We start from the raw sequence: 57671 nt of genomic DNA, 5'->3' as shown, positions 1-57671 counted from the left end.
GAGCGGCAGGTGCTGCCGAACGTGCTGGAGGACGCGGCCGACGCCGTCGAGATGATCGCCTCCGACGGCCTCATCGCCGCGCAGCTGCGCTTCCACACCGCCGCGTCCTGAGCCGCGCGTCCGCCCACGGCGGACGGCGCCGGTCGTGTCGGTGGCGGCGCGTACGATCATCTGGTGATCCTCCAGGGCTTGATCCCGGCGCTCTCGCGCGCCTCCACGTTCGACGACGCCCTCGCATCGGCCTCCCGCGACGCCGACTTCTCCCTCACCGAGGGGCTCCAGGGGCCGCTGCTCGCGGGGCTCCTCCGCCAGCGCATCCAGCGCGGCATCCCGGGGTGCCTGCTCGTCGTCACGGCCACGGGCCGCGAGTCGGAGGGCATGCGCCGCAGCCTCGGCGCGGTGCTGCCGGACGCCGAGATCCTCGAGTTCCCCGCGTGGGAGACGCTGCCGCACGAGCGGCTCAGCCCGAGCGCCGAGATCGTCGGCAAGCGGATCCACGCGCTGCGCCGCATGGAGCAGTGGCACGCCGCGCTCGGCCGGGGCGCCCGCGAGGTGCCCGCCGACCGGGTCCGCCCGCTCGTCATCGTGGCCTCGGTGCGCGCGGCCCTCCAGCCCGTCGCCGACAACCTCACCGAGCTCGCGCCCGTGCAGCTCGCCACGGGCAGCCGCGGCCACGACCTCTCCGAGCTCGCCGTGCGGCTCGTCGACCTCGCCTACTCGCGCGTGGACATGGTCACGCGCCGCGGCGAGTTCGCGGTGCGCGGCGGCATCCTCGACGTGTTCCCGCCCGTCTCCGACCACCCCGTGCGCGTCGAGTTCTTCGGCGACGAGGTCGACCAGATGCGGCCGTTCGCGGTCGCGGACCAGCGCTCGCTCGAGGAGGAGATCACGTCGGTCGAGCTGCCGCCGAGCCGCGAGCTGCTGCTGAGCGCGCCCGTGCGCCAGCGCGCCCGCGAGATGCAGCACGAGTTCCCGAACCTGCAGCAGATGCTCGCGAAGATCGCGGAGGGCATCCCCGTGGAGGGCATGGAGTCGCTCGCCCCCGCGCTCGTCGACAGGCTCGTCCCCGTCACGCACTACCTCCCGGTGGACGCGGCCATCGCCGTCGTCTCGCCCGAGCGCGTGTCCACGCGCGCGCAGAGCCTCGCCGACACCAACCGCGAGTTCCTCGACGCCGCGTGGAACGCCGCCACCGCGGGTGCGCAGGCGCCCATCGACCTCGCGTCCGGCGACTTCCTCTCGCTCGGCCGCCTGCGCGACGCGCGCGGCCCACGCCGCTGGTGGACCCTCTCCGGCTTCCAGGCCACCGACGTGCTGCCGGAGGACCTCGGGATCGACGAGGTCATGACGGTGCGCATCCAGGCGGATCCCGTGCCGAGCTTCGCGGGCAACGCGGACGGCGCCATCGAGCACGTGCGCGCGCGCCTCGCGGCCGGCTGGAGCGTGGGCGTCGTCGCGCAGGGATCCGGCCTCGTCGAGCGCGCCGACACGGTGCTCCGCGAGGCGGGCGTCCCGGCGCGCGTGGTCGAGGAGTTCCCCGCCGAGCCCGAGCCCGGCATCGCCTACCTGCTCCGCTCCGCCATCGACGCGGGCTTCGAGATGCCCGAGGTGAAGCTCGCCCTCCTCACCGAGAGCGAGTTCTACGGGCGGGCGGCCGGCTACGACAGCCGTCAGGTCAAGAAGCTCGCCACCCGTCGGAAGAACGTCGTCGACCCCATCCAGCTGAAGGCGGGCGACCACGTCGTGCACGTCACGCACGGCATCGGCCGCTTCGTCGAGCTCACGCAGCGCGAGGTCTCCTCCGGCGGCCGCAACGCCGTGAAGACCCGGCGCGAGTACCTCGTCATCGAGTACGCGCCCTCCAAGCGCGGCTACCCGGGCGACAAGCTCTTCGTGCCCACCGACCAGCTCGACCTCCTCAGCCGCTACGTCGGCGGGGAGGAGCCCGCCCTCAGCAAGATGGGCGGCAGCGACTGGGCCGCCGCCAAGGGCAAGGCGCGGCGGGCCGTCCGCGACATCGCGGTCGAGCTCGTGAAGCTCTACTCCGCGCGCATGGCGTCGCGCGGGCACTCCTTCCCGCCGGACACCCCGTGGCAGCGCGAGCTCGAGGAGGCGTTCCCCTTCATGGAGACGCCCGACCAGCTCACCGTCATCGACGAGGTCAAGCGCGACATGGAGAGCCCCATCCCCATGGACCGCCTGGTCTCGGGCGACGTCGGCTTCGGCAAGACCGAGATCGCCGTGCGCGCCGCGTTCAAGGCCGTGCAGGACGGCAAGCAGGTCGTGATGCTCGTGCCCACGACGCTCCTCGTGAAGCAGCACTTCGAGACCTTCTCCGAGCGCTTCGCCGGCTTCCCCGTGCACCTGCGCCAGCTCAGCCGCTTCCAGTCGGAGAAGGAGTCGCGCGAGACGGTCAAGGGCCTCGAGGACGGCTCGGTCGACGTCGTCATCGGCACCCACCGGCTGCTCACGGGCAACATCGCCTTCAAGGACGTGGGCCTCGTCATCATCGACGAGGAGCAGCGGTTCGGCGTGGAGCACAAGGACGCGCTGAAGAAGCTGAAGGCCAACGTCGACATCCTCGCGATGTCGGCCACGCCGATCCCGCGCACGCTCGAGATGGCGGTCACGGGCATCCGCGAGATGTCGACGCTCGCGACGCCGCCCGAGGACCGCCACCCGATCCTCACCTTCGTGGGGCCGAACAGCGAGAAGCAGATCGCCGCGGCCATCCGGCGCGAGCTGCTGCGCGAGGGCCAGGTCTTCTTCGTGCACAACCGCGTCTCGAGCATCAACCGGGTCGCATCGGAGCTGGCGGAGCTCGTGCCCGAGGCGCGCGTCGCCGTGGCCCACGGCAAGATGAGCGAGTCGATGCTCGAGCAGGTCATCGTCGACTTCTGGGAGCGCAAGTTCGACGTGCTCGTGTCGACCACCATCATCGAGACCGGCCTCGACATCGCCAACGCCAACACGCTCATCATCGACCGGGCCGACAAGTACGGCCTCAGCCAGCTGCACCAGCTGCGCGGGCGCGTCGGCCGCGGCCGGGAGCGCGCCTACGCGTACTTCCTCTACGACGCCGACAAGCCGCTCTCCGAGACGGCGCACGACCGGCTGTCCACCATCGCGGCGAACAACGAGCTGGGATCCGGCATGCAGGTCGCGCTCAAGGACCTCGAGATCCGCGGCGCGGGCAACCTGCTGGGCGGCGAGCAGTCCGGCCACATCCAGGGCGTCGGCTTCGACCTCTACCTGCGGATGATCGGCGAGGCCGTGTCGACCTTCCGCGGCGACGTCGCGGAGGGCCAGACCGAGCTCCGGCTCGAGCTGCCGGTCGACGCGCACATCCCCGAGGAGTACGTCGACAGCGAGCGGCTGCGCCTCGAGGCGTACCAGAAGCTCTCCACCGCGGCGTCGCCCACGGCGACCGACGACCAGATCGACCGGGTCATCGAGGAGCTGTCCGACCGCTACGGCGAGCCGCCCGTGGAGGTCGACAACCTGGTGCGCGTCTCGCGCCTGCGTCGCGTCGCCCAGCGCGCCGGTCTCAGCGAGGTCGTCGCGATGGGACCGAACCTGCGCATCGCACCGGCCGACCTCGCCGACAGCAAGCAGGTGCGGCTGCAGCGCATGTACCCGGGCAGCAAGCTGTTCGCGCAGACCAACGCCGTCACGGTGCCGCTGCCCAAGCGCGACGGCGAGCCGCTACCCGACGCCGAGCTCGTGGACTGGGTGCGGCAGCTGCTCGACGCCGTCTTCACGGTGGAGCAGGCGCCGGCCACGAAGGAGTCCGCGCCGAAGGCGTGACGGCGTCCAGGCGGTCGGCGCGCTGTCATGAGGGTAGTCCCGTGCGGAAACCCTCCCACCCTGCTCGAAGTCGAGAGCGGACCCCAACGGGTGCGGCTGATCGGCTGAGGCGCTCGAGTTCCGAAAGCCGCGTCGTTAGGTTGCTGATCTGTCGCTCGAGGTCGTCAGCGCACACTCGTGCGAGTGCGCCTCCCAACGACACATCGACGAGGAACTGAGGGGCCTTGCTCCCAAGGCGGACGAACAAGAGAGGGATGAGGAGCTGCAGCCCCAAGAGGACGGTTAGGTCCGTCGAGGACGCTAAGCCGGTGACGTAGATCGCCGCATCGGTGAAGAGGACCATCAACGCGAAGAAGAGCCAAGCCGCGAATCGGATACCTACTCGAAATATCAGCCTCTCCACTACAAGACTGGTAGCGGCGAGTTGGAGGCAGAGATAGAGCCCGACGCCGACGCCGACGAAGGAAAACGAGGCGATCAGCCAAGCGGACATGCCAGACGTCCCCAGCGCGAGTCCCGTCGCCGCGGCTATGGCAAACGCGTATGCCCACACCAGGAGATGCGCGAGCCATGTCCCGCTCGTCTGCCGAGGTAAGCGCTGTCGGCGACCTTCGCCTCGCGCGAGACTCGCTCGTGTGCCCTCGAGCTGGGTTCGGTGATCGGGGACAACGAAACGACCGATCTCGATTCCCAAGGACCAGCAGATGATCGCCGAGGGAACCACCACGACGAGGGCGGGTAATTTGCTGACATCGCTGAACGGCGCGGCGATGGCGAAGATGACGAGCACGAGAGCGGAGACGGCCATGAGCACGCCGACCGCACCGACGCCGCGGCGGATTCTCTCTTGGTGGCGTTTGTCATCGAAAGTCGCCTGCCCGCCTAGTGATATGCCGAAAAGCACCAAGGTCACTGCTGTGTACGACAGCATCGCGTTGATCGTCGAATCCCCGAGCGCTGCGCCGCCAGACGGCAGCCAGTCGAACCGGGGGCCGTCGGTCTCGCCCTCGGGCATCATGGCCTCGGCTGCGAAGCCGGCAACCAAGAAGCCGATGATGGTGGCACCGAAGGGGACAAGGTGCGCATTCAGCCGGGAAGTGGGCAATGGTGCGGGTCGGGCTGGAGTCATGATTTCCCTGTCTCAGACGGCGGTTGTCGTGAAGGCTAGGCCCGCCGCGAGGAAGTCAGAAGGCGGGGGAGATCCTTCTCGCCCCGCTGTAGAATCCCCGGCTCTCGGCGCCTAGACGCGCGCCGGTCCGCCGTCGACGTGCGCCGGGAAGTCGTCCCGTGTCGCGTCGTCCCCATCCGCGTCCCCGTCCGCGGGGGTGCTGTCGCGGCGGGCCTGGCGGCTGCGGATCGACAGCGTGACGGCCGCCGCGACGATCGAGACGCCCGAGCCGAGCAGCACCGCGAGCGTGCCCTCGTCGCGCACGTCGTCGAGGCCCGCGAACGCGAGCTCGCTCATCAGCAGCGACACCGTGAAGCCGATGCCGCCGAGGAGGGACACGGTCACGAGGTCGGTCACCGCGAGGCCGCCGGCGGATCCGCGGCGCCGCGCGACCCATGCCCCGAGCAGCCCGCCGGCCGTGATGCCCACGAGCTTGCCGAGCGGCAGCGCGAGCGCGATGCCCCAGAACGCGGGCGCGAGCTCCGCGAGGCCGATCGAGGGGATCGCGACGAGCGCGGCGGAGAAGGCGAACAGCGGCAGGACGACGCCGTTCGAGACGGGCTCCAGCGCGTGCGCCGCGCGGAGGCCCGAGAGACGGGGGAGGGCGAAGCCGAGTGCGACGCCGGCGATGGTCGCGTGGATCCCGGAGGAGAGCGTCGCCCACCACGTGACGAGGGCGAGGAGGACCAGCAGGGCGACCACGGCGATCCGCGCGGCACCCGTCCGCCCGACGCCCAAGCGGCCGACCACCGTGAACGCGACGACGCCCGCCACCGCGAGGCCGAGCGCGCCCAGGTCGAGATCCGTCGTGAAGAAGACCGCGATGATCCCGATGGCGATGAGGTCGTCGAGCACCGCGAGCGCGAGGAGGAACACGCGCACGGCCGCGGGGAGCCCGCGGCCGAACACCGCGAGGACGCCCAGCGCGAAGGCGATGTCGGTCGCGGTGGGCACGGGCCAGCCGCGCTCGAGGCCGCTGCCCGCGGTGATCGCGAGGTAGACGCCCGCGGGCACCACGACGCCGCCGACCGCGGCGATGGCGGGGACGAGCGCCGCCGAGACGCTGTTCAGACCGCCCGCCAGGAACTCGTGCTTGAGCTCGACCGCGACGATGAAGAAGAAGACCACGAGCAGGCCGTCGCTGACCCAGTGCCGGAGCGACAGGTCGACGCCGATCGCGGGGAGGGCGATGTGCCCGTCGGCCCACGCGAGGAGGCCGGGCCCGGCGGGCGTGTTGGCGACGACGAGGCCGACGACGGCCGCGAGGAGGAGGAGTCCGGCGGCGACGCGCTCGGAGCGGATGAGGGAGGTCATGGTGGCCTTCCGGGGTCGGGGAATGGGGAGACGGTCACCCGCCGCCGACCAGACTTCCCGGCACACCGACCATCAGCGTACCGGCGGCCCGGTGCGAGGATGGCGGGATGAGCGAGCCCGCGTCCCCGTCCGCATCCGCCGCCACCACCGGATCCGACGCGGCCGCCGTCACCGAGCTGGCCGCCGCGATGGCCGTCCTGCGCGCGCCCGACGGCTGCGCCTGGAACCGGGGGATGACGCACCGGACGCTCGTCCCGTACCTCCTCGAGGAGAGCCACGAGCTCGTCGAGGCCATCGAGACCGACGACGTGCCCGGCATGCGCGAGGAGCTCGCCGACGTGCTCCTCCAGGTCGTCTTCCACGCCGACATCGCGCGCACCGAGGGCGAGGGCTTCGACCTCGCCGACGTCGCCCGCACCGCCACGGAGAAGATGGTGCGCCGCCACCCGCACGTCTTCGGCGACGAGCGCGCCGACACGGTCGAGGAGGTCCTGCGCGTCTGGGGCGCCGCGAAGGACCGGGAGAAGTCGGCGCGCACGAGCGTGGTCGACGGGATCCCGATGGGCATGCCGTCCCTCGCGCTCGCCGACAAGCTGCTCGGCCGGGCGGAGCGCGTCGGCCTGCTCGAGGCGGGGTCGCCGGCCGCGTTCCCCGTCGACGACGAGGACGACCTCGGCCGGCTGCTCCTGGCGGTCGTGGTCTCGGCGCGGTCCCGCGGCCTCGACGCGGAGCGCGCGCTGCGGACGACGCTGCGGTCGCTGACCGCGGAGATCCGCGCGGCGGAACCGGCCGCGGGAGCGCGCGCGGCCGAGGACGACGGCGACGCCGGACCCGGCGCGGGCCGGACCGCCTGAGGCGAGCTCCGGCCCGCGGGGGCATCGCCCGGGATTTACCCGATCCCGAGCGGCCGCGTCCGTCGCCTCCACCCGAAGGAGACGGCGGACAGACCTGGGCGATCACACGGTACGGGTCTTCGCCGCCTGTCCATCACGGTTGTTATGGTGAGGCCGTGGCAGCCCCGGATCCGCACCGCCGCCAGGACCTGCTGGCCCACATCCTCGACCACCTCCGCGCGCACCCGCTCCAGTCGGTGACCTTCCGCGGCCTGGCCGACGCGCTCGGCGAGAGCACGTTCGTGCTCGTGTACCACTTCGGATCCAAGGAGCGGCTGCTCGAGGCCGCGATGGACGCCATCGACCAGCGCCAGGCCGAGATGGTGGAGGGCGACCCGCGGGAGATCCGGCCCGACCAGCTCCGCGAGTGGACCACGCGGGCGTGGAGCTGGCGCCTCACCGACGTCAACCGCGACTTCCAGCGCCTCGAGTTCGAGGCCGCGCTCCTCCGCACGCGCGACGGCGTCGTCCGTCCGGATGCCATCGCGAGCGTCTCCGCGTGGCGCCGGTTCGGCCTCGAGTGGATGCGCGCCCACGGCGTCCCCGAGGAGGTCGCCCTCGACACGGCCGACCTCCTCCAGGCGGGCTCCTCCGGCCTGCAGTTCGACTTCGTGATCTCGGGCGACCGCGACCGGGCCATGCGCGGCTTCGAGGCGCTCATCGACGCGTTCATCCCGCGCATCCAGCCGTGGCTCGACCAGGCCGAGGAGGCGAGGCCGCCCGGGGCGCCGGAGCGGCCGCCCGCCGCCTGACAGAATCGGGGGATGCCCCAGCAGATCACGCCGCCCCGCGGCATGCGCGACTTCCTGCCCGCCGAGAAGGCCCGCCGCGAGCAGGCGCTCGCGATCATCCGCCGCACCTACCGCGCGCACGGCTTCGACGAGATCGAGACGCCCGTGGTCGAGGAGTCCGGCCGGCTGCACGCGGGCCTCGGCGGCGACAACGAGAAGCTCGCCTACTCGGTGCTCAAGCGCGGCCTCTCGGGCGACGACCTGCGCGCGGCCGCCGACGGAGGCGACGTGCTCGCCCTCTCCGACCTCGGGCTCCGCTTCGACCTCACGGTGCCGCTCGCGCGCTTCTACGCCTCGCACCGCGCGGAGCTGCCGGGCGTCTTCCGGTCGATCCAGGCCGCGCCCGTCTGGCGCGCCGAGCGCCCGCAGAAGGGCCGCTACCGCCAGTTCATGCAGTGCGACATCGACATCATCGGCGAGGCCGGCCAGCTGGCCGAGGTCGAGCTGATCTCCGCCACCGCGGCCACGCTCGCGGCCCTCGGGCTCAGGGGCTGCACCATCCGCGTGAACGACCGGCGCATCCTCCGCGGGATCCTCGACGCGTGCGGCTTCGCGCCGGAGCGGCAGGCGCAGGCGCTCATCAGCATCGACAAGCTCGACAAGATCGGCGCGGCGGGCGTCGTGGCGGAGCTCGCCGAGGGCGGCGCGGACTCCGCGGCGGTGCTCGGCGGGATCCTCGAGCGCATCGAGCCCGCGCTCGCCGACGGCGGCGTCCCCCTCACGGTCGAGGCGATCACCGGGATCCTCCCCGCGGGCGTCGACCCCGACGCGGTGGCCGACCTCGAGACGCTCGCGGGCGCGCTCGTCGGCCTGCCCGACGGCGTCACGCTGCGCTTCGACCCGACCCTCGTCCGCGGCATGGGCTACTACACGGGGACGATCTTCGAGATCGCGCACCCCGCCTCCGGCAGCTCGGTCGGCGGCGGCGGCCGCTACGACGGCATGATCGGCCGCTTCCTCGGCCAGGACGTGCCGGCGGCCGGCTTCTCCATCGGCTTCGAGCGGATCGTCGACCTGGCCGTCCTGCCCGCGGCGGAGGACGCCGACGCGATCGCGCTCGTGCACGACCGGCGGACCCCGGTGGCCGTGCTCGCGCGCCTCAAGGCCGAGCTCGTCGCATCCGGCCGACGCGTGCGCCTGGAGCCGCGCCCCAAGAACGTCGCGCCGCTCCTCGAGGCGCTCAAGCAGCAGGGCTTCCGCACGTTCGCGGCCGTCGACGCCGACACGGCGGACGCGGCCAGCCTGCAGGAACGCCCCCTCGACGGCGGCCCGCGCGGCTGATCCGTCACCTGCGCGACACCTGCGCGCGGGCCCCGCCGCCCGCGGCCCGGAATGACCCCGCGGCTAGGATGGACCCGACTTCCCACCCCCTCACCGCAACGCAAGGAGACCATTCCGTGGCAGCCATCGAAGCAGTCAACGCACGCGAGATCCTCGACTCCCGGGGCAACCCGACCGTCGAGGTCGAGGTGCTCCTGGAGGACGGCACGTTCACCCGCGCCGCCGTCCCGTCCGGCGCATCCACGGGTGCCTTCGAGGCGTACGAGCTGCGCGACGGCGACGCGGGCCGCTACCTGGGCAAGGGCGTCCAGAAGGCCGTCGCCGCCGTCGTCGACGAGATCGGCCCGGCCATCCAGGACCTCGACGCCGCGGACCAGCGCATCATCGACGCCACGATGATCGAGCTCGACGGCACCGAGAACAAGTCCCGCCTCGGCGCCAACGCGCTCCTCGGCGTCTCCCTCGCGGTCGCGAAGGCCGCGGCCGACTCGGCCGAGCTGCCCCTCTACCGCTACCTCGGCGGCCCGAACGCGCACACGCTGCCCGTCCCCATGCTCAACGTCATCAACGGCGGCTCGCACGCGGACACCAACGTCGACATCCAGGAGTTCATGCTCCTCCCCGTCGGCGCGTCCACCTTCTCCGAGGGACTGCGCTGGGGCGTCGAGACGTACCACGCGCTCAAGAGCCTGCTGAAGAAGAAGGGCCTGTCCACCGGCCTCGGCGACGAGGGCGGCTTCGCCCCGAACCTCGACAGCAACCGCGCCGCGCTCGACCTGCTGATGGAGGCCATCGACGCCGCCGGCTTCACCGCGGGCAAGCAGATCGCCCTCGGCCTCGACGTCGCGTCCAGCGAGTTCTACTCCGACGGCGCCTACACGTTCGAGGGCCAGAAGGTCGATGCGGCGCACCTCACCGCGTACTTCGCCGACCTCGTCGCGTCCTACCCCCTCATCACCATCGAGGACCCGCTGGACGAGGACGACTGGGCCGGCTACGACCACTTCACCGCCGAGCTGGGCTCGAAGGTGCAGATCGTCGGCGACGACCTCTTCGTCACGAACCCGAAGCGCCTCGCCGACGGCATCACGCGCGGCGTCGCCAACTCGATCCTCGTCAAGGTCAACCAGATCGGCACGCTCACCGAGACGCTCGACGCGGTCAGCCTCGCGCAGCGCAGCGGGTACACCACGGTGCTGTCGCACCGCTCCGGCGAGACCGAGGACACGACCATCGCCGACCTCGCGGTCGCGGTGGACGCGGGTCAGATCAAGACCGGCGCCCCCGCCCGCAGCGAGCGCGTCGCGAAGTACAACCAGCTCCTCCGCATCGAGCAGGACCTCGGCGCCGCCGCGGTCTACGCCGGCCGCAGCGCCTTCCCGCGCTTCCAGGCCTGATCCGGCCGATCCGCCCGCGCCCACCCGGCGCGGGCGGATCGCCGTCCCACCCCCGCACGACCCGAAACGCACACGAAGGAGGACCGATGGCCCGCTTCCCCGGCCTCGACACCCTCCGCGCCCGCCGCGCCCCGCGCCCGGAGCGCGTCCCCGTCGCCCTGCCCGACGGCGACGCCCCCGCGGGCAACTGGCTCCGCAGCATGCGCTTCTCCGGGTTCTCCGTGATGGTCCTCGTGCTCCTCGTGCTCACGGTCGTGGTGCTCGCCCCGGGCCTGCGCATCTACCTCGAGCAGCGGCAGCAGCTCACCAGCCTGCAGAGCGCGGTGGACGCCCAGAAGGGCACCATCGCCCAGCTCCAGGACCAGCGCGCGCGCTACGACGACCCCGCCTTCCTCAAGGCGCAGGTGCGCGACCGCCTCTTCTACGTGATGCCCGGCGAGACGAGCTACCTCGTCCGCGGGCTGCCCGCCGCGACAGGCGACGCCGCCACCACGACGCCGGACGGCGCGCCCATCAGCGCGGACCTGCAGGAGACGAAGCGGGACTGGGTGCAGTCCCTGCTCGGATCCGCGCTCACGAGCGCCCTCAGCGACACCCCGCCCGACCAGCTCCAGGGATCCGTCCAGGGAGGCGACCAGTGACCCGACCCCCCTTCGACCCGCCCTCCGAGCGCGACGTCCGCGTCGTCTCCGCCCAGCTCGGCCGCCCCGCGCGCGACGTCGTCGGCATCGCCGCCCGCTGCGTCTGCGGCAACCCCACCGTCGTCAGCACCGCCCCGCGCCTCGCCGACGGCACGCCGTTCCCCACGCTCTACTACCTGTGCCACCCCGCCGCGACCGCGGCCATCTCGCACCTCGAGGCCGAGCACGTCATGGCCGAGCTGCAGGACGACCTCGCGGACGACGAGGCGCTGCGCGACGCGTACGCCGCCGCCCACGCCTCCTACCTCGCCGACCGCGAGTCGATCCTCGTCGTGCCCGAGCTGGCCGGCGTCTCCGCGGGCGGCATGCCCGTGCGCGTCAAGTGCCTGCACGCGCTCGCGGGGCACGCGCTCGCCGCGGGGCCCGGCGTGAACCCCATCGGCGACATCGCCCTGGCCCGGGCCTCGTGGTCGCCGGACGTCTGCGAGTGCGCCGACCACGACGCGGCATGACCTCCGCGTCGGGCCCGCGCGCGCCGGCCCGGCCCGGCCGCCGCCTCGCGCGCGCGGGCGTCGTCGGGATCCTCGCCCTCGCGGCCGCGCTCACCGCGGCGACGCCCGCCCAGGCGGATCCGGTGCGCGAGCGCGAGTACTGGCTCGCCGACTACGGCGTGGAGCAGGCCTGGCAGACCACCCGCGGGGAGGGCGTGAAGATCGCCGTCATCGACACGGGCGTCGACGCGTCGGTCGCCGACCTGCGCGGCGCGGTCGTGGGCGGCACCGACGTCTCGGGCGTCGGATCCGCTGGCGGCACGAAGCCCGTCGGCGCCTCCAGCGAGCACGGCACCATGGTCGCCTCGCTCCTCGCGGGCCGCGGCACGGGCACGGGATCCGGCGTGATCGGCGTCGCCCCGGGTGCGAGCGTCCTCAGCGTCTCGGTCGCGCTCGGTGGCCCGACGGCGGGCGCGCGCGACGAGGACGCGCAGATCGCCGACGCCGTCCGCTGGGCCGTCGACAACGGCGCGAGCGTGATCAACATGTCCCTCACCCGCAACTCGCTCGACTGGCCGGAGAGCTGGGACCGCGCCTTCCTCTACGCCTACGAGCACGACGTCGTGGTCGTCGCGGCGGCCGGCAACCGGGGGAGCGGCACCACCGAGGTGGGCGCGCCCGCCACGATCCCGGGCGTCCTCGCGGTCGCGGGCGTCGACCGCGCGGGCGCCGCGAGCTTCGACGCGTCGTCGCAGGGCATCACGATCGCCGTCGCCGCGCCCAGCGAGCAGCTCGTGGGCGTCGAGCCCGGCGGCCGGTACGTGCAGTGGAGCGGCACGAGCGGCGCGGCGCCCCTCGTCTCCGGCGTGGTCGCGCTCGTGCGGGCCGCGCATCCGGAGCTGAAGGCCGACGACGTGGTGGAGCGCGTGCTCGCGACGGCCAGGCAGAAGGGCCAGCCGGAGATCTACGGGCGCGGGCTCGTCGACGCGGCCGCCGCCGTGACGGCCGACGTCGCGCCCGCGAGCGGCAAGCCGCTGGGCGACCTCGAGGAGTGGGTGCGCCTGTACCGCCGCGCGCCGGTCGCCACGCCGGATCCGGCCGCGTCCGCCACCCCGGACGCCGCGCCGGCGGTCCCCGCCGACGCCCCCGCGGGCGAACCCGCGGCCGACCCGCTGCCGACCGCGGGCGAGCTGCGCCAGGTGGGGATCCCGGCCCTCGTCCTCTCCGTCTTCGCGGCGCTGGCTGCGGCCATGGCGGTCGTCGCGTGGCGGCATTTCAGGCGGCTGCTCCGGAAGGGGTAGCCTGATTTCGACCACAACCTGCAGGGAGTCATCCATCGTGCCCAAAATCCTGATCGTCGGCGGCGGCTACGCCGGTTTCTACACGGCATGGAAGCTCGAGTCGCACCTCCGATCCGGCGAGGCCGAGGTCACCATGGTCGACCCGCTGCCGTACATGACGTACCAGCCGTTCCTGCCCGAGGTGGTCTCCGGATCCATCGAGCCCCGCCACGCGGTCGTCTCGCAGCGGCGCCACCTCCGCACCACCAACGTCGTCACGGCGAAGGTCACCGGCATCGACCACGCGTCGAAGACCGCGACCATCACGCCGCCCGTGGGTGAGCCGTACGAGTTCGCGTACGACATCATCGTCGTCACCGCGGGCAGCGTCTCGCGCACGTTCCCGATCCCGGGCGTCGCGGACGAGGCCATCGGCCTGAAGACCATCGAGGAGGCCGTCGCCATCCGCGACCGCATCTTCGCCAACTTCGACCGCGCGGCCACCCTGCCCGCCGGCCCCGAGCGCGAGCGCCTCCTCACCTTCGTGGTGGTGGGCGGCGGCTTCGCCGGCATCGAGGTCTTCGCCGAGATGCGGAGCATCGCGACCGACCTCGTGAAGAAGTACCCCGAGATCGACTTCGAGGACACGCACTTCCACCTCATCGAGGCGATGGGCCGCATCATGCCCGAGGTGTCGCTCGAGACCAGCCACTGGGTGCTGAAGAACCTCGCCGAGCGCGGCGCGCTCGTGCACCTCGACACGCAGCTCAAGTCCGCCGTGGGCGGCGTCGTCGAGCTGTCGACCGGCGAGTCGTTCGAGTCCGACGTCATCGTCTGGACCGCGGGCGTCATGGCGAGCCCGATGCTCAAGAACACCGACCTCCCCATCGAGGAGCGCGGGCGCCTGCGCGTGCGCGCCGACGGTCGCGTCGAGGGCGACGACGGCATCGTGGCGGACGCCTGGGGCGCCGGCGACGTGGCGGCCACCCCCGACCTCACGGGCGGCGGCGTCGGCGGCTTCTGCGTGCCCAACGCGCAGCACGCCGTCCGCCAGGGCAAGCTCATGGCGAAGAACCTCACCGCGAGCCTCCGCGGCGAGGGCATCACCGACTACTTCCACAAGAACCTCGGCGCCGTCGCGGGCCTCGGCCTCTACCAGGGTGCGTTCCAGTCGGGCAAGCTCGGCATCACCGGCTTCCCCGCCTGGGTCATGCACCGCGGCTACCACGGCCTCGCGATCCCGTCCTTCGAGCGCAAGGCGCGCGTCGTCACCGGCTGGGTGAACAACCTCGTCTGGGGCCGCGACATCGTCTCCCTCGAGGCGCGCGAGACCCCGCGCACCGCGTTCGAGACGTTCGCGTCGCGCCCGCGTCCCGCCGCGGACGCCGCGCCGGCCGCCCCCGCGAAGAAGGAGGAGGCGCCCGCCAAGAAGGCCGCCGACGACAAGGCCGACGCGCCCGCCGAGGGCGAGAAGTCCCCGGCGCTCGCGGGCAGCTACAGCTCCGCGCCCAGCGCCGAGACCGCGGACGAGAAGCCCTCCGCCTGATCCACCCGCACCTCCGACGACGGCCCGCACGCAGCAGTGTGCGGGCCGTCGTCATGCCCGGGCACCGCGGATCCGCCGGCCGACCGTAGGCTGTCGGGAGCGCCCCGGCGCCACGCCCCCGTAGTCCAATTGGCAGAGACGGGCGACTTAAAATCGCTACAGGTCAGGGTTCGAGTCCCTGCGGGGGCACCACTGGCTAGGCGCTCGCTTCACCACCGAAGGCACCGGGTGCCGCCGTGCTTCGTGCTGTCGGCCTCAGCCGCTCGAAGAGTGCGCGGCCTGATAGGCCTGCGACGCTCGTCGCGGGCCGTGTCGGCATCGTGCGGGATTCCGGGCAGCGGACCTCTGCGCTCACCGCGGTTCGACTGACAGTCTGCCTTCGTCTCTCCCTCGGCGGTGGCGGTGTCGACTCCGGCGAGAACGCAACGTGCAGGATGCACCGGTGGGTCTGGACAGCTCCGAGCCCGTTGGACACCCTGATCAGATGGAAGAAGCACGCGTCGGCGTGAGCGGGCGCACCTACACGGCCGAGCAGTTCGAAGCTCTCACCAGTGCTGAGCGTCAGGGGCTGCGTGCGGAGCTCACGTGCCCCGAGTGCGACGCTGACGCGTACTACGTCCGACGTGCCATCAACGGGCGTCCGGCGTGCTTCGGGGCCAGGCCCCACAACGAGGGTTGCACGCTCGCGACGACGAGCGGTGAGGGCGGCGCCAACCATCTGGAGGACGTCGCCGCCATCGACGCCGAGGACGGCGGGTTGATCCTCCGTCCCATGAACTCCGACGTACCGGTCCACGTCACCGACGCCGCGGACGGCGATGCGGGGGCGCGTCGAGGCCGACGGCACGGGGGGACGCCCGTCATGGGTCGGTCACGGCGCGGGATGAACCTCAACAGGCTCCTGCGGCGCCTGGTCCGTATCCCTGGCTTCGCGACCAGCACGGAACTCCTGACGTTGCCCGACGGCACGCAGACCACCGTGCGCGACTGGTGCGTCTTCGCGGGTGCCAGCGCTGCGACGTTCGTTGATCGTCGCCGCATCTTCTGGGGCACGATCCGATTCGCCAACACCGATGAGGTCAGCGGTGGAGCATGGCTGAACCTCGGCCGAGGGACCCAGCCCACCATCCGTCTCCAACGCGACTTCTTGGCCGCCGTCCTCGCCGGTGCCCGCATCCGCGACGTCGCCGACCTCACGGGTGCGGCGTTCGCCTACTACGGCCATCTCCGCCGCTCACGCAACAACAACCGCCTCTACTTCTTCCCCGACGACCCCGAGTGGTTCACCGTTCGGCGTGAGTCCCAAGACCCACCGTCCTGACCGTGCAGTGCCGCCCGCTGTGGTGGCGCTCCCGGTGCGGGCATCCGAGCGGGTGCGGGGGCCCGGCGCTCGCTGGGTGGCTGAGCAGGACTCTGGTGCTGGCCGCGCTCGAGGAGCCACGTTGTGCGCTCGCCGTGGTGCTCGCCGCGTGGTGCGAGATGGCGGTCCTCACGCCCCAACGTGCGCTCGGGCACGCCCTCCCTCCTTCCGCTGAACGTGCCTGCCGTCCATGTCGGCCGCCGGGCGTCGGCGGTGCGGTACGTGGGCCGTACCGCTGAGTCGAGCGGGTGCGGCGGCTGCGGCCGCGGGCGTGGCACACGCATGGCGGACGGTGGGGGACGCCGGGGCTGGGAGTCGCGCTGGCCGCGCACATCGGCACGGTCGCGTTGCTCGTCGGAAAAGGACTTGCCTAGTGGGTTCGCGCAAATCAATACAGAGCGAATTCAAGTCAGCGGCTCGAGTGAGTATATCCGGACCACGAGGGCGAGCGGATGGGGTCTGCAGATCCGACCCCACCCGCTCGACGTGGGTGGTAGCCGAAACTACTGGCCGCTGTACGCGGCGGTTGCCCACTGGGTGTTGAGATTGCGGATGTCATCCGGGAAGTTCACGCAGCGGGCGGCTCCTGACGCCTCCCATCCGATGCTTTGGGGGCCGTCAGTGTAGATGATGACTCTGGCATGGCTCAGGTACATGGATGCAGCGTTGTCCTTGATGCGCTGTCCGTACCCGTTGACGCCGAAGCGAGTCGTGTTGAAGCTGTCATCGACCCACTTCTCACCGCTGTTCACGCCCGTGTAAATGCGCGACGCCGTCGCGCCAGCAGAGCAGTTCTGGCCGTAGAAGATCTCGAACGCAGGGACGTCTGCGGCTTGCGCCGCAGTCGCGCCCGTCGACGAGACGATGGCGAATCCGACGAGAACCGAAGCGGCTGCGAGCAGTCGAGGCCGGCGTGCCCTTCGCTGTCCCGGTTCGCGCTTGGTTCCTGTTCGAGCTGTTGCTGATCGGCTCATGTCGCGGTCATCCCCTTGAGTGGTGATCCCTGGGATTGCTTGATGGGCCGGATGGCCCACATCCCGGCGGCCTTTGGCCGCCCATGACGCCGGACGCTAGCACGCGAGATGAGCATGATTCAGATTCAGGTGAAGACGCTTTTTCGTCCTGTTTTGTGGTAGACGCGGTCCCCGCACAGCGGGGTACGCACTTGCGCGCTCGTCATCCTGGGGGCGCCGCGGGGCGTCAGCGCTGAACGTGGAGGCGGATCTGGGTGATGGCGTCGTCGGTCGTGATCTCGTCGCGGGCGGCGCGGGCGGTGGATCCGCGGGCGTTCGCCGTGGTTCTGGTCGACGGGGCTGGCCCGCCGCGGGGTGGGCGCTGCGGCACGGTGGGCGTGCCGGTGCCGGTGCCGGTGCCGGTGGGATAGGGGTCGTGGCGGGGCCGCGCGGGGGTGCCGGCAGGTGCTCGGCGCTCGCCGGGGCGTCGGGCGCTCGCCGGGAGGTCGGAGGCGCTGCGCGCGGGCGCAGGATCCCGTCGAACGTCACGACAGGAGCGAGCAGGGGACGCTGCCGGTTCGTGGCAATCGTGAAGGCGTCAGAGCATTGCTCGTTTTGCTCTGATGAGCGGGGCCGGTGAATTCGACCCCGCTCATCCGGAGCAAGTGTCAGCTGCGGCTAGCCGCCGTATGAGGCGGTTGTCCACTGGATATTGTGATTACGAACGCCGTCCGGGAAGTCGAAGCAACCCTGCTTGGCAGTCGACGCCTGCCAGCTGGTTTGGGGTCCATCGGTGTAGATCGTGACCGTGGCCCTCGTTATCTCTATGGATGCAGCATTGTCCCGGATCCGCTGTCCGTAACCGGCGTCACCCCAGCCGTTCGAATTGAAGGTGTCATCGACCCATCCCTCACCGCTGTTCGCGCCCGTGTAGACGCGCGATGACGACTCGCCGCCGGCACAGCCCGGACCATAGAAGATCTCGAAATAGGGGGCGCCCGCAGCTTGCGCCGGGGTCGCGCCTGCCAAAGAGACCAACGCGAATCCGACGGAGACCGAAGCCGCCGCCAGTAGTCGAGACCGGCGGGCCCTTCTTTGTCTCATGCTGTGCTCGGTTGTGGTTGATGCCTGTGCCGGTCGGTTCATGTCGCGGTCTTCCCCTCGTGTCGGGATCCCTACAGTGGTGGGCCGAATGACCCACTTGTCAGCGGCCTCGGTCGCCTATAGCGCCGGACGGTAGCACGCGCGATGGGGCCGATGCGGATTTGATCGGAGAGGCTCCTGGTGTCTACTTGTGTGGTATGGGAGGTAGGGCGCTTCGGGGTCGGGGCGCGGCGGGACTGGTCGCGTGGAGGACCCGGTGTTGCTCGCGTTCCTCCCCGAGCTGCTGCGCTCCCAGGCGCGGAGCATCGGCTCGCCGGGGCCCAGCGGGTCCTACGGACCCCTGTCGCCCCATGCGCACCGTGGCAGCGGTGGCGCGTTCCGATGCTGCCCCGACCAGGCCGACCATGCCTGCGGACCGCTGAAGGGCGGCAGCCGCCGGCACCGAGCCGCGTGATGGGGATTCGCCCGCCCGCTTGCCGACGAGCGCCGCGAGGTACTGGCGGGACGACCACGACGTCGACCGGTCCTCGACGCTGGCGCCGCCTGGCGACGCGGGTACGATGCCGGCCCCTGAGGAGCCGCGTGGGGCGTTGTGGCGGGGGAGTCGCGGGGAGGGTCTTGTCGGTCATCCCCGCAGGCCACGAAGGTGACTCGACATGGGCGGAGTGGAGTTCGAGTCCCTGCGGGGGCACCGCGCGGCGAGCCGCTCAGGCCGCGGGCTCGGGCACGAGGGGCGCCGCATCCGGATCCGCCGCCTCCGTCACGTGCACCTGCCGCGTGTTGAGGAAGTGCCGCTCGACGAGCTGGAAGAAGCCGAAGCCCGCCGCGACCGCGAGCGGCGCGACGACGAGCAGCATCAGGGCGACGTGGGCGCCCGTCGGCAGCCCGAGCGGCAGCAGCAGGAGGTTCCCGAGCGCCAGGAACGGGCTGTGCACGAGGTACACGCTGTACGAGACGAGCCCCAGCCGCTGCGCCGGACGGGTGACGAAGACGCCGAGCGCGCGGGGAAGGGATCCGGCCATCGTGCGGGCCCCCGCCCACGCGAGGAGGGACGCGAGGCCCGCGCCGGCCACGAGCTCCGCTGCCCACACGCTGCCCTGCAGCACCGTGATGCCGAGGACCAGCACGGCCGCGGCGCCCCCGGCCACCGCGAGCAGCAGCCGGTCGGACGCCCAGCGCGGGCGCGCGCCGACGGTCAGCTCGGCGGCGAGCATCCCCGCGGCGAAGAGGCCCAGCAACCAGGGGCAGGCCCACGGGGCGAAGCCGGCGAGGGACGCGCCGGTCATGACGACCGTGGCAGCGGCGACGACGGGCAGCCCGCCCCAGCGCCGCCAGAGCGGCAGCAGCACCAGCGGCATGAGGAAGTAGATCTGCCACTCCACGGCCACGCTCCACAGCGGCGCGTTCACCTGGCTGACCCAGTCGGGGGAGAGGTCATGGAGCAGGAGGACGTGCGAGATGATCCCGGCCGGGGTGGCGGGCGCCGCGCTCTCCCACGCGGTGCCGGTGCCGTCGCGCATCACGGGGAGCACGAGCGCCATCAGCAGGCTGAGCGCGAGGGCGGCGAAGTAGGGCGGGAGGATCCGCCTGGCCCGGCGTCGGAGGAAGGTGGCCGTGCCGTGCCGGAGGTCGAGCCCCGGACGGCCGGCGACGGGGAGCATGAGCACATAGCCGGACAGGACGATGAAGACGGGCACGCCGAGGTAGCCGTAGCCGGTGATCCAGCCGAGGAGCGGCACGTCCCGCCAGGCCTGCCCGCTGAGCCCCGTGTAGAGGAAGGCGTGGAACGCGACGACGGCGAGGGCGGCGGCGCCCCGCATGCCGTCGAGGTAGGGGAGCTCCGGTCGCCGTGCTGATGCCATGTGATCCCCCGGTCCGCTCCCGAAGCTAGCAGCCGATCGGCGACCACTGGGACGACCACCGAGGTCATCCGCGTAGCGCCACTTAGTACGTCCCCTATGGATCCGGGCACGTAAGCTGAGCGCGCCCGGCAATACCGGGTGCCGTGGACGGGGGTCCACGTCGGCGAGGGGGCGGGGATGACTCTGATCGAGGACGCGCACGCGGCCGCGGCGCAGCGCGCCGTCGAGGCCCTGGGGCTGCTCGACGGCCCGCCCGAGGAGCGCTTCGACCGCGTCACGCGCCTCGCCCGCACGGCGTTCTCCGTGCCGCTCTCGACCATCGGCCTGGCCGACCACGACCGCATGTGGTTCGCGTCCTGCGCCGGAGCCGAGCTGTCCGAGACGCCCATCAGCAGCGTCTTCTGCGACACCACCGTGCGCGAGGAGCGGCTCCTCGTCGTGGAGGACGCGCGCGACCATCCCGTCTTCCGGCACCTGCCCACCGTCGCGGGCGAGCCCCACATCCGCTTCTACGCCGGGCATCCGCTGCGGGACTCCGAGGGCCTCGTCATCGGCACGTTCTGCCTGTACGACGTCCAGCCGCGCGGCCTCGACGCCGGGCAGCTCGCGCTCTTCGCCGAGCTCGCCGAGTGGGCGCAGCGCGAGCTCATCGCGAGCGCCGAGATGGACCGCGCCCAGGCGGTGCAGTCCGCCCTGCTGCCGGCCGCCGAGGTCGAGATCCCCGGCTACTGCATCGCCGCCGTGTGCGTGCCCGCGCAGGTGGTGGGCGGCGACTTCTACGACTACGAGCGCACCGCGTCCGGCCTCCGCTTCTCCCTCGCCGACGTGATGGGCAAGGGCACGGGCGCCGCGATCCTCACCGCCACCGTCCGCGCGGTCCTCCGCGGCATCGCGAGCACCGCCGACCGCTACGGCGCGGGCGTCCTCGAGGACACGGGCCTCATGGTCACGGACGCCGCGCGCTCCCTCGACGCGGACCTCGACCGCACGGGCGCCTTCGTCACGCTGCAGCACGGGCACCTCGACCAGGCGTCCGGTCTCCTCAGCTACGCCGACGCGGGGCACGGGCTGACAATCGTCGTGCACCCCGACGGCAGCGTGACCCACCTCGACACGAGCGACCTGCCCGTCGGCATCGACCCCGGGCACCGCTGGGAGGAGCGCCACGCGGTGCTCGCGCGCGGCGACACCTTCGTGACCTTCAGCGACGGCCTCTTCGACATGTTCGGCGGCAGCGATCCCGCGTTCGCGGCCATCGGTCGCCTCGTCACCGAGGCAGGCGGCGTGCACGCGCTCGTCGAGCGGGTCCGCGCCCTCGCCTCCGTCGGCACGCCGCTCGACGACGTGACCGTCCTCGCCGTGAGCCGCGCGTGAGCCGCTCGACGCATCGCGCGCCGACCACGGGCCGGTCGCCGCTGCGCTTCGCGTTCATCCGCTTCCTCGCCGTGGTGACGGCGATCCTCGGCCTGAACTACATCATCTGGCGGCTGCTGTTCTCGGTGAACACCGAGGCGCTCTGGATCGCGATCCCGCTCGTGCTCGCGGAGACGTACAGCCTCATCGACTCGCTGCTGTTCGGGCTCACGATGTGGCGCGCCCGCGACCGGCCGAAGCCGCCGACGCCGCAGCCGGGCCTCACGGTGGACGTCTTCATCGCGACGTACAACGAGCCGCTCGACCTCGTGATGGAGACGGCGCGCGCGGCCCAGCGCATCACCTACCCGCACAAGACCTGGGTGCTCGACGACGGCAACCGCACCGAGCTCCGCGACCTGGCCGAGGCCGAGGGCATCGGCTGGATCACCCGCTCGGCCGACTGGTCGGGCCGGGCGCGTCACGCGAAGGCCGGCAACCTCAACAACGCGCTGCTCACCACCGAGGGGGAGTTCATGCTCATCCTCGACGCCGACCAGGTGCCCGTGCCCGAGATCCTCGACAAGACGCTCGGCTACTTCGACGACCGTCGCATGGCGCTCGTGCAGACGCCGCAGGTGTTCGTGAACGTGCCCGACTCGGATCCGCTCGGCAGCCAGGCGCCCCTGTTCTACGGCCCCATCCAGCAGGGCAAGGACGGGTGGAACGCGGCGTTCTTCTGCGGATCCAACGCGATCCTCCGCCGCGAGGCCCTCATGCTCCTCGGCGTCTCGCGGTACGTGACGGACATCGAGATCAGCGTGTTCCGCGCGCTCCGCACGGCGGGCGACGTGATCGACAAGGCGCGCGAGGAGCTCGATCCCGACCAGCTGGAGCTGCGCAAGGCGCTCGACGACGTCGCCTACGACGTGCGCCGGGCCCGCGCCGAGCTCCGCCGCGGCCAGGCGCTCGCGGACGTCACCTACCGGTTCCAGAAGCGCGTGGACTCCATCGCCGCCCGCATGGTGCAGGACGACATGGCCGCGCTCAACGCCGACCTCGCCGAGATCGCCGCGCTCGCCGGCCGCCACTCCGCCGAGCGCGACGCGGTCTCGCTCGTCGACGAGAGCGCCATGACGCGCCTCGCGCAGCGCGACTGGTCGCCGCTCGGGGCGCTCGACGCCGTGCGCGCGATCGTCCGCGACATCGACGTGCACCGCGACGACGACGCGCAGTCGATCATGCCGCTGGCCACCATCTCGGTCACCGAGGACATGGCCACCTGCATGCGCCTGCACGGGCTCGGCTGGAAGTCCGCGTACCACGACGAGGTCCTCGCCTACGGGCTCGCGCCGGAGGACCTGCCGACCATGCTCACGCAGCGCCTCCGCTGGGCGCAGGGCACGATCCAGGTGTTCTTCCGCGAGAACCCGCTGCTGCAGAAGGCGCTGTCCATCCCGCAGCGGCTCATGTACTTCGCCACCATGTGGAGCTACTTCTCCGGCTTCACGGCGATCGTCTACGTGGCGGCGCCCATCATCTACCTGGTCTTCGGCGTGCTCCCCGTGCAGGCGCTCTCGACCGACTTCTTCACCCGGCTGATCCCGTTCCTCCTCGTCAACCAGCTCCTGTTCGCGGTGGTCGGCCGCGGCAAGCGCACGTGGCGCGGGCAGCAGTACTCGCTCGCGCTGTTCCCCGTGTGGATCTCGTCGGTCACCACCGCGGTCGCCAACGTCTTCTTCCGCAAGCCGCTCGACTTCGCCGTGACGCCCAAGGTGCGCGCCGAGAGCGGCAAGCCCAGGTGGGATCTCGTGAAGCCGCAGCTCTACGTGATCGGCGCGCTCATCGTCGCGTCGGCGATCGGCCTCCTCCGCCTCGCGGTCGGGCAGGCGACCCCGCTCGGGACCTTCACCAACCTCGCCTGGGTCGTCTTCGACCTGGCGATCTTCAGCATCATCATCCGTGCGGCCCGCTACCGGGGCTTCACGCCGGCCAAGGAGGACGCATGATCGACATCGCAGTGGCAGAGCAGGGCACGGAGGTCAGCGTCGTGACGCCGACCGGGCGCCTCAACATGGTGTCGGCCCGTCAGCTCACCACCGTCGTGACCGAGGTCATCGACGGCGGACGCCCGTTCGTGGTGGTCGACCTGGGCAGCACCGAGTTCATGGACTCCTCCGGTCTCGGCGCCCTCGTCTCGGGTCTCAAGCGGGCCCGGCAGGCGGGCGGCGACCTCCGGCTGGCGCGCCCCAACGCGCAGGTGCGGGCGGTGCTCGAGCTGACCAACCTGAACCGCGTCCTCACGGTGCACGACGCCCCCGAGGGCGTGTTCGGTGACCGGTGAGGGCATGACCCACCACGCGCCGCCGGTGAGGGCGAACGTCACGCTCCCCGCGGTGGACGAGAGCCTCGCCGCGGTGCACGCCGTCATCTCCGCGGTCTGGGACCAGGCGTTCGACGTGAGCGACGAGGAGCGGATGCTCTTCGAGACGGCCGTGGTCGAGATAGCGGGCAACGTGGTGGAGCACGGCGTCGCGGTGGGGGAGCGCGCGGGCTACCCCGTGACCTTCACCATGACCGTGATCTGCCAGCACGACCGCATCGTGGCGCTGTTCGAGGACGACGGCCAGCCCGCCGACGTCGACCTCACCCGGGTGTCCATGCCCGACGACCTCAGCGAGAGCGGCCGCGGGCTGGCCCTCGCCCAGGCGATCCTCGACGACCTCACCTACGAGCGCACCGACGGCAGCAACCGCTGGCGACTGGTCAGGCTCCGCGGCTGATGCGCGGCGGGGGGATGCGGGCACGCGGGGGCGGGCGCACGCGAGGACGGATCGGCGGCTGGGCCGCGGCCATGGTCGCGCTCGCGATCGCCGTCGTCCCGGCGACGGCGGCGCTCGCGGAGCCGGCCGCACGGGCCGCGCCGCAGGCGGCCGCGCCCGCGGCGCCCGCCGACGAGGTCGACCTCACCCGGGGGCCGGCCGCGCCCTGGTTCGGCGGCATCATCGACTGGACCGCCGACGACGCGCAGAGCTACGCCGACCGCCTCGGGGCGACCCCCGCGGTGCTCGGCCAGTCGGTGCGCTACCCGCTCGGATCCGACGACGTCACCTACCTCGACCAGTTCGCGCAGCAGGCCGCGCAGCAGGGGTCGCTCCTCTTCCTCACGCTCGAGCCCACGAAGCCGCTCGCCGACCTGACGGCGGCGGACGCGACCGCGCTCACCGGCCGGCTCGAGGCGCTCCGCGAGCGCTACGACTCCCGCGCGCTCGTGCGCTTCGCCCCCGAGATGAACGGCTCGTGGACCCCCTGGGGGCAGCAGCCGACGGCGTACGTCACCGCGTTCCGCCAGGTCGCCGACGCCGTGCACGCCTCCGACGCGGGCGCCGTCACCGTGTGGTCGCCCGCGTACGCGGCCGGCTACCCGTTCGGATCCGCCGACGGCCTCACGCAGGGATCCGCCACCCGCTCCATCGCCGAGCTCGACACCGACGGCAACGGCCGCGTCGACGTGGACGACGACGCGTACCGGCCGTACTACCCGGGCGACGACGCCGTCGACTGGGTGGGCCTGTCCGCGTCCCACTTCGGCTCCGAGCAGGACTTCACCGTCGGTCAGCCCACCGAGGACTACCTCGGCACCGAGGTGATCCCGCAGCAGGAGTTCGGCGAGAACGTCGTGCCCGAGCAGGACAAGTTCTCCCGCGAGCTCACCGGCGCGTACGGCTACTCCGACCAGGGCGGCGCGGGGCGGGACTTCGCGGCCGAGTGGATCGAGGGCACCGGCAAGCCGGCCGTCATCGAGACGGGCGCGCTGTACGACCCGGCCCGCACCGACGGCGCCTCCGAGATCGACATCAAGAGCGCGTGGTGGGACCAGGTGCTCTCCGCCGACATCCGGTCCGCGCACCCGGGCATCGGCATGGTCGTGTGGCGCGAGCTCCAGCGCACCGAGGCCGAGGCCCAGGGCGCCGTCATCGACTGGCGGGCGACGGGCGACACCGCGGTGGCGTCCGCCCTGCTCACGCACCTGGATCCGGCGACCGCGACCCTCGGCCCGGTCACGCAGGTCTTCGACCAGGAGCGGGCCAACGTCGCCACCGCGCAGTACCGCGACCCGGGATCCCCGGAGGACGAGCAGATGGGCTGGATCGTGCTCTGCGCGGTCGTGCTCCTGCTGCTGTTCGTGATCTCCGGCCCCATCGGCCGCCTGAAGCCCGGCTGGCGCTACCCCGACGAGAACAGCCCCCGCGACCGCCGCCTCGACCTCTTCCGCGGCTGGATCATCGTCGTCGTGGTCGTCACGCACATCGAGGTGGCGAGCCCGTACTCCTACGTCAGCATCAACGCGATCGGCGCCATCACGGGCGCCGAGATGTTCGTGCTGCTCTCCGGCCTCGTGCTCGGCATGGTCTACCCGCTCGCGGTGAAGAAGTTCGGCGAGGTCAAGGCGCTCGTCTCCATCCTCCGGCGCGCGCTCAAGCAGTACATCGTGGCGATCGCCGTCGTCGTCATCGTCTTCGCGCTCACGTTCGTGCCGTTCCTGAACACCGACGTGATCACCACGTTCACCGACCGCGGCACGGGCGCCGACGGCAAGGTCACCACCGGGCAGGTCTACGACCTCTACCCGAACGGCGCGCGCCTGCTCGACTACCCGCCGCCCTGGTACGCGATCCGCGACCTGCTGCTGATCCGCATGGGCCCGTGGGTGTTCAACATCATGGGCCTGTTCGTGGTGCTGACCCTGCTCGTCCCCGCGATCGTCTGGCTCCTCCGCCGCCGCATGTGGTGGGTCGTGCTCATCGTCAGCTGGGCCGCGTACCTCCTCAACGCGCAGTACGACATCCGTGTGCTGCCGTCGATGTTCGAGGACGTCTTCCCGCTGCTGACGTGGCAGGTCGCGTTCCTCAACGGCATGGTGATCGGCTACTACCGGAGGCAGATCACGCGCGCGCTCACGGGCCGCGTCGGTCGAGTGCTCGTGACGATCCTGCTGGTCGCCTACACGGGCGGGCTCGCGGTCCTCTGGGCCGGGCACACGTTCGGCGTCGCGATCCCGGGCGTGCCCGACGGCCTCTACTCGTCGCTGTACGAGTCGATGTACCAGCGCACGTTCCTGCAGCCCGGGCGTCTCATCGACCTCGCGCTCATGCTCGTGGTCGCGTACACGTTCCTCACCCGGGTCTGGAAGCCCGTCGACCGCGCGTTCGGCTGGTTCTACACGCCGCTCGGATCCGCGAGCCTCTACGTCTTCATCGTCCACGTGTTCTTCGTGCTGCTCGTGGGCAGCCTGCCGTTCCTCGACAGGTCCAATTTCTGGCAGGGGACAGCTATCCACACCCTCGTGCTCGCGGTTATCTGGTTCATGGTCAAGCGCAAGTTCCTGTTCAAGGTCATCCCGACCTGATCGTCGCGGGTCGGATCCGCATGGATCCGACCCAAACCGCACCGAGCCGGGTTCCGAACGCTTTCCGACATCCGGCGAAACGATGCCCTGCGCCTCTTCCTGGATGCCGACTACCCGTTCAGCGTTCGAACCACCACGCGCTCGGTATCTGGGATACGGACGCGCCGATCAAGGGAGCTCATCCATGTTCGACAAGAAGTTCATCACCCAGGCCATCGACAAGAGCGCGCAGTCGCCGCTCGACCGTCGTCGCTTCTTCAGCGCCGCGGGCATCGCGGGACTCGGCGTCGGCGCCGCGGCCCTGATCCCCGCGACCGGCGCCCAGGCAGCCGACGCTCAGGCCGAGGCCGACGCGGGTGCCGTCACGGACGCCGCGGTCCTCAACTTCGCGCTCAACCTCGAGTACCTCGAGGCCGAGTTCTACCTCCGCGCCTCCACGGGCGCGGGCCTCGTCCCGAACGACATCTCCGGCGTCGGCACGCCGGGCGCGGTCACGGGCGGTCGCCAGGTGCAGTTCAAGGACAACGCGATCCGCCAGTACGCCCGCGAGATCGCGCAGGACGAGAAGGCGCACGTGAAGTTCCTGCGGTCCGCGCTCGGCTCGGCGAGGGTCGCGCGTCCCGCGATCGACCTCGACGCGGCGTTCTCCGCGGCCGCCCAGGCCGCCGGCCTCATCAAGGCGGGCGAGAGGTTCGACGCGTTCGCGAGCGACGAGAACTTCCTGCTCGCGTCGTTCGTGTTCGAGGACGTCGGGGTCACCGCCTACAAGGGCGCCGCGCCGCTCATCACGAACAAGACGTACCTGGAGGCGGCCGCCGGCATCCTCGCGGTCGAGGCGTACCACGCGGGCATCATCCGCACGTCGCTGTTCGCGAAGGGCCTCGCGGCCCCGACCAACGCGATCTCCAACGCGCGCGACTCCCTCGACGGGTCCACGGACCTCGACCAGGGCATCACGGTCTCGGGCGGCGCCAACCTCGTGCCCACCGACGCGAACTCGATCGCGTTCAGCCGCACGACCGGTCAGGTCCTCAACATCGTGTACCTGAACAACAAGGCCGTGACGAAGGGCGGGTTCTTCCCCTCCGGCGTCAACGGCGGCATCAACACCAGCGGCGCGAACTAGCCAGCGGGTCACGACGCAGCAGGGGCGCCGACCACCTCGCGAGGTGGGCGGCGCCCCTGTCGTCGTGCGGTCGTCCGCGCCGGTCAGCGTCGGTTGCGCGGGCTGTCGGGGGCGAGCACCGAGTTGCGGCGCGAGTACGTGAGGTAGATCACGAGGCCGATGACGAGCCACACCAGGAACCGCACCCACGTCTCCCACGGCAGCGACGAGACGAGCCACAGCGAGAAGCCGATCCCGATGATCGGCACGACCGGCATGAACGGCAGCCGGAACGCCCGCGGGATCTCCGGGCGCTTGTAGCGCAGCACGATGACGGCGGCGCACACCACCACGAAGGCCAGCAGGATCCCGATGTTCGTCAGCTCCGCCACCACGGTGATGGGCAGGAAGCCCGCGAACAGGGCCGAGCCGATGCCGATGATCCAGGTGACGCGCGTGGGCACGTTGCGCTTCCGGTCCGTGACCGCGAACCACTTCGGCAGCAGCCCGTCGCGGCTCATGGAGAACCACACGCGCGACGCCCCGAGCATGAACGTGAGCATCACGGTGACGACGCTGACGATCGCGCCCACGGCCACCACGTTCGCCACGGCGGGCAGGCCCACCGACTCGAACGCGGTCGCGAAGCCGCTCTTCGGGTTGATGTCCGAGTACTTCTGCATCCCCGTGAGCACGATCGTCGCGAGCACGTAGAGCACCATCGCGATGCCGAGCGACAGCAGGATCGCCTTCGGCATGTGCTTGGTTGCGTCCTTCGACTCCTCGGCGGCCGTGCTCATGGCGTCGTAGCCGAAGACCGCGAAGAAGACGGTGGCGGCGCCCGTGAAGACGCCGGCCGCGCCGAACGGGAAGTACGGCTGGTAGTTGGCGCCGGTGATCTGCGTGAAGCCGATGACGACGATCACGAGCACCAGGGCCACCTTGAGGCCCACGAGGTAGAGCTCGAAGCGGCCGACGCTCTTCATGCCGCGGGTGAGGACGAAGGCGGTGCCGAGGCAGAGGATGACGGCGAAGAGGTCGACCACGTGGCCGTCGCCCGTGCCGGCCGCACCGAGCATCCACGCGGGCAGGTCGACGCCGAACTGGTCGAGGAGGAAGCCCGCGTAGCCGGAGACGCCGATCGCGACCACGCCGACGATGGCGGTGTACTCGAGCAGCAGGTCCCAGCCGATGAACCAGCCGACGATCTCGCCGAGGGCCGCGTAGCCGTAGGTGTACGCGGAGCCGGCCTTCGGGATCATGCCGGCGAACTCGGCGTAGGAGAGGGCGGCCGCGGCGCTCGCGATGCCGGCGATGAGGAAGGAGATGAGGACGGCGGGACCGGCCGTCTGGTTCGCGACGGTGCCCGCGAGCGTGAAGATGCCCGTGCCGATGATGCCGCCCACGCCGATCGCCGTCAGCTGCCAGAGGCCGAGCGAGCGGGTGAGGCCGCCCTCCTCGCCGGCCGCGCCGGGCTCCGCCTCGATCGTCTCCACGGGCTTCCGCCTCGTGAGCGCCGCCCAGAGGGACGTGCTCGGTGTGCTCATGCTGGACTCCTGCCGTCGGGGCCGCGCGGGCCGGGTCGAGGCCGCCGGAGCTGGCGACGGACCCAGTGTGGCCCCGGCCGGGGGTCCGCACCAGGTGCGGCGCGGCAGCGGACGGCGGCGGGTGGCGGCTGCTAGGGGCGCTCAGGCGTCCTGGTGCTCCGCGCAGATCCCGCGGAGCGCACGTCGGGCGTCGACGGCTGCCCGGTCGGTGCGGCCCCGGTGCTCGACGCACGTGACCAGTGCCTTCCACAGCGCCCACCCTCGCCCGCGGGCCCAGAGGCCGTCGTCGACCGCCAGCCGGTCGCGGAACGCCGCGCGCCCCTCGGCGGGGAGCAGCGTCCAGGCGGACGCCACGTCGCACGCGGGGTCGCCGACGCCGCACGTGCCGAAGTCGATGACGGCCGACAGCCTCCCGTCGCGGATGAGGACGTTGCCCGGCGCCAGGTCGCCGTGGAACCAGACGTCCGTGCCGTCCCAGCGGGACGCGAGCGCGCGCGACCAGATGCGCGCGGCCGCCAGGTGGTCGACCTCGTCGCCCAGCTCGGCGAGGGCCCGGCGGGTCTGCGCGTCGTAGGTGAGCAGCGATCCACCCCGGAACCAGTTGTGCGTGCCCGGCCGCGGGCCGGCGGAGGCGTCGACGCGCTGGAGGGCCGCGACGAAGCCGGCGAGGTCCTCCGCGAGCTCGACCGGGTCGCGCGCGGGTCGGGAGCTCGCGGGCTCGCCCTCGATCCACTCGTACACCGACCAGGGGAACGGGTACCCCGACCCCGGGACGCCCTGCGCCCGCGGGACGGGGACGGGCACCGGCAGCGCGGGCGCGAGGCGCGGGAGCCACCGCTGCTCCTTCGGGACCGCCAGGGCGTACTCCGCGGCGCTCGGCAGCCGCACCAGCAGGGCGTCGCCGAGGCGGAAGGTCCGGTTGTCCCAGCCGCTCGCCGGGACGGGTGCGACGGGGAGCTCGGCCCACTCGGGGAACTGGTCGGCGACGAGCCGACGGACCCGCTCCACGTCGACGGCGATCCGCGCGGGCGGCGGACCCGGGTCGTGCGCGTCGCTCATCCCCGCGACCCCGGTGCGCGGCCCGCGCGCGGGGACGACGTGCCCGTGCGCGTCACGTTGCTAGAGGCGCTGCAGCGAGGGCTCGACCACGCGGATCCAGAGCCACACGGCGAGGCTCACCGCCGCGAAGGCGCCGGCCATGACGAGGGCCGTGATCCAGACCTCGGCCGGCACGCCGCTCGCGGTCGTGGCCACGGCGGCGAACGCCAGCGTGAGGACGGCGACGCTGACGACGGCCCACAGCGGCAGGGAGCGCAGGAGCAGCGAGCGTCCGAGCACGAGGGAGACGGGCGCGAGCGCCAGCGCCGCGGAGCTGAGCGCGGCCAGGGTGATGACGCTCAGGAGCTCGTTCGCCAGCTGCGGCCACATCCCGCCGGCCGCGGGGACGAGGCCGTACAGGATCCACGCCACGAGGCCCAGCGTCGCGAGCGATCCCGACTGCACGAGCGCGAGGCGGGCCCGGGACCGGTCGTCGCGGTCGTCGGCCACGATGCCGAGGACCTGGCCGATGACGATGGGCGGGGCGAGGCCGAACGCGCGTGACACGAGCACGGCGGTCGCCGACAGGACGAGGAGGGCGGGCACGGCGCGCACGCGCGCGGGCCCGGCGCCGACGCGGCCGGCCACCGAGGCGACCGCGACCACGCCGACCCCGTTGACCACGGCGAGCCCCACGAGCGCCGCGAGGAAGAGGCGCACGGCGTTGGGGTCGGATCCCACGGGCAGCGACAGGGCGGCCAGCGCGGCGGCCAGGGCGAGCGCTGCCGCCGCGGCACCCCAGCGGCCGGCGCGCCCCGGCTCGCGGGCGGGGCGGGCGCCGAGGAGCGTCGGCTCGGGCTCGCGGCGGGCGGGCACGGGGAGGGGACCGGAGTCCAGGAGGCCGGGCACGATGCGCAGCTGGCCGGTCGTCGCGGTCGAGTCGGTGAAGGCGGCGGCCGCGGCGCGCGTGGTGAGGGCGGCGGCGTCGCCGCGGACGATGAAGCGGAGCGGCGTGACGTCCTCGGCCGCGCGGTGGCGACCGCCGAAGCGGGCCACGAGGGCGCCGCGGAGGAGGAGGGCCGGGAGGGTGACGAGGAGGACGGCGCCGAGGGCGAGGAGGAGGGGGAGGAGGCCGCGCCCGTCGGTGAACGCCGCCGGCAGGGGCTGGAGCGACGTGCCGAAGCGCGTGGGCGCGTTCCAGGTGCCGGGCGCGGCCGCGGCGGGCGCGGATCCGGGTGCGCCGTCGGGTCCGGGCGCCGTGCCGGTCGCGCCGCCGCCCTCGCCGCCGCCGGGGACGGATCCGGGCGCGGGCGCCGCCTGCGTGCCCTCGGGCGAGCTGGTGGCGCCGGGCGTGGGGGTCGCGGGCGGCGTCGTCGCGGCCGGGGTGGGCGATGCGGCGGGCTGCGCGACCGTGATGTCGACCTCGGGTGCGAGCGTGCTGATGTTGCCGAGCGGATCCGTCACCGTCGCCGTGATCCCGAGCGGCCCGGGCGGCAGCGTGCCGGTCGTGCACGACCAGCGCCCGCCGGTGACCTGCGCCTGGCACGCGGCGTCGCCGTAGCCCGTGATGTACGCGCGCACGAGGGCGCCGTCCTCGTCGGAGGTGCCGGAGATCGTGATCCCCGCCGCGGCGACGGTGGCGCCGGCGGCCGGTGCCGTGATGACCGCGGCGCCGGGCGCCGTCGTGTCGAAGTTCCCGGTGCCGCGCCCGACGGCGGGCGTGCCCGTGCTCCACGGCGTGGACTGCGTGGCGGTGACGGGCACGCCGGTCCCGGACGCCGGCGGCGGGGCGAGCAGGCAGGCCCACGTGCTGGAGGCGCCGACGGTGGCGCGGCAGGCGGCGCCTCCCGAGCGGGCGTCCACGATGGCGCCCGGGTAGCCCGTGCCGCTGACGAGCCCGGTGGTCGTGACGGAGAAGCTGTTGACGCCCGGAGCCCGCAGCACGGACGCGGTGGCGGTGGCCTCCTGGCCACCCGCGGTGACGCGCACGGGGCTCTGCCCGTCCGGGACGCCCGTCGCGGTCGCGCGCCAGGTGGTGGAGCTGGGGAGCGTGACGGCGGCGGGCACGCTCGCGATGGTGACCTGCACGTCGGCGCCCGCGGGCCGCGTGCCGGTGACCGCGACGGCGCCGTCGGTCGAGAAGGGCGGCGTCTCCACCGTCGGCGCGGGTGCGGGCGCGCCGGAGGGGACGGGGCTCGGCGTGGGGGTCGGGGTCTCGGTGGCGGCGGTGGCGGCGGCGGTGCCGCCCGCGGTGAGGGCGGCGAGCAGCAGGAGCACCGAGGCGGTCCGGACGGCCCGCTCGCGGGATCGACGGACGCCGCCCGCTCCACCCCCCGTGGTCGGACGTCCCTCGTTCCTCGCCAGTCGCTGCACCGTGCCTCCATTCAGGCGGGTGCATCCGGGCGTGTCAACCGCCCGCTCCGACTGTGACGGAAGTGGTACCCGAACCTGTGCGGCGTGTGCCCGACGCCGGGACGCGCGGTGTGCGTCCTCGGTGCGGCCCCCGGGTCTGCTCGGCCGCGGTGACGGGTCGCCGCTCGGTCCTCCGGCGCGGGGAGGCGCCGTCCCGGTGCCCGATACTGGCTCACGTGACCCCCCGCGACGCCGCCCCCGACCGCCCGACGCCGACCGAGCTGGCGGGTCTGCTCGCGGGCGGCCCGCGCATCGGGGTGAGCACGAGCGCGACCAAGGTCGAGGGCCGCGCGCACGAGGGTGGCCGCACCGAGTCCGTGTGGGATGCGTTCGCCCGGCGGCCCGGCGCGGTGGCGGACGGCAGCGACCCCGAGCGCGGAGCGGAGCACATCGCCCGCAGCGCGGAGGACGTGGCGCTCGCCGCCGAGCTCGGCGTCGACGTCCTCTCCTTCTCCCTCTCCTGGTCGCGGATCCAGCCCGAGGCCCGCGGGGGCCTGCGACGCGAGGGCATCGGGTTCTACGACGAGCTGGTGGACGCGCTGCTGGCCGCGGGGATCCGCCCGCGTGCCGCCCTGCACGACCACGACCTGCCCGTCGAGCTGCAGGACCGCGGCGGCTGGCTCCACCGCGACACCGCGCTGCGCTTCGGCGACCTCGCGTACCTCGCCGCCGAGGCGCTCGCCGACCGCGTGCCCGACTGGGTCACGCTCCGGACGCCCGCGCTCACGACGATGGCCGGACACGTCACCGGCACGCACGCGCCGGGGTCGCGCCTCGGCCTCGACGCGCTGCCCACCGTGCACCACCAGCTGCTCGCGCACGGCCGCGCGGTCGAGGCCATCCGCGGTGCGAGCTCCTCGGCCCGCGTCGGCATCGTGAACGCCCACCGCGTGGTCGAGGCCGCATCCGGGGACGACGACGACCGGGCCGCCGCGGTCGTGGCGCGCGCGCTGCACCAGGACCTCTTCGCCGACGCCGTGCTGCTCGGCCGCTACCCGGACCTCGACGGCCCGCACGCGGATTCCTTCGAGCGCCTCGGGCGCGTGGACCCGGCCGACCTCCGCTCCATCGGCCAGCCGCTCGACCACTACGGGGTCGCGCTCGCCGACCCCGTCCGCGTCGCCGCCGTGCCGCGCGTCGTCGCCGGGTCCACCGCGATCCCGTTCGCCGAGCTGCCCTGGACCGACCACCCCGCCTCCCTCGACGGCCACCCCGTCGCGCCCGACCTCGTGCCCGTCGTGCTCGCCGACCTCCGCGCGCGCTACGGCGACGCCCTGCCGCCCGTCGTGCTCTCCGGGCTCGACGCCGCCCACCCCGAGCAGGTCGACGACCGCGACGGCTCCCGCCGGGATCCGCTCCGGGCGCACGCGATCTCCGACCACCTCGTGCGGGCGCTCGCCGCCGTCGCGCCGGGCGGCCCGGCGGAGGGCGTGCGGCTCGAGGCCGTCGTCGCCGGCAGCCTCCTCGACGGCTTCGAGTGGGAGGCCGGGCGCCGGGCGCCGCGCGGCCTCGTGCACGTGGATCCGCGCACGGGCGACCGCACGCCGCGCTCCTCGTACCGCTTCCTCCGCGACACCCTCCGCGCGCGCGGCTGACCCGGACGCGCACGGTCGCGACGCCCCCAGAACGGGTGCGCGGGCCCGGGATCCCCCGGGTCCTCCCCAGGCCCGCGCGTAGGATCCTGAGCATGGAATTGTGGATCGCGCTCGGAGTCGTCGTGCTCCTGGCAGTTCTCGTCGGCATCTACCTCTGGGCCACGTACAACGCCCTCGTCACCCTGAACGTGCGGGTGGACGAGGCGTGGAGCGACATCACGGTGCAGCTGAAGAGGCGCGCGGACCTGCTGCCGACCATCATCGAGTCGGTCAAGGGTTACGCGAACCACGAGCAGAAGGTGTTCGAGAAGGTGGCCTCCGCGCGCACCGAGACGATCAGCGCCGCGAGCCCCGCGGAGGCGAGCGCCGCCGAGGAGCACCTGCAGGGTGCGATGAAGTCGCTGTTCGCGGTCGCCGAGGCGTACCCGCAGCTGCAGACGAGCCAGACGTTCCTGCAGCTGCAGGGCGAGCTGGTGGACACCGAGGACCGGATCCAGGCGTCGCGCCGCTTCTACAACGGCGGCGTGCGCGAGCTCAACACCAAGATCACGCAGTTCCCGAACACGCTCTTCGTGCGCGGGCTGGGCTTCGGCGAGCGGGACTTCTACGAGGTCTCGAGCCTCGCGTCCATCGCCGAGCCGCCGCGCGTGCAGTTCTGACGGCGGCGCCTCACCCGGCCGGATCGGCGGCCGAGCTGGCGGCGACGGCCGGCAGGTGCGCCCGCAGCGCCGGCGCGAGGGTGCCGCGGTCGACGACGCCGACGCCGTCCAGCCCCTGCCACACGGCGGCCCGCTCGAGCAGCGGTGCGATGCGCTCCGCGACCGTCGCGGGATCGTGGCGCCCCTCGATCCACGACGCCTGCACGCGCAGCACGCCCGCCTGCCGGTCGCTCTTGAGGTCGACCCGGGCGACGATCTCGTCGTCCACCAGCACCGGCAGCACGTAGTAGCCGTGCACGCGCTGCGCCGCCGGCGTGTAGATCTCGATCCGGTAGTGCAGGTCGAAGAGGCGCAGCGCCCGCTCGCGGAACCACACGACGGGGTCGAAGGGGGAGAGCAGGGCCTCGCCGCGGATCCGCCGGGGCAGCCGCGCGTCCCGGTGCAGCCAGACGGGCAGCGGCTTCCCGCGCCCCTCCCACCCGGGAACGGTGACGTTCAGCACCTCGCCCGCGTCGGCGAGGTCGCGGAGCGCGCGGTCGGTCGCGGCGCGGGACAGCCGGTGGTAGTCGCCGAGGTCGGCCGCGGTGCCGATGCCGTGCGCGACGGCGGCCCGGCGCACGAGCTCCCGCACGGCGTCCTCCTCCGGTACTCCGCGATCGCGCACGCGGGCCGGCAGCACGTCCTCCGCGAGCCCGTAGACCCGCTCGAAGCCGCGCCGGCCGGCGCTCGCGATCTCGCCCCACGCGAACATCGCCTCGAGCGCGCGCTTCACGTCCGACCAGCCCCACCACGGACCCGTGCGGACGTTCGACTCGTGCTCGATCGCGCTCGCGGGGACCGGCCCCGTGCGGGCGAGCTCGGCGCGGACCTCGGCGATCAGCGGCGCGTGCTCGAGCGCCCAGGAGCCGGGCCGCGTGCGACGGTCGCGCTCCGCGGCCATCCGCCATCCGAACAGCGGCAGGTCGTCGACGGGCAGCACGGCGGCCTGGTGCGCCCAGTACTCGGCGTACGCGCCGCCGCCGCCGAACAGCATCCGGTCGAGCGCGGCGCGGTCGTAGGGCCCCACGCGGGCGAGCATCGGCAGGTGGTGGCTGCGCTCGAACACGTTGACGGAGTCGATCTGCAGCAGGCCGAGCCGCCGGATCTCCGCGGCCAGGCGGCGCGTGCCCGCCGCGTCGGCGAGCGGCCGGCCCAGCCCCTGCGCCGCCAGGGCCACGCGTCGGGCGAGGGCGGGGGAGACGGTGTCGGCCATGCTGCGACGCTAGCGGCGACCCCCGACCCGGGCGGTCCCGACCGGGCGCCCGGGCCCGGCGGGGAGCGGCCGCACGGGAGCCCCGTCCTAGACTCCCAGCATGATCTTCGGCCAGCGATCCCGTGCGCGCGCCGCGGCAGCCGCCCGCGCGGCCGAGCGGCCCGCCGAGCCCGACATCGACTCCGTCCCGCCCGTCGCGCGCACCGTCGCCGAGACCGTGCCGCCCGGGATGGTCATCGCGGGCGCGTGGGCCTGGCGGCTGCTCCTCATCCTCGGCGTGCTCGGGGTGGTCGCGTGGCTCGTGATCCAGCTGGAGTACGTCGTCATCCCGCTGTTCCTCGCCATCGTGCTCGCGGCCCTCCTCGTCCCCATCTCCCAGTGGATGCAGCGCCACCACGTGCCCAAGTGGCTCGCCGTCGCGGTCTCCGAGATCGGCGTCATCGTCGCGGTCGCCGCCCTCGTGTACCTCGTGACGACGCAGATCATCGGCCAGTACGACTCCCTCCGCGCGCAGACGCTCACCCGCTACGCCGACCTCCGCGGGTTCCTCACCGACGGGCCGCTCCAGCTCTCCGAGCAGCAGCTCAACGACGCGTACTCCCAGGCGGTCGACGCGGTGCAGCGCGACGCGGGCGCGCTCCTCAGCGGCGCGCTGTCCGTCACGTCGTCGCTCGGCCACGTGCTCACGGGTGTGCTGCTCGTGCTCTTCTCGACCCTCTTCATCCTCATCGACGGCGCGGGCATGTGGCGCTGGGTCGTGCGGCTCTTCCCGCGGCTCGCGCGTCCCGCCGTCGACGGCGCGGGCCGGGCCGGCTGGAGCACCCTGCAGAACTTCGTGAAGGTGCAGGTCCTTGTCGCGCTCATCGACGCGATCGGCATCGCCGGCGGCGCCGCCATCATCGGGGTGCCGCTCGCGATCCCCATCGGCGTGCTCGTGTTCCTGGGCTCCTTCATCCCGATCGTCGGCGCGGTCGTCACCGGCACGCTCGCCGTGTTCGTGGCGCTCGTCTACAACGGTCTGACGCAGGCGCTCATCATGATCGCCATCGTCCTCATCGTGCAGCAGGTGGAGGGGCACGTCCTCCAGCCGCTCATCATGGGCTCGGTCGTCAAGGTGCACCCGCTCGCGGTCGTCCTCTCGGTCGCCGCGGGGGGCATGGTCGGCGGCATCGCCGGCACCTTCTTCGCCGTGCCGCTCGTCGCGACCCTCAACTCCATGGTCAAGCACGTCGCCAGCGGGGCGTGGCGCGGGCAGCCCGAGCCGCCGCCTCCCGCGGTCCCCGCCGACGCCGCGCACGCCACCCGCCGCCCGAACCCGAGGAAGCCCACCCGATGACCGACGCCGCCCCCGCCCGGACCCCCGCCGACGAGGCCGCCGCCGCGCCGCACGCCGACCTGCCGCACCTGCGCGCCGTCGGCGACGAGGTCGATCCGTCGCAGCTGGGGGAGGACGCCGCCGCGCTCGCCGGGGAGCTGCCCCGCGGATCCGCGCCCACGCTCGCGCGCATCGAGGCCGCCCGGGAGATCGTCAGCCGCGTCGCCGAGGTCACGCCGATGGAGTCGTCCCGGTTCCTCGCGGAGATCCTCGGCAGCCCCGTGCACCTCAAGTGCGAGAACCTCCAGCGCACCGGGTCGTACAAGATCCGCGGCGCCTACAACCGCATCTCGCGCCTCACCGACGAGGAGAAGGCGCGCGGCGTCGTGGCCGCGTCGGCCGGCAACCACGCGCAGGGCGTCGCGTTCGCGGCGCGCGAGCTGGGGATCCGCGCCACGATCTTCATGCCCGTGGGCGTCGCGCTCCCCAAGCTCCAGGCCACCCGCCAGTACGGCGCCGAGGTGATCCTGCGCGGGCACACGGTGGCCGAGCCGCTGCTGGCCGCCGCGGAGTTCGCGGCGCAGACGGGCGCGGTCCTCATCCCGCCGTTCGACCACGAGGACGTCATCACCGGCCAGGCGACGCTCGGCCTCGAGATCCTCGACCAGACACCGGACGTCGAGACGGTCGTCGTGCCCATCGGCGGCGGCGGGCTGATCTCCGGCGTCGCGACGGCCCTCAAGCTGCGCGCCGCCGAGGAGGGCCGCACGATCCGCGTCGTCGGAGTGCAGGCACGGAACGCCGCCGCCTACCCGCCGTCCCTCGCCGCGGGCCGCGCTACCGAGATCGAGATCACGCCGACCATCGCCGACGGCATCGCGGTCGCGAAGCCCGGCCTGCTCAACTTCGACATCATCCGCGAGAGCGTCGACGAGGTCGTCACCGTCGAGGACGACGACACCGCGCGCGCCCTGCTGCTGCTCCTCGAGCGCGCGAAGCTCGTGGTCGAGCCCGCGGGCGCGGTGGGTGTCGCCGCGATCCTCGCGGGGCTCGTGACGGACGCCGGCCGCACCGTCGTGATCCTCTCGGGCGGCAACATCGACCCGCTCATGATGGAGCGCGTGATCAGCCGGGGCCTCGCCGCGAGCGACCGCTACGTGAAGCTGCGGATCATGCTGCCCGACCGCCCGGGCCAGCTCGCGCGCACCTCGCAGATCATCTCGGAGGCGAACGCGAACGTCGTCGAGGTGCTGCACACGCGGCACGGCCGCGGCCTGCAGATCAGCGAGGTCGAGCTCGAGGTGAGCGTCGAGACGCGCGGTCCGGAGCACACGAACGAGGTCGTCCAGCGCCTGCGCGACGCCGGCTACGACCCGCGCCTCCAGCGCGACTGACCCCCGGGCGCGCGGCCCGGCGCCTCGCCGCCCGACGAGAGAGGGGACGCGGACCCTGCGGTCCGCGTCCCCTCTCGCCGTGATGGCCTCGTGCGCTACGGCGTGTAGTTCTCCACGGCCTGGATCTCGACGGGGATCTCGCGGCCGTTCGGCGCGGTGTACGCGCCCTTCTGCCCGACCTCCCAGCCGATGATGGCGGCGCCGAGCGGCGACTGCTCGCTGTAGACGTCGAGGTCGCTGTCGCCCGCGATCTCGCGGTTGCCGAGCAGGAACTTCGTCGCGTCCCCGGCGATGAGCGCGGTGACGACGGTCCCGGGCTCCACGACGCCGTGGCTCTCGGGGGCGTCGCCGACCTCGGCCGTGCGCAGCAGCTGCGTCAGCTGGCGGATGCGGGCCTCGATCTTGCCCTGCTCCTCCTTGGCCGCGTGGTAGCCGCCGTTCTCCTTGAGGTCGCCCTCCTCGCGGGCGATCTCGATCTTCTTCGCGATCTCCTCGCGGCCCTGCACGCTGAGGGTGTCGAGCTCCCTGCTGAGGCGGTCGAACGCCTCCTGGGTCAGCCAGGTGACTGCCTGCTCCTGCGCCACGATGGACTCCTTGCACTCGCACGGACGCCCCGACGGAACCGTCGAGGCGAATCCCCCACTCTAGGCGGGCCAGCAGCTGTGGATCAACCCGGTCACCGCGGGACCGGTGGTGCGGAGGCGCACCGTCTCCATCCGCTCGAAGCCGTCCTGGGCCGGCAGCTCGACGACCTTCCATCCGACGATGGAGCGCTGCTCGTCCTGCGCCTGCACGGCGCAGAAGGCCCGGGTGCCGGCGGGCATGACGACGGAGAAGGTGACGTCGATGGTGCGGGCGTCGACGATGTCGAAGGCGCGGTCGGTGGCGTCGATGGATCCCGACGCCTGGTCGAGCCCGGCCCACAGCACCCACGCGCCGAACACGACCGCGACGAGGCCGCCGGCGATGCCGTAGAGCCAACGCTGGCGGATGCGCGCGGGCCGCGTGCGGCCGTAGCGCTCGTCGAGCGCGGCGGTCGAGCGGGGGGCGGGGACGCGGTGCTCGACGGTCTCGTCGTCCTCCAGCGAGGGGCCGGCGGGGGCGGGGGAGCGGGACTCGGGCGTCACGGCGATCTCCTCACACGCACCTTGTACTCTGGGTGTTCAGACTACATTCCCCACCCTTGGAGCCCCGTGACCCTGCGCCTCATGGCCGTGCACGCCCACCCCGACGACGAGTCCAGCAAGGGCGCGGCGACCTACGCCCACTACACGCACCAGGGCGCGGAGGTCATGGTCGTCAGCTGCACGGGCGGCGAGGCGGGGGACATCCTCAACGCGGGCCTCGCCGAGCGCGCGATGGCGGAGCGCGACCTGCCGGGGCTCCGCCGGATCGAGATGGCGCGCGCGCAGGCGGTCATGGGCGTGCAGCACCGCTGGCTCGGCTACGTCGACTCGGGCATGGCGCGCGAGGACGGCTCGCTGCCGCCCGCGGCCTTCGCGAGCATCCCCGTCGAGGTGTCGGCCGAGCCGCTCATCCGGCTGGTGCGCGAGTTCCGCCCGCACGTGCTCGTGGCCTACGACGAGAACGGCGGCTACCCGCACCCCGACCACATCCAGGCGCACGTGATCGCCATGGAGGCGTGGCGCGAGTCCGGCGTCGCCGGCTCCTACCCCGACGCGGGCGAGCCGTGGCAGATCTCCAAGCTCTACTTCGACCGGATCTTCAACGGCGCCAAGCTCCGCGCCGTGCGCGAGCACCTGGTCGCCACCGACGCGGCCCCCGAGATGCTCGAGGCCGTCGACGAGATGCTGGGCTGGATGGGCGACCGCCCCGACCTCGCGACCACGCACGTGCACGTCGCCGACCACTTCGAGGCACGCGACCGCGCCCTGCTCTCGCACGCGAGCCAGGTGGCGCCCGACAGCACGTTCTTCCGCTGGCCGCGCGACCTGCAGCAGCGGGCGTGGCCGTTCGAGGACTTCCAGCTCGTGGAGTCGCGCGTCGACGCGCCGGAGGAGGAGCACGACCTCTTCGCCGGCATCGTCGACGAGGAGCAGGCGGCGGTCGCGTGAGGGGCGCCGACCTCGTGCTGCGGCTCGCGACCGCGGTCACCACCACGCCGAGCCCCACGCCCACCGCGGAGTTCGACCCCGACACCGTCTCGCCCGGCCCGATCGGCTTCCTCGCGATCTTCTTCGTGGCCGTCATGGTGCTGCTGCTCATGGTCGACATGACCCGCCGGATCCGCCGCACGCGCTACCGCGAGGAGATCCGCGGCCGGCTCGAGGCGGAGAAGCTCGAGGCCGACCTCGCGCGCGACTCGGCGCCGGAGCGCGAGCCGCGCACGTCGCCCCCCGCGGATCCCGCCGGCGACGACCCGGCGACCCCCGACGGCCCGGCCTCACCTCCGCGCACGTGATGCGCGGCGCCTCCCCGCGCGCGTGACACGACGGCCGGCGTCCCCCGTACAGGGGACGTTGGCCGTCGCTCGTCCACCGCCGCGCCATGCGATGGAAGCGGTCCGTTCACCCCCGCTCGCGAAGCTCGCCGGGCATCCGGGAACGTTCCCGATCCGGGTGCGAGGAGGACCACCGACGTGACGCACACCACCGCGCCCGCCCGGGCGGCCGCGCCGCCCCCGACCGGCGCGCCCCGACCGACCGATGCGGCGCACCCGGCCGCCGCGCCGCGCCCGCGCCGCCGCCGACCCGGGAGCCTCCGCGACGGCCTGCTGTTCCTCGCCTTCGTCGGCCCGAACGTGCTGCTGCTCGCGGTCTTCACGTACAAGCCGCTCCTCGAGTCCTTCTACTACTCGACGCTGCAGTGGAACATCGGGTCCCAGGTGGCCCGCGAGGTCGGCCTCGCCAACTACGTCGCCTGGTTCCAGGACCCGCAGACGCCCACCGTCGTCTCGGTCACGGTGATCTTCACGGGCGTCACGGTCGTGGGCTCGATGGTGCTGGGGCTCGGCGTGGCCGTGCTGCTCAACCGCAGGATCCGGCTGCGCGGCCCCGTCCGCACCATCATCGTCGCGCCGTACGTGCTCTCGGGCGTGGCCGTCGGCTTCCTCTGGCTCTACGTCTTCGACCCGAACTTCGGCCTGATCTCGGCGGGCCTCCAATTCGTCGGCCTCCCGTCGCCCGACTGGTACAGCGACCCGGGCGCCGCGCTCGCGATGGTCACCACCGTGCAGGTCTGGCGCGACCTCGGTTACTGCGCCCTCATCTACCTCGCGGGTCTCCAGGCGGTGCCGAAGGACCTGCTCGACGCGGCCGCCCTCGACGGCGCGGGTCGCATCCGCACGTTCCTCCGCGTGGTGCTGCCGCTGCTGAGCCCGACCACGTTCTTCCTCAGCGTGACCACGCTGCTGAGCTCGCTGCAGACCTTCGACCTCATCAGCGCCATGACCAAGGGCGGGCCGCTGCAGGGGACCACCACGATGATGTACCAGATCTACCACGAGGGCTTCGTGGCCGGACGGGCCGGCTACTCGTCCGCCGTCGCCACGATCCTCTTCCTCGTGCTGCTCGTCATCACGCTCGTCCAGCTCGTGATCGTCCAGCGGAAGGTGCACTACTCGTGACCACGACCCTCGCCCGCCCGGAGCCCGCGGCCGTCACCGCGGGATCCCGCCGGCCGCGTCGCGGCCTCCGTCCGTCGGGGAAGGGGTCGGCCCGCCCGTCCCTCGCCGGCACGTACCTCGCGCTCGCCCTCGCGGTGGTCGTCATGCTCCTGCCGCTCGTCTGGATGGTGCTCACGAGCTTCAAGGACTTCGGCGAGATCTACTCGCTGCCGCTGAAGATCCTCCCGTCGTCCTTCGCGCCCACGAACTACGCGACCGCGTCCGACACGGTCTCCTTCTCGACGCTCGCGACCAACAGCATCATCAAGACGATCGCGGGCTCGGGCCTCAAGGTGCTGCTCGGCCTGATGACCGCGTACGCGCTGGTCTTCATCCGCGTGCCGTTCAAGAACGTCTGGTTCGGCGTCGTGATCCTCGCGCTCCTCGTCCCCCAGCAGATCGTGATGATCCCGAACTACCAGGTCATCGCGGGCCTCGGCTGGATCAACACCTACCCGGGCCTCATCCTCCCCGGCGTCGCGAGCGCGTACGGCACGTTCCTCTTCCGCCAGCACTTCCTCACGCTGCCGGGCTCCGTCCTCGAGGCCGCGTCCATGGACGGCGCCGGTCACCTGCGTCGCCTGTGGTCGTTCGTGATCCCCATGTCGGGCCCCACGATCGCCGCGGTCGCCCTCGTCTCGATCGTCGGCGAGTGGAACGACTACCTCTGGCCGCTCCTCGTCACCACCGACCCGCGCATGATGACGCTGCCCGTCGGCCTCACCCTGCTCCAGGACACGACGGGCATCACCAACTGGGGCGTGCTGATGGCGGGCACCGTCATCGTGACGATCCCGGTGCTCGCGGTCTTCCTCGTCTTCCAGCGGCGCATCGTCGGCGGCCTCACCGCCGGCGCCGTGACCGGCTGACGTACGTCCCGCACTCCCCACCTCACCTCCCCCCTCCCCGCACGACCCGCATCCCGAACCCAGGAGAACCATGCCCATCGACCCCCGCTCGGCCCGCGGCGGCTTCGCCGCCCGTCCGTTCGACCGCCGCGGCGTGCTGAAGCTCGGCGCCATCCTCGGCGGCACCGCCGTGCTCGCCGCCTGCTCCGGTCCGTCGGTCGGCGGCGACACGGCGGCCACCGCGGCCCCCGACACCGACTGGGACGGGATCCAGCCCGCCACCGACATCACCTGGTGGACCACGCACCCCGGCCAGACCTCGGACCTCGAGGCGCAGTTCGCGGCCGACTTCCTCGCGAAGACCGGCATCACCGTGAACGTGGTGACGGGCGGCGCGAGCTACGACGAGATCGCGCAGAAGCTGCAGGCGGCCGCGGGCACCGACAGCATGCCCGACATGGTGAACGCCAGCGACACCTGGTGGTTCCGCTACATGGTCAACAAGCAGTCGATCGCGATGGACGGCCTCATGTCGCACCTCGGCTTCGAGGTCGACGACTTCAACAAGGTGTTCCTCGACGACTACCTCTACAACGGAGCGCGCTACGCGGTGCCGTACGCCCGCTCGACGCCGATCTTCTACTACGACAAGTCGATCTGGCAGAAGGCCGGCCTGCCCGACCGCGCGCCCGAGACCTGGGCGGAGCTCGAGGAGTGGGCGCCGGCGATCATGAAGGTCACCGGCGGCAACCCCGCGGTGCGCCTGCCGCAGGGATCCATCGGCACCTGGGCGATGAGCAACGTCCTCTGGGGCCGCGGCGGACAGTACTCCGACGGCTGGGACCTCAAGCTCGACCAGCCCGAGACGCTCGAGGCGGCCCGCTACGCACGCGGTCTCGTCTTCGACTCCAAGATCGCGAACGTCGCGGCGGCCAGCGGCGACACCGCGGTCGACTTCGCGGGCGGGCTCGCGCCGTGCACCATCGCCTCGGCGGGCGCGGTCGGCATCGTCACCGCGAGCGCGAAGTTCCCCATCGGCACGGGCGTGCTCCCGGGCGGCCCCCAGGGGCAGTTCGTCCCCACGGGCGGCACGGGCCTCGCGGTCATCGGCAGCAAGACCAAGGAGCAGCAGCTCGCCGCCGCCATGTTCATCAAGCACCTCACCGAGGTCGACCAGCAGGTCGCCCTGGCGAAGAAGACGGGCTACGCGCCCTCCCGCACCTCGGCGGGCGAGTCGACCGACCTCACGGGCTTCTGGGCCTCGAACCCGGCCTTCCGCACCGTGTACGACAGCCTCGACCACGTCCGTTCGCAGGACTGGGCGCGCACGCTGATCCCGAACGGCGACACGTACCTGCAGCAGCCGTGGTCGCAGATCCTCACGCAGGACGCCGACCCGGCGGCGGTCTTCCCGGCCGCCGCGACGCAGCTCACGTCCGCCTACAAGGAGAACGTCGAGCCGTACCTGTGACCGACGCTCCGCGCACCTTCCTGCTGGCGGGCCACCGCGGCAGCATGGCGGACTGCCCGGAGAACACGATGCTGTCCTTCACGACGGCGGAGCGGGCCGGGGCGGACGAGATCGAGCTCGACGTGCGCCTCACGCGCGACGGGCAGGTGGTCGTGCTGCACGACCGCACGCTCGAGCGCACGGCGGCGGCGCCCGGCCCGCACCTCGACACGCCCGTCGAGGAGCTGACGCTGGCCGAGGTCCGATCGGTGGACCTCGGCTCGGGCCAGCGCGTGCCGAACCTCGACGAGGTGCTCGACCGCACGCGCGGGCTGGTGCAGGTGGAGGTCAAGGCGCCGGCGGCGGCGGGACCCCTGGTCACGCTCCTGCGCGCCCGGGGCGACGCCGACCGCGCCCGCTGCACGGTCATCAGCTTCCACCCGCAGGCGCTCGTGGACGTGACGGCCGGGCTGCCCGACCTCCCGCGCGGCACGGGTCTGCTCGTCGCCGACATCGACGGCGAGTGGCGTGACGCGGTCGCGCCGACGGGGGCGCGCACGATCATGCTGCCGTGGCGGGGCCTCACGCGGTCGCTCGTGGACGGGCTGCACGACGCGGGGCTCCGCGTGCACGCGTCCCTCCTCGAGGGACCGGGCGAGGTGCGCCGCATCGTGGAGCTCGACGTGGACGCGACCACGGCGAACCACCCCCGGTACGCGCGCGAGCTGCTCGCGGCGCATGCGGGCTTCGTCGCGCGGTTCCCCGGCTTCGCGCGCCCTTGACCTCAGACGCCTGACCTCAGAGGCCCGACCCCCGACGCCCGACCCGGCCGCGCGGGCCGGTGCGAGCGCGGGTCAGACGACGGGCGGGTGCGTCGCCACGAGGAGGATCCCCGTCCAGTGGCAGAGGAACGCCACCAGGGTGAACGCGTGGAAGATCTCGTGGAAGCCGAAGCGGCCGGGCCAGGGGTTCGGCCGCTTCAGCGCGTACGCCACCGCGCCGACCGTGTAGGCGAGGCCGCCCGCGAGGATCAGCGTCATCATGGCCGCGTCCGCGCGGAAGAAGTCGACGATGAACACGAGCGACGCGTAGCCGAGCACGAGGTACAGCAGCACGTAGAGCCAGCGCGGGGCGTGGATCCAGAGCACGCGGAAGAGCACGCCGATCGCCGCGCCCGACCACACCAGCCAGAGCAGCAGCACCGACTTGCCGTGCGGCAGCGCCAGCACCGTGATGGGCGTGTACGAGCCCGCGATGAGCAGGAAGATGTTCGCGTGGTCCATCCGCTTGAGGAGGATCTTGGCCCGAGGCGACCAGTCGAACCGGTGGTAGACGGCCGAGACGCCGAACAGCAGCAGCGACGACGCCACGAACACGGCGCAGGCGATCTTCGCCGCGGCCCCGTCGGCGACCGCGATGAGCACGATCCCGAGGACGAGCGCCACCGGGGTCATGCCCGCGTGCAGCCAGCCGCGCCAGGTGGGCTTGGGCTCGGGGCCCGCGTCCTCCGCGTCCTCGACGAGCGGCAGATGGGCGACGTGGTCGTCCTCCGCCGCCTCGCCGTCCGGGGTGCCGTGCGGCCGGGGAGAGGAGGCGTCGCGCGTCATCCTGCGAGTGTAGGACAGCCGTCCACGACGTCAGCCGGGCGGTCGATCCGGCTCCCGGGCGCGTGGGATAGCGTTGCCTCCGTGCGAGAGAAGCCGATCCGACCGTGGCGCGGTCTGCTCTACCGGGCGTACCAGAAGCGCATCCGCCGCGGCCTCGACCGGAACGCGCTGCCGCACCACATCGCGATGATCCTCGACGGCAACCGCCGCTGGGCCCGGCAGCTCGGGCTCGAGTCCGTGGCGCACGGCCACCGCGCGGGAGCGGCCAAGTTCCTGGAGTTCCTCGAGTGGTGCGACGACCTCGACATCAAGGTCACCACGCTGTACCTCCTGTCCACCGACAACCTCACGGGCCGCGGCAGCGCCGAGCTCACGGCGCTCATCGACATCATCGGCCAGCTCGCGGAGGACCTCTCCCGGCACCGGGACTGGCGCGTGAAGCACGTCGGATCCGACGAGGGCCTGCCGCCCGAGCTCATCGCCCGGCTCGACGCCTCCGAGGAGCGCTCGAAGGGCAACGGCGGGCTCCACATCAACCTGGCCGTGGGCTACGGCGGGCGCACCGAGATCGCCGACGCCATGCGCAGCATCGTGCAGCAGCACCACCTGGCCGGCGGCACGCTGGAGGACCTCGCGGCGCTCCTCACGCCCGACCTCATCGGCGAGCACCTCTACACGAGCGGGCAGCCGGATCCGGATCTCGTGATCCGCACCTCGGGCGAGCAGCGCATCAGCGACTTCATGCTGTGGCAGTCGGCGCACAGCGAGCTCTACTTCATGGAGGCGCTGGGCCCCGACCTCCGCGAGGTGGACTTCCTCCGCGCCCTCCGCGACTACTCCTCGAGGCAGCGGCGCTTCGGCTCCTGACACCGCCCGGCCCTCGTCGGGGGCGTGTCGAGGAAGAGTTAATGTCCACGACACATCCGGACCCGCGTCGCTCTGGCCAGCACGGCGGTGGGCGACGTAGGTTCGCACTCATCGGGCATGGCGCCCGATCGAGAGGGCCGCAGGATCTCTTCTCGCCACCGTGGCCCGATCGCCGTCAGGATCCGAGCGCGACCGCTCGGGGATGGAGTGGCCCGTGGCCCCGATGGACAGCCAGAGCAGCACCGCACGACGCGCGAGCAGGCAGGAGGGGACGCCGCAGGCCGAGCGCACGTACGTGCTCGACACCTCCGTCCTCCTGTCCGATCCGCGTGCGCTCTTCCGCTTCGCCGAGCACGCGGTGGTGATCCCGGTCATCGTCATCACCGAGCTCGAGTCGAAGCGGAACGACCCGGAGATCGGCTACTTCGCCCGCCAGGCGCTCCGCCTCCTCGACCAGCTCCGGGAGGAGCACGAGCGGCTCGACTTCCCCATCGAGGTGGGCGAGGCCGGCGGCACCCTGCGGGTCGAGCTCAACCACTCGAGCATGTCCGCGCTCCCGAACGGCCTGCAGCTCGGCGACAACGACTCCCGGATCCTCGCGGTCGCCCTCAACCTGTCGACCGAGGGCCTCGCGGTCACGGTCGTCTCCAAGGACATGCCGCTGCGCGTGAAGGCCGCGTCCATCGGGCTGCAGGCGGAGGAGTACCGCGCCGAGCTCGCCGTGGACAGCGGCTGGACCGGCATGGCCGACGTCACCCTCTCCAGCGAGCAGATGGCCGACCTCTACGACGGCGAGTCGCTGCAGACGCGCGTCGTGCAGGACCTGCCCGTCAACACGGGCGTCGTGCTGCACTCCGACCGCGGATCCGCCCTCGGCCGGGTCGTGCGCCGCGGAACCGTGAACCTGGTGCGCGGCGACCGCGAGGTGTTCGGCCTCAAGGGGCGCTCGGCGGAGCAGCGCCTCGCGATCGACCTGCTCCTCGACCGCGAGGTGGGCATCGTGTCGCTCGGCGGCAGCGCCGGCACGGGCAAGTCGGCGCTCGCGCTCTGCGCCGCGCTCGAGGCGGTGCTGGAGAAGCAGCAGCACCGCAAGATCATGGTGTTCCGGCCGCTGTACGCGGTGGGCGGCCAGGAGCTCGGCTACCTGCCCGGCGACGCCGCCGAGAAGATGAACCCGTGGGCGCAGGCCGTGTTCGACACCCTCGGCTCGGTCGTCTCGCAGAACGTGATGGACGAGGTGGTGGAGCGCGGGATCCTCGAGGTGCTGCCGCTCACCCACATCCGCGGGCGCTCGCTGCACGACGCGTTCGTGATCGTCGACGAGGCCCAGTCGCTCGAGCGGAACGTGCTGCTCACGGTGCTCAGCCGCATCGGCCAGAACTCGCGCGTGGTGCTCACGCACGACGTGGCCCAGCGGGACAACCTCCGGGTCGGACGGCACGACGGCGTCGCGAGCGTCATCGAGACGCTCAAGGGCCACGAGCTGTTCGGGCACATCACGCTCACCCGCTCGGAGCGCAGTGCGATCGCGGCGCTCGTGACGGGGCTGCTCGACGGCGACCCCGTGTGATCCACGCATCCCGCGCGTGACGACGGGCGCCGGTCCCCGCGGGGATCGGCGCCCGTCGGCGTCCGTGCGGAGCGGCGGCTACAGGCCGGGCGCCGTCATCCGCAGCACGTCGAGGCCCGCATCGAGCTGCTCCTCGGTGATCTCGCCGCGCTCGACGTAGCCGAGGTCGACCACGGCCTCGCGCACCGTCATCTTCTGCGCGACCGAGTGCTTCGCGATCTTCGCCGCGGCCTCGTAGCCGATGATGCGGTTCAGCGGCGTGACGATCGACGGCGACGACTCCGCGAGCGCGCGGGCGTGCTCCTCGTTGACGCGCAGGCCGTCGACGGTCTTGTCGGCGAGCAGGCGCGTGGAGGACGCGAGGATGCGGATCGACTCGAGCAGCGACGAGCCCATGACGGGGATCGCGACGTTGAGCTCGAACAGACCCGAGGCGCCCGCCCACGCGACGGTGGCGTCGTTGCCGATGACGCGCGCGCACACCATGAGCACGGCCTCGGGGATGACTGGGTTGACCTTGCCGGGCATGATCGACGACCCGGGCTGGAGGTCGGGGATGTGCAGCTCGCCGAGGCCCGTGTTCGGGCCCGAGCCCATCCAGCGGATGTCGTTGCAGATCTTCGTGAGGCTCACCGCGAGGGTGCGCAGCGCGCCGGACGCGTCGACGAGGCCGTCGCGCGCGCCCTGTGCCTCGAAGTGGTCGAGCGCCTCGGTGACCGGCAGGCCCGTGTCGTCCGCGAGGACGCGGATCACCTTCTGCGGGAAGCCCAGCGGGGTGTTGATGCCGGTGCCCGTCGCGGTGCCGCCGAGCGGGACCTCCGCGACGCGGGGGAGCGCCGTGCGCACGCGCTCGATGCCGAGGCGGATCTGGCGCGCGTAGCCCGCGAACTCCTGCCCGAACGTGACCGGGGTCGCGTCCATGAGGTGCGTGCGGCCGGCCTTGACGAGCCCCTTCCACGCCTCGGCCTTCGTCTCGAGGGCCTCGGCGAGGTGCTCGAGCGCCGGGATCAGCTCGGCGAGGAGCGCGCCCGTGACGGCGACGTGCACCGAGGTGGGGAAGACGTCGTTCGAGGACTGCGACGCGTTGACGTGGTCGTTCGGGTGCACGGGCTTCCCGAGCGACGCCGTCGCGAGAGCCGCGAGGACCTCGTTCATGTTCATGTTCGAGCTCGTGCCGGAGCCCGTCTGGTACACGTCGATGGGGAAGTGCTCGTGGTGGGATCCGCCGGCGACCTCGTCGGCGGCCGCCACGATGGCGGCCGACACGTCCGCGTCGATGATGCCCATCTCGCCGTTCACGATGGCGGCGGCGCGCTTGATGCGCGCGAGCGCCTGGATCTGCGCGGGCTCGAGCCCGCGACCGGAGATGGGGAAGTTCTCGACGGCGCGCTGCGTCTGGGCGGCGTACAGCGCGTCCCGGGGGACCCGCACCTCGCCCATCGTGTCGTGCTCGATGCGGAACTCGTCCGTCGTGCCGCTGTCTGATCCGGGGGAAGTGTCGACCACGCTGTTTCTCTCTCCTTCGGGACGGGTGATGCACCGGACCCCGCGGGCCCGGGTCGCGCAGGTCAGCGCGGAGGGCTCCTCTAGCGAGGGATGTCGCCCACGATGACGTCGGGCACCGCGGTGCCCTCGAGGAGCTTGTAGTTGGCGCCGACGATGGCCAGGCTACCGGCCGCCACACGGTCGGAGATCATCTCGGAGGCCTCCAGCATGCGGGTCACGGTGCCGCGCAGGTGCTGGCGGCCGACCTCGCCCGCGTCGACCTCGCTCGGCACGACGTGGTCGCCCGCGACGCGGCGGACGGCCGGCGCGATGGGCGCGATGAGGTTCGCGATGTGCGGCGGCAGCGGCTCCGCACCCGGCGCCGCGCTCTCGATCGCGGCGCGCACGGCGCCGCACTCGTCGTGGCCGAGCACCACGATGAGCGGCACGCCCAGCACGGCCACGGCGTACTCGAGGCTGCCGAGCACGGAGTCCGAGATGATCTGGCCCGCGTTGCGGATCACGAAGAGGTCGCCGAGGCCCTTGTCGAAGATGATCTCGGCCGCGAGGCGCGAGTCGCTGCAGCCGAACAGCGCGGCGACCGGGCGCTGCACGTGGGCGAGCGCGGCGCGGCGCTCGACGTCCTGCCGCGGGTGCTCGGGGGTGCCGGCGACGAAGCGCGCGTTCCCCTCCACCATCTCCGCCCAGACGGCGGCGGGCGCCTGCACGGCGTCGTCCTGCGCGGTCTCGACCTGATCGGTCATCCCTCGATCCCCTCTTCCGGTGCGGTGGTGCTGGTGGTGCCGTCGGTGGTCGACGGCGTGGTGCCCGCCGGGGCGGTGCGCGCGGCGGCGACCGCCTCGATGGCGGTGCGGAGCTCGTTCGCGTCGGCCGTGCCGTAGATCGCGTAGGTGCTGTCGCCGTCGACGGCGCTCGCCGCGAGGACGACATTGCCCGGGTCGTCCGCCTGCGAGTTGTCGTACAGGGTCCACTCGAGGCCGCCGATCTCCTCCGAGCTCACCTCGGGGGCGGACTGCAGCGTCTCGTCGAGCCAGGTGGGGTTCGCGTCGATGCCCTGCGAGATCCCGATGTAGCGGTTGCTCGGCGTGATGAGGCCGATGTACCAGACGGCCACGCCGTCGCGGCCGGCCGGGCGGATCTCCGCGTCGTTGCTCTTCCACGCCGTCGGCAGGTCGGGCACCACGAGCGTCTGCGGGAACCCGCCCTGCGCCTCGGCCGCCGCGGCGCCGTAGTCGACGTCGGGCAGGATCGTGGTGTTCGAGCGGGGGACCAGCGCGACGATCACGGCGACGGTCGCGACCGTCACGATGAGCGAGTAGAGCAGGTTGCGGAACGTCTGCTTGGCACGGTGGCGGCGCGAGTCGGCGGCCTTGCGGGCGGCGGTCTCCTCGGGCGTCTCCGGTCGGCCGAGCTCGGCGACGACGTTCGGGGTGCGGTCCTTCGCCACGGTCAGCCGGCGTCGGATGCGGCGGTCGTGCGGGCGGCGTCGAGCCGCGCCTTGGCGCCGAGCAGCCACTCCTCGCAGCGGGCCGCGAGGGCCTCGCCGCGCTCCCACAGGGCGATCGACTCCTCGAGCGTGGACGCGCCCTGCTCGAGGTCGTTGACGACGCGCACCAGGGCGTCGCGCGCCTCCTCGTAGCTGAGCTCGGAGACGTCGGGCAGGCGTGCGCCGGTGTCGGCGGGGCTGGTGGGCATGGGGGTGATCCTAGCTTTCGGCGCCGGACGCCGGCCGGGCATCGGGGGCGGGGGAGGAGGGCAGCCGCGCGGCCGACGACGGGATCTCGTCGGTGGGGCCGGTGGAGATGGCGCCGAGCGCGCCGGCCGCGAGCCGCAGCACGAGGCCGGTGCCGTCGGGCGCGTCCGCGGGGGCGCGGAGCGCGGATCCGTCGGCCGTCTGCACGATGGCGTAGCCGCGGTCGAGCACGTGCTGCGGCGAGAGCGTGCGCAGCTGGCGGGACAGCTCGCTCGTCTGCTGCATCCCCCGCTCGACGACGCGGCCGGCGAGCTCCGCGGAGCGCGCGATGTAGCGGCCGAGCTCCTCGGCGCGCGAGTCGACGATCCACGCCGTGCTCGCGAGCACGGGCCGCGACCGCAGCTGCTCGATGCGGTCGATCTCGCCGCGCACCTGGCTGGTGAGGCGCATGCCGATGCGGGCGCGCGCCTGCTGCACGCGGGACAGCTCCTCGGAGACGTCCGGCACGACGCGCTTCGCGGCGTCGGTGGGGGTCGATGCGCGGAGGTCGGCGACGTCGTCGAGCAGCGGCCGGTCGGCCTCGTGCCCGATCGCGCTGACGAGCGGCGTGCGACAGGCGGCGGCCGTGCGCACGAGCCCCTCGTCGCTGAAGACGAGGAGGTTCTGGAAGTCGCCGCCGCCGCGCGCGATGACGATGACGTCGACCTCGGGATCCTCATCCAGCACCCCGATGGCGCGGGTGACCTCGCCCGCGGCCCGGTCGCCCTGCACGGCCGTGTGCACGACGCGGAACCGGACGCTCGGCCAGCGCAGCTGCGCGTTGCGGAGCACGTCCTTCTCGGCGTCCGAGTCCTTGCCGGTGATGAGGCCGATGCAGCCGGGCAGGAAGGGGAGGCGGCGCTTGCGGTCCGCGTCGAACAGCCCCTCGGCGCGCAGCGTCTGGCGCAGGCGCTCGAGGCGCTCGAGCAGGTCGCCGAGGCCGACGTGGCGCATCTCCAGCACCTGCATCGTGAGCGTGCCGCCCTTGACCCAGTAGTTCGGCTTCACGAGCGCGACCACGCGGGCGCCCTGGCCGAGGTCGGCCGGGATCTTCGCGCGCACCGACGACCACACGGTGAAGCTGATGGTGGCGTCGACGTCGAGGTCCTTGAGCTTCCCGTAGACGTTGCCGCCGGATCCGCCCCACTGGGTGATCTCGCCCTCGACCCACGCGGTGCCGAGCCGGTCGATCCAGCCCTTGATCTTGCCGGACAGCACCGAGACGGGCCACGGCGCGTCGACCGTCGGGGCATCCGCCGCCGGCATGGACACGGTGCGCGTCTCGCTCATGGCTCCCCCACTCGTCGCCCAGCACGGGCGCTTAGACTCGGGACTGTGACTACAGCGACCACTGACCAGCGACTCGTGGGAGCACCCGTCGTCAGCCTGTCGATGCCGCGGATGCCCGGCGTCCGCAACAGGCTCAAGGATAACCCGGTGGCCGGACCCAAGAAGGTCCTGCTCGCCGCTCCCCGGGGCTACTGCGCGGGCGTCGACCGCGCCGTCGTGGCCGTCGAGAAGGCGCTCGAGCGCTACGGCGCCCCCGTCTACGTGCGGAAGCAGATCGTCCACAACGTGCACGTCGTCTCCACGCTCGAGCGCATGGGCGCGATCTTCGTGGAGGAGGTCGACGAGGTCCCCGAGGGCGCCCACGTCGTCTTCAGCGCGCACGGCGTCTCGCCGGCCGTCGTGCAGGGCGCCGCGGATCGCGGCCTCCAGGCCATCGACGCGACCTGCCCCCTCGTCACCAAGGTCCACCGCGAGGCCGTGCGCTTCGCCAAGGCCGACATGCAGATCCTCCTCATCGGCCACGAGGGCCACGAGGAGGTCGAGGGCACCGCGGGAGAGGCGCCCGAGCAGACCATCGTCGTCAACTCGCCGGAGCACGCCGACGTGATCGAGGTCAAGGACCCCGACAACCTCGTGTGGCTCTCGCAGACCACGCTCTCGGTCGACGAGACGATGGAGACGGTCCGCCGCTTGCGCGCCCGCTTCCCCAACCTGCAGGACCCGCCGAGCGACGACATCTGCTACGCCACGCAGAACCGCCAGGTCGCCATCAAGAAGGTCGCGGTCGACGCCGACCTCGTGATCGTCATCGGATCCGCGAACAGCTCCAACTCCGTCCGCCTCGTCGAGGTCGCGCTCGAGTACGGCGCCAAGGCGTCCTACCGGGTCGACTACGCGTCCGAGGTCAAGCAGGAGTGGCTCGACGGCGTGCAGACGGTCGGCGTCACGAGCGGCGCGTCCGTGCCCGAGGTCCTCGTGCAGGAGCTGCTCGACGACCTGGCCGACGCCGGGTACGGCGACGTCACCGCGGTCGTCACGGCCGAGGAGGACCTCGTGTTCTCGCTCCCCAAGGAGCTGCGCAAGGACCAGTCCGGCAACACGGACTCCCGCGCCATCGGCGGGCGCACCCGCGCGTGAGCGACGACGACGGCACGCGCCGTCCCGGCCGCCCCGCCCCGCGCTTCGGGGAGTACGCGGCGTCGCCCTCGTCGGCCGCGGGCGGGTCGTCGGAGCTGTCCGAGGCGGATGCGCGCATCGTCGCGGAGGCCGCCGAGTACCGCCGCGCGCAGGCCGAGCGCGACGCCCCGGCGTCCGCCGGCCGCGGGAAGAAGGCCGGCAGGTCGGCCGCCCCGCAGACCCTCGCCGAGCAGATGGCCGAGGAGCGCAAGGCCGCGCGTGAGCGCATGCTCGCCGAGCGACGCGAGGCCGAGAAGGCCGCCGCCGCGGAGCGCCGGGGTGCGCGCCGCGCGCCCACCCCCGGATCCGCCCGCGACGCCGACGTCACCCCGGGCACCGGGCCGGAGCGCCCCGCCTACCTCGCCGGCCAGGAGCCGCGCCGCGCACCGCGGCGCTTCGACGCGGCCATCACGGTCGGCCTGCTCGCCGCGGGCCTCGTGAACGTGGCCGGCAGCATCGGCGCGAACGCGGATCCGTCGCAGGCCATCAACCAGTCGTACGCGCTGTTCGGCGGCGGCACCTACCAGGTGACGCCGCAGACCTCGGTCATCGGCATCGCCGTGAACGTCGTCAACATCGTCGTCTTCGTGCTCGCCGCCTGGATCTCCCTCGAGCTCGTGAAGCGCCGGCGCATGGCCTTCTGGGTGCCCATCGTGGGCGCGGTCGTCGCGACCGTGATCACGAGCGTCCTCGTGCTGACGCTGATCGTCCAGGATCCGGCGTTCCAGCAGATCATGTCGAGCCGCGGGCCGTGATCCGCGGCATCTGACGAACGACGGCGGGGCCGGTCCTGGTGGACCGGCCCCGCCGTCGTTCGCGGTGTGAGCGCCGCTAGCTCTGCGACTTGCCGTGCGAGCCGAGCTGGCGCGTGGCCTCGACGACGCGGGCGGCCATGGCCGACTCCGCCGTCTTGCCCCAGGCGCGGGGGTCGTACGTCTTCTTGTTCCCGACCTCGCCGTCGACCTTGAGGAAGCCGTCGTAGTTCCGGAGCACCGAGTCGGCGATGGAGCGGCTGAACGCGTACTGCGTGTCGGTGTCGATGTTCATCTTCACGACGCCGTTGCGCACGGCCTCGGAGATCTCGTCGTCGGAGGAGCCGGATCCGCCATGGAAGACGAGGTCGAACGGCTTCTCGCCCGTGCCGTACTTCGACTGGATGCCGTCCTGGATCTCCTTGAGCAGCGACGGGCGCAGCTGCACGCCGCCGGGCTTGTACACGCCGTGCACGTTGCCGAAGGTGAGGGCGGCCATGTAGCGGCCCTTGTCGCCGAGGCCGAGGGCCTCGACCGTGGAGATCGCGTCCTCGAGGGTCGTGTAGAGGTGCGATCCGGTGTCGTGGCTGACGCCGTCCTCCTCGCCGCCGACGACGCCGATCTCGACCTCGAGGATCGCGTTGATGGCCTTCATGCGGGGGAGCAGGTCCGTCGCGATGTCGAGGTTCTCATTGAGCGGGATGGCGGATCCGTCCCACATGTGCGACTGGAAGATGGGGTTGCGGCCCGCGCGGACCTCCTCCTCGCTGGCCTCGATCATGGGGATGACGAAGCCGTCGAGGGCGTCCTTCGGGCAGTGGTCGGTGTGCAGGGCGACCGTGATGGGGTAGTTCTTGGCGACCTCGGTGGCGAAGCGCGCGAAGGCGAGGGCGCCGGCCGCGCGGTTCTTCACGGTGTGGCCGGAGAAGTAGTCGGCGCCGCCCGTGGTGACCTGGATGATGCCGTCGGATCCGGCGTCGGTGAGCCCCTGGAGGACCGCGTTGATGGTCTGCGACGACGAGACGTTGACCGCCGGGTAGGCGAATCCGCCGGCCTTGGCGCGATCCAGCATCTCGGCGTACTGCTCGGGGGTTGCTACGGGCATGGTGCATCTCCTTCGGCGGATCCACGGCGACGCCGTGCGGCTGTCGCGGTGACCCGTGGGCCGGTGGGAGCGCATCCCGCGGCCGGGCCCCGCGTGCTCGCCACTCTACCCAGCGGGGGTGTCCGCGACCGGGGACGCGGGACGGGTGAACTCGTCGGCCGTTAGCGCGCGCGCGGTGGCCTCGAGCGGCTCGAGCGTGCCGATGACCTTGGACTCGTCGAGCCGGGTGAGGCGGCGGGCGGTGGGGAGGACCTGGCGCTCCAGGGATCCGACGACGCGGTTGTAGTCCCCGACCGCGCCCGTGAGCGAGCGGCCGAGCTTGGCGATGTGCTCGCCGCTCGTGGCGAGGCGCGCGTGCAGCTCGCGGCTGAGGTCGAAGAGCTGCTTCGCGTCCTCCGTGAGCACCTCCTGCTGCCAGCTGAACGCGACGGTCTTGAGCACCGACCACAGCGTCACCGGGGAGGACAGCGCGACCCGGCGGGAGAACGCGAACTCCATGATGCTCGGATCCGCCTCCAGCGCCGACGAGACCAGCGATTCGCTCGGGATGAACGCGATGACCATCTCGGGGCTCGCGTCGAGCCCCTCCCAGTAGGCGCGGCTGCCGAGCGCCGTGATGTGGTCGCGCACGGCCTGCACGTGCTGCTTCATGAGCGCGTCGCGGCGCGCGCCCTCGGGCCCGGTCGCCGAGGCGGGGATGGCGCTCGCCTCGAGGTACGCGGTGAACGGCGCCTTCGCATCCACCGCGATGTGCTTGCCGCCGGGCAGGTGCACGACCATGTCGGGCCGGCCGACGCCCTGCGCCGTGGAGACGGAGGTCTGCACGTCGAAGTCGACGCGGTGGATGAGGCCGGCCGCCTCGACGACGCTCCGCAGCTGCGTCTCGCCCCACACGCCGCGCGTGCTGTTGGAGCGGAGCGCGGACGCGAGCGTCTCGGCCGTGGCGCGCAGCCGCTCCTCCGCCTCGGTGGCGCTCCGCAGCTGCTCGCTCAGCTCGCCGTGCTGCTGCCGGCGCTGCTCCTCCAGCTCGTGCACCTTCGCCTGCACCTGCTTGAGGCTCTCGGCGACGGGGCTCAGCGCGGTGAGCACGCGGCCGTCCTCCTCGGTGCGGGCGACCTCGGCGCGCTGGATCTCGCGCAGCCTCGTCTGCAGCTCCGCGATGCGGTCCTCCTGCT

At 72.6% G+C, this 57671-nt stretch carries 50 protein-coding genes and 1 tRNA gene (2 of these 51 running past the window's edge); 32 read left to right on the top strand and 19 right to left on the bottom strand.

The window, feature by feature from the left end; all coding sequences use genetic code 11:
* Positions 1–111 carry the end of an aminoacyl-tRNA hydrolase gene (gene pth, locus ITJ40_RS14355; protein WP_086513169.1) on the top strand. 477 nt of this gene lie to the left of the window's left edge, so 111 of the gene's 588 nt are visible here — the last part of the coding sequence; its start codon lies beyond the left edge, outside the window; its stop codon occupies positions 109–111.
* A 63-nt stretch (positions 112–174) separates the two neighbouring features.
* Positions 175–3807 (top strand): transcription-repair coupling factor, encoded by a 3633-nt coding sequence (mfd, locus tag ITJ40_RS14350; RefSeq protein ID WP_194667716.1) that lies wholly within the window; start codon positions 175–177, stop codon positions 3805–3807.
* A 25-nt stretch (positions 3808–3832) separates the two neighbouring features.
* Here the strand turns inward: mfd and ITJ40_RS14345 are convergent, their stop codons facing one another.
* The gene (locus tag ITJ40_RS14345; RefSeq protein WP_194667715.1) at positions 3833–4852 is read right to left on the bottom strand and encodes a hypothetical protein; all 1020 of its coding nucleotides are present in this window, start codon (positions 4850–4852) and stop codon (positions 3833–3835) included.
* Between the two features lie 195 nt (positions 4853–5047).
* Positions 5048–6289: a Na+/H+ antiporter NhaA gene (locus ITJ40_RS14340; protein ID WP_194667714.1), complete on the bottom strand. Its 1242-nt coding sequence runs from the start codon at positions 6287–6289 to the stop codon at positions 5048–5050.
* 107 nt (positions 6290–6396) lie between these two features.
* Here ITJ40_RS14340 and ITJ40_RS14335 point away from each other — a divergent pair, with 107 nt between their 5' ends.
* The 10 genes from ITJ40_RS14335 to ITJ40_RS14290 all read left to right on the top strand — a co-directional run bounded on the left by ITJ40_RS14335 (position 6397) and on the right by ITJ40_RS14290 (position 15930).
* Positions 6397–7143: a MazG family protein gene (locus tag ITJ40_RS14335; RefSeq protein WP_194667713.1), complete on the top strand. Its 747-nt coding sequence runs from the start codon at positions 6397–6399 to the stop codon at positions 7141–7143.
* Between the two features lie 155 nt (positions 7144–7298).
* Positions 7299–7934 carry a TetR/AcrR family transcriptional regulator gene (locus ITJ40_RS14330; RefSeq protein ID WP_194667712.1) on the top strand — a complete coding sequence of 212 codons (636 nt, stop codon included), beginning with the start codon at positions 7299–7301 and terminating at the stop codon, positions 7932–7934.
* Between the two features lie 12 nt (positions 7935–7946).
* On the top strand, positions 7947–9254 hold the full coding sequence (hisS, locus tag ITJ40_RS14325) for a histidine--tRNA ligase (RefSeq protein ID WP_194667711.1): 1308 nt from the start codon (positions 7947–7949) through the stop codon (positions 9252–9254).
* Between the two features lie 116 nt (positions 9255–9370).
* Positions 9371–10651: a phosphopyruvate hydratase gene (gene eno, locus ITJ40_RS14320; RefSeq protein WP_119382226.1), complete on the top strand. Its 1281-nt coding sequence runs from the start codon at positions 9371–9373 to the stop codon at positions 10649–10651.
* Positions 10652–10737: 86 nt separating this feature from the next.
* Positions 10738–11292, top strand: a complete 555-nt coding sequence (locus ITJ40_RS14315; protein ID WP_194667710.1) for a septum formation initiator family protein — start codon at positions 10738–10740, stop codon at positions 11290–11292.
* Complete coding sequence (locus ITJ40_RS14310) at positions 11289–11804, top strand: DUF501 domain-containing protein (protein WP_194667709.1); 516 nt, start codon at positions 11289–11291, stop codon at positions 11802–11804. The genes ITJ40_RS14315 and ITJ40_RS14310 overlap by 4 nt, the downstream gene beginning before the upstream one ends.
* Positions 11801–13084: a S8 family serine peptidase gene (locus ITJ40_RS14305; RefSeq protein WP_194667708.1), complete on the top strand. Its 1284-nt coding sequence runs from the start codon at positions 11801–11803 to the stop codon at positions 13082–13084. The genes ITJ40_RS14310 and ITJ40_RS14305 overlap by 4 nt, the downstream gene beginning before the upstream one ends.
* 37 nt (positions 13085–13121) lie before the next feature.
* The gene (locus ITJ40_RS14300; RefSeq protein WP_194667707.1) at positions 13122–14609 is read left to right on the top strand and encodes an NAD(P)/FAD-dependent oxidoreductase; all 1488 of its coding nucleotides are present in this window, start codon (positions 13122–13124) and stop codon (positions 14607–14609) included.
* Positions 14610–14723: 114 nt separating this feature from the next.
* Positions 14724–14801, top strand: a tRNA-Leu gene (locus tag ITJ40_RS14295).
* Between the two features lie 292 nt (positions 14802–15093).
* On the top strand, positions 15094–15930 hold the full coding sequence (locus ITJ40_RS14290; RefSeq protein WP_194667706.1) for a hypothetical protein: 837 nt from the start codon (positions 15094–15096) through the stop codon (positions 15928–15930).
* 542 nt (positions 15931–16472) lie between these two features.
* On the opposite strand, the gene ITJ40_RS14285 is transcribed toward ITJ40_RS14290, so the two are convergent.
* From ITJ40_RS14285 to ITJ40_RS14275, 3 genes are all read right to left on the bottom strand, one after another.
* Positions 16473–16943, bottom strand: a complete 471-nt coding sequence (locus ITJ40_RS14285) for a hypothetical protein (protein ID WP_194667705.1) — start codon at positions 16941–16943, stop codon at positions 16473–16475.
* A gap of 657 nt (positions 16944–17600) precedes the next feature.
* A complete protein-coding gene (locus tag ITJ40_RS14280) occupies positions 17601–18068 on the bottom strand; it encodes a hypothetical protein (RefSeq protein ID WP_194667704.1) in 468 nt (155 codons plus the stop codon).
* 665 nt (positions 18069–18733) lie between these two features.
* Positions 18734–19888, bottom strand: a complete 1155-nt coding sequence (locus ITJ40_RS14275) for an acyltransferase (RefSeq protein ID WP_194667703.1) — start codon at positions 19886–19888, stop codon at positions 18734–18736.
* A 177-nt stretch (positions 19889–20065) separates the two neighbouring features.
* Here ITJ40_RS14275 and ITJ40_RS14270 point away from each other — a divergent pair, with 177 nt between their 5' ends.
* The 6 genes from ITJ40_RS14270 to ITJ40_RS14245 all read left to right on the top strand — a co-directional run bounded on the left by ITJ40_RS14270 (position 20066) and on the right by ITJ40_RS14245 (position 27777).
* Entirely contained in the window at positions 20066–21262 is a 1197-nt protein-coding gene (locus ITJ40_RS14270; protein WP_194667702.1) for a PP2C family protein-serine/threonine phosphatase, read from the top strand.
* Positions 21259–23250 carry a glycosyltransferase family 2 protein gene (locus tag ITJ40_RS14265; protein WP_194667701.1) on the top strand — a complete coding sequence of 664 codons (1992 nt, stop codon included), beginning with the start codon at positions 21259–21261 and terminating at the stop codon, positions 23248–23250. Before ITJ40_RS14270 ends, ITJ40_RS14265 begins: the two co-directional genes overlap by 4 nt.
* A complete protein-coding gene (locus tag ITJ40_RS14260) occupies positions 23247–23585 on the top strand; it encodes an STAS domain-containing protein (protein WP_063072562.1) in 339 nt (112 codons plus the stop codon). The genes ITJ40_RS14265 and ITJ40_RS14260 overlap by 4 nt, the downstream gene beginning before the upstream one ends.
* A 4-nt stretch (positions 23586–23589) precedes the next feature.
* Positions 23590–24024 (top strand): ATP-binding protein, encoded by a 435-nt coding sequence (locus tag ITJ40_RS14255; protein ID WP_194667700.1) that lies wholly within the window; start codon positions 23590–23592, stop codon positions 24022–24024.
* A gap of 14 nt (positions 24025–24038) precedes the next feature.
* Positions 24039–26651 (top strand): OpgC domain-containing protein, encoded by a 2613-nt coding sequence (opgC, locus tag ITJ40_RS14250; protein ID WP_228512463.1) that lies wholly within the window; start codon positions 24039–24041, stop codon positions 26649–26651.
* Positions 26652–26835: 184 nt separating this feature from the next.
* On the top strand, positions 26836–27777 hold the full coding sequence (locus ITJ40_RS14245) for a ferritin-like domain-containing protein (RefSeq protein WP_194667699.1): 942 nt from the start codon (positions 26836–26838) through the stop codon (positions 27775–27777).
* An 83-nt stretch (positions 27778–27860) separates the two neighbouring features.
* Here the strand turns inward: ITJ40_RS14245 and ITJ40_RS14240 are convergent, their stop codons facing one another.
* From ITJ40_RS14240 to ITJ40_RS14230, 3 genes are all read right to left on the bottom strand, one after another.
* On the bottom strand, positions 27861–29303 hold the full coding sequence (locus ITJ40_RS14240; RefSeq protein WP_194667698.1) for an amino acid permease: 1443 nt from the start codon (positions 29301–29303) through the stop codon (positions 27861–27863).
* Between the two features lie 141 nt (positions 29304–29444).
* The gene (locus tag ITJ40_RS14235) at positions 29445–30362 is read right to left on the bottom strand and encodes an aminoglycoside phosphotransferase family protein (RefSeq protein ID WP_194667697.1); all 918 of its coding nucleotides are present in this window, start codon (positions 30360–30362) and stop codon (positions 29445–29447) included.
* Between the two features lie 60 nt (positions 30363–30422).
* Positions 30423–32618, bottom strand: a complete 2196-nt coding sequence (locus tag ITJ40_RS14230) for a hypothetical protein (RefSeq protein ID WP_370532064.1) — start codon at positions 32616–32618, stop codon at positions 30423–30425.
* Between the two features lie 311 nt (positions 32619–32929).
* Between ITJ40_RS14230 and ITJ40_RS14225 the strand changes: the two genes are divergently transcribed.
* Positions 32930–34348: a family 1 glycosylhydrolase gene (locus ITJ40_RS14225; protein WP_194667695.1), complete on the top strand. Its 1419-nt coding sequence runs from the start codon at positions 32930–32932 to the stop codon at positions 34346–34348.
* Between the two features lie 92 nt (positions 34349–34440).
* The gene (locus ITJ40_RS14220; protein WP_194667694.1) at positions 34441–35007 is read left to right on the top strand and encodes a LemA family protein; all 567 of its coding nucleotides are present in this window, start codon (positions 34441–34443) and stop codon (positions 35005–35007) included.
* Between the two features lie 10 nt (positions 35008–35017).
* Here ITJ40_RS14220 and ITJ40_RS14215 read toward each other — a convergent pair whose 3' ends face one another.
* Positions 35018–36259: a winged helix-turn-helix domain-containing protein gene (locus ITJ40_RS14215; RefSeq protein WP_194667693.1), complete on the bottom strand. Its 1242-nt coding sequence runs from the start codon at positions 36257–36259 to the stop codon at positions 35018–35020.
* A 100-nt stretch (positions 36260–36359) separates the two neighbouring features.
* On the opposite strand from ITJ40_RS14215, the gene ITJ40_RS14210 reads away from it, so the two are divergent.
* The gene (locus tag ITJ40_RS14210; protein WP_194667692.1) at positions 36360–37595 is read left to right on the top strand and encodes an AI-2E family transporter; all 1236 of its coding nucleotides are present in this window, start codon (positions 36360–36362) and stop codon (positions 37593–37595) included.
* Positions 37592–38968 (top strand): threonine ammonia-lyase, encoded by a 1377-nt coding sequence (ilvA, locus tag ITJ40_RS14205; protein WP_194667691.1) that lies wholly within the window; start codon positions 37592–37594, stop codon positions 38966–38968. The genes ITJ40_RS14210 and ilvA overlap by 4 nt, the downstream gene beginning before the upstream one ends.
* 95 nt (positions 38969–39063) lie before the next feature.
* On the opposite strand, the gene greA is transcribed toward ilvA, so the two are convergent.
* Both greA and ITJ40_RS14195 read right to left on the bottom strand, forming a co-directional pair.
* Entirely contained in the window at positions 39064–39552 is a 489-nt protein-coding gene (greA, locus tag ITJ40_RS14200) for a transcription elongation factor GreA (RefSeq protein ID WP_194667690.1), read from the bottom strand.
* A 60-nt stretch (positions 39553–39612) separates the two neighbouring features.
* Complete coding sequence (locus ITJ40_RS14195; RefSeq protein ID WP_194667689.1) at positions 39613–40095, bottom strand: DUF4307 domain-containing protein; 483 nt, start codon at positions 40093–40095, stop codon at positions 39613–39615.
* Positions 40096–40161: 66 nt separating this feature from the next.
* Here ITJ40_RS14195 and mca point away from each other — a divergent pair, with 66 nt between their 5' ends.
* From mca to ITJ40_RS14165, 6 genes are all read left to right on the top strand, one after another.
* On the top strand, positions 40162–41043 hold the full coding sequence (gene mca, locus ITJ40_RS14190; RefSeq protein WP_194667688.1) for a mycothiol conjugate amidase Mca: 882 nt from the start codon (positions 40162–40164) through the stop codon (positions 41041–41043).
* Entirely contained in the window at positions 41040–41390 is a 351-nt protein-coding gene (locus ITJ40_RS14185) for a hypothetical protein (RefSeq protein WP_194667687.1), read from the top strand. The genes mca and ITJ40_RS14185 overlap by 4 nt, the downstream gene beginning before the upstream one ends.
* A 177-nt stretch (positions 41391–41567) precedes the next feature.
* Entirely contained in the window at positions 41568–42554 is a 987-nt protein-coding gene (locus ITJ40_RS14180; protein WP_194667686.1) for a carbohydrate ABC transporter permease, read from the top strand.
* A complete protein-coding gene (locus ITJ40_RS14175) occupies positions 42551–43462 on the top strand; it encodes a carbohydrate ABC transporter permease (RefSeq protein WP_194667685.1) in 912 nt (303 codons plus the stop codon). The genes ITJ40_RS14180 and ITJ40_RS14175 overlap by 4 nt, the downstream gene beginning before the upstream one ends.
* A gap of 70 nt (positions 43463–43532) precedes the next feature.
* Positions 43533–44912 carry an extracellular solute-binding protein gene (locus tag ITJ40_RS14170; RefSeq protein WP_194667684.1) on the top strand — a complete coding sequence of 460 codons (1380 nt, stop codon included), beginning with the start codon at positions 43533–43535 and terminating at the stop codon, positions 44910–44912.
* Positions 44909–45673 carry a glycerophosphodiester phosphodiesterase family protein gene (locus ITJ40_RS14165; RefSeq protein WP_194667683.1) on the top strand — a complete coding sequence of 255 codons (765 nt, stop codon included), beginning with the start codon at positions 44909–44911 and terminating at the stop codon, positions 45671–45673. The genes ITJ40_RS14170 and ITJ40_RS14165 overlap by 4 nt, the downstream gene beginning before the upstream one ends.
* A 72-nt stretch (positions 45674–45745) precedes the next feature.
* Here the strand turns inward: ITJ40_RS14165 and ITJ40_RS14160 are convergent, their stop codons facing one another.
* The gene (locus ITJ40_RS14160) at positions 45746–46498 is read right to left on the bottom strand and encodes a hemolysin III family protein (protein ID WP_194667682.1); all 753 of its coding nucleotides are present in this window, start codon (positions 46496–46498) and stop codon (positions 45746–45748) included.
* A gap of 81 nt (positions 46499–46579) precedes the next feature.
* Here ITJ40_RS14160 and ITJ40_RS14155 point away from each other — a divergent pair, with 81 nt between their 5' ends.
* Together ITJ40_RS14155 and ITJ40_RS14150 are read left to right on the top strand one after the other, a co-directional pair.
* Positions 46580–47365 (top strand): isoprenyl transferase, encoded by a 786-nt coding sequence (locus tag ITJ40_RS14155; protein ID WP_194667681.1) that lies wholly within the window; start codon positions 46580–46582, stop codon positions 47363–47365.
* Positions 47366–47588: 223 nt separating this feature from the next.
* A complete protein-coding gene (locus ITJ40_RS14150; protein WP_194667680.1) occupies positions 47589–48935 on the top strand; it encodes a PhoH family protein in 1347 nt (448 codons plus the stop codon).
* Positions 48936–49013: 78 nt separating this feature from the next.
* Here ITJ40_RS14150 and ITJ40_RS14145 read toward each other — a convergent pair whose 3' ends face one another.
* From ITJ40_RS14145 to xseA, 5 genes are all read right to left on the bottom strand, one after another.
* Positions 49014–50441, bottom strand: a complete 1428-nt coding sequence (locus ITJ40_RS14145; protein ID WP_194667679.1) for a class II fumarate hydratase — start codon at positions 50439–50441, stop codon at positions 49014–49016.
* A gap of 80 nt (positions 50442–50521) precedes the next feature.
* On the bottom strand, positions 50522–51184 hold the full coding sequence (locus ITJ40_RS14140) for a carbonic anhydrase (protein ID WP_228512462.1): 663 nt from the start codon (positions 51182–51184) through the stop codon (positions 50522–50524).
* Positions 51181–51888: a DUF4245 domain-containing protein gene (locus ITJ40_RS14135; RefSeq protein ID WP_194667678.1), complete on the bottom strand. Its 708-nt coding sequence runs from the start codon at positions 51886–51888 to the stop codon at positions 51181–51183. Before ITJ40_RS14135 ends, ITJ40_RS14140 begins: the two co-directional genes overlap by 4 nt.
* A gap of 2 nt (positions 51889–51890) precedes the next feature.
* Complete coding sequence (locus tag ITJ40_RS14130; RefSeq protein WP_015490867.1) at positions 51891–52136, bottom strand: exodeoxyribonuclease VII small subunit; 246 nt, start codon at positions 52134–52136, stop codon at positions 51891–51893.
* Positions 52137–52146: 10 nt separating this feature from the next.
* On the bottom strand, positions 52147–53463 hold the full coding sequence (gene xseA / locus ITJ40_RS14125; RefSeq protein ID WP_194667677.1) for an exodeoxyribonuclease VII large subunit: 1317 nt from the start codon (positions 53461–53463) through the stop codon (positions 52147–52149).
* 102 nt (positions 53464–53565) lie between these two features.
* On the opposite strand from xseA, the gene ITJ40_RS14120 reads away from it, so the two are divergent.
* The gene (locus ITJ40_RS14120; RefSeq protein WP_043674752.1) at positions 53566–54600 is read left to right on the top strand and encodes a 4-hydroxy-3-methylbut-2-enyl diphosphate reductase; all 1035 of its coding nucleotides are present in this window, start codon (positions 53566–53568) and stop codon (positions 54598–54600) included.
* Positions 54597–55394, top strand: a complete 798-nt coding sequence (locus tag ITJ40_RS14115; protein ID WP_194667676.1) for a DUF6264 family protein — start codon at positions 54597–54599, stop codon at positions 55392–55394. Before ITJ40_RS14120 ends, ITJ40_RS14115 begins: the two co-directional genes overlap by 4 nt.
* Before the next feature lie 76 nt (positions 55395–55470).
* Here ITJ40_RS14115 and fbaA read toward each other — a convergent pair whose 3' ends face one another.
* Positions 55471–56496 (bottom strand): class II fructose-bisphosphate aldolase, encoded by a 1026-nt coding sequence (fbaA, locus tag ITJ40_RS14110; protein ID WP_194667675.1) that lies wholly within the window; start codon positions 56494–56496, stop codon positions 55471–55473.
* Between the two features lie 105 nt (positions 56497–56601).
* Positions 56602–57671, bottom strand: the 3' portion of a protein-coding gene (locus tag ITJ40_RS14105) for a DNA recombination protein RmuC (RefSeq protein WP_194667674.1). Its footprint extends 310 nt past the window's final position; the window shows 1070 of its 1380 coding nt (coding positions 311–1380); its start codon lies off the right edge, out of view — the gene reads right to left on this strand; its stop codon occupies positions 56602–56604.

It is taken from the genome of Clavibacter sp. VKM Ac-2872 (assembly GCF_015351105.1).
Classification (GTDB): Bacteria; Actinomycetota; Actinomycetes; order Actinomycetales; family Microbacteriaceae; genus Clavibacter.
The sequence above is the reverse complement of the archived record's forward strand: the minus strand, read 5'-3'. Positions and strand labels throughout refer to the sequence as shown.

Coding starts and splice junctions, on each gene's coding strand:
- ITJ40_RS14235 (WP_194667697.1), bottom strand. CDS start 30,362: ATGAGCGACGCGCACGACCCGGGTCCGCCGCCCGCGCGGATCGCCGTC.
- ITJ40_RS14220 (WP_194667694.1), top strand. CDS start 34,441: ATGGAATTGTGGATCGCGCTCGGAGTCGTCGTGCTCCTGGCAGTTCTC.
- ITJ40_RS14280 (WP_194667704.1), bottom strand. CDS start 18,068: ATGAACCGACCGGCACAGGCATCAACCACAACCGAGCACAGCATGAGA.
- opgC (WP_228512463.1), top strand. CDS start 24,039: ATGCGGGCACGCGGGGGCGGGCGCACGCGAGGACGGATCGGCGGCTGG.
- ITJ40_RS14140 (WP_228512462.1), bottom strand. CDS start 51,184: ATGACCGATCAGGTCGAGACCGCGCAGGACGACGCCGTGCAGGCGCCC.
- xseA (WP_194667677.1), bottom strand. CDS start 53,463: ATGAGCGAGACGCGCACCGTGTCCATGCCGGCGGCGGATGCCCCGACG.
- ITJ40_RS14150 (WP_194667680.1), top strand. CDS start 47,589: ATGGACAGCCAGAGCAGCACCGCACGACGCGCGAGCAGGCAGGAGGGG.
- ITJ40_RS14130 (WP_015490867.1), bottom strand. CDS start 52,136: ATGCCCACCAGCCCCGCCGACACCGGCGCACGCCTGCCCGACGTCTCC.
- hisS (WP_194667711.1), top strand. CDS start 7,947: ATGCCCCAGCAGATCACGCCGCCCCGCGGCATGCGCGACTTCCTGCCC.
- ITJ40_RS14160 (WP_194667682.1), bottom strand. CDS start 46,498: ATGACGCGCGACGCCTCCTCTCCCCGGCCGCACGGCACCCCGGACGGC.
- ITJ40_RS14290 (WP_194667706.1), top strand. CDS start 15,094: ATGGAAGAAGCACGCGTCGGCGTGAGCGGGCGCACCTACACGGCCGAG.
- ITJ40_RS14170 (WP_194667684.1), top strand. CDS start 43,533: ATGCCCATCGACCCCCGCTCGGCCCGCGGCGGCTTCGCCGCCCGTCCG.
- ITJ40_RS14120 (WP_043674752.1), top strand. CDS start 53,566: ATGCCGCGGATGCCCGGCGTCCGCAACAGGCTCAAGGATAACCCGGTG.
- ITJ40_RS14210 (WP_194667692.1), top strand. CDS start 36,360: ATGATCTTCGGCCAGCGATCCCGTGCGCGCGCCGCGGCAGCCGCCCGC.
- ITJ40_RS14335 (WP_194667713.1), top strand. CDS start 6,397: ATGAGCGAGCCCGCGTCCCCGTCCGCATCCGCCGCCACCACCGGATCC.
- ITJ40_RS14275 (WP_194667703.1), bottom strand. CDS start 19,888: ATGGCATCAGCACGGCGACCGGAGCTCCCCTACCTCGACGGCATGCGG.
- ITJ40_RS14270 (WP_194667702.1), top strand. CDS start 20,066: ATGACTCTGATCGAGGACGCGCACGCGGCCGCGGCGCAGCGCGCCGTC.
- ITJ40_RS14245 (WP_194667699.1), top strand. CDS start 26,836: ATGTTCGACAAGAAGTTCATCACCCAGGCCATCGACAAGAGCGCGCAG.
- ITJ40_RS14285 (WP_194667705.1), bottom strand. CDS start 16,943: ATGAGCCGATCAGCAACAGCTCGAACAGGAACCAAGCGCGAACCGGGA.
- ITJ40_RS14305 (WP_194667708.1), top strand. CDS start 11,801: ATGACCTCCGCGTCGGGCCCGCGCGCGCCGGCCCGGCCCGGCCGCCGC.
- ITJ40_RS14340 (WP_194667714.1), bottom strand. CDS start 6,289: ATGACCTCCCTCATCCGCTCCGAGCGCGTCGCCGCCGGACTCCTCCTC.
- ITJ40_RS14240 (WP_194667698.1), bottom strand. CDS start 29,303: ATGAGCACACCGAGCACGTCCCTCTGGGCGGCGCTCACGAGGCGGAAG.
- ITJ40_RS14255 (WP_194667700.1), top strand. CDS start 23,590: ATGACCCACCACGCGCCGCCGGTGAGGGCGAACGTCACGCTCCCCGCG.
- fbaA (WP_194667675.1), bottom strand. CDS start 56,496: ATGCCCGTAGCAACCCCCGAGCAGTACGCCGAGATGCTGGATCGCGCC.
- ilvA (WP_194667691.1), top strand. CDS start 37,592: ATGACCGACGCCGCCCCCGCCCGGACCCCCGCCGACGAGGCCGCCGCC.
- ITJ40_RS14215 (WP_194667693.1), bottom strand. CDS start 36,259: ATGGCCGACACCGTCTCCCCCGCCCTCGCCCGACGCGTGGCCCTGGCG.
- ITJ40_RS14260 (WP_063072562.1), top strand. CDS start 23,247: ATGATCGACATCGCAGTGGCAGAGCAGGGCACGGAGGTCAGCGTCGTG.
- ITJ40_RS14315 (WP_194667710.1), top strand. CDS start 10,738: ATGGCCCGCTTCCCCGGCCTCGACACCCTCCGCGCCCGCCGCGCCCCG.